Source organism: Variovorax sp. JS1663 (genome assembly GCF_002157355.1).
Taxonomy (GTDB): domain Bacteria; phylum Pseudomonadota; class Gammaproteobacteria; order Burkholderiales; family Burkholderiaceae_C; genus Variovorax.
In genome coordinates, this window is record NZ_LYMK01000007.1 from 113,158 (window position 1) to 170,828 (window position 57,671).

The following is a 57,671-nucleotide window of genomic DNA, read 5'->3' on the forward strand; positions in this document are numbered from 1 at the left end:
GGCGCGGCATGCGGCTGGTGAGTTCGGCCAGCGAGTTTCCCGGGCTGTTGCGCAGTGCGCGCTCCGAGGCGCAGAGCGCCTTCGGGGATCCGGAGGTGATCCTGGAGCGGGCCCTCATCGAGCCGCGGCACATCGAGATCCAGGTCTTCGCCGATCGGTACGGCCATGCCATCCACCTGGGGGAGCGGGACTGTTCCGTGCAGCGACGCCACCAGAAGGTGATCGAGGAGGCACCCAGCCCGGCCGTCTCGCCCGAGCTGCGTGCACGCATGGGCGCCACCGCGGTGGCCGCGGTCCGGGCGATCGGCTACGAAGGTGCCGGCACGCTGGAATTCCTGCTCGATCGGGAGGGCAACTTCTATTTCATGGAGATGAACACGCGACTTCAGGTCGAGCATCCGGTCACCGAGGCGATCACGGGATTGGACCTGGTGGAACTGCAACTGCGCGTGGCCGCAGGCGAGCGGCTTGCGATCAACCAGGAGGACGTCCGGTTCTCGGGCCATGCGATCGAGGTGCGCCTGTGCGCCGAGGATCCGGACCAGGGCTTCATGCCTCAAAGCGGGACCATGGCGCTCTGGCAGATGCCCGCAAGGCTGCGCGTAGAGGACGCGTTGCGCTCCGGCGCCGAAGTGCTGCCTTTCTATGATTCCATGGTGGCCAAGATCATTGCCCATGGCGCCAGCCGCGATGAGGCCCGTCGCAAACTGATGTCGGGGCTGGACGATGCCGTGGCATTGGGGGTGACGACCAACCAGAGCTTCCTGCGCCGCTGCCTGGGCCATCCGGTCTTTGCGGCCGGTGGCGCCACGACGGCCTTCATCAGTCAGCACCTGGACCCGCTTCTTGCCAAGGATCCCGAGGCGCAGGCACGCGCAGCCGCCGTGGCGGCGGTGCTGTTGTACGAGACGGCCGACCCGCATCGGCAGCGATCGCGAGGGCGCGATCCGGGAAACAGGCTGCCGGTTTCCCTGCGCTTCGAGCTGGCGGGCCAGGCCTGGCGGGTGGACCTCACGGTCCACAGACACCGCTTCGTAGCGCGGGCCGGCGATCGGACGGTCGTCGTGGAGATGGCCCAACTCGGAGACAGCCACGCCCGTTTCGTCTGCGACGGCGTGTTCGAGCACGCTGACCTGCATCGCGACGGCGCGGTCCTGTTGCTGCAGTACCGTGGCCAATCCCTGCGCATCGACGACAGGACACTCGCCGCCTCGACCCGGGCGGGCGAGGCCGGTGGCGACGGCAAGCTGCGCGCGTCGATGAACGGCCGCGTGGTCGCCGTGCTGGCCGAGCCGGGACAACAGGTCCAGGCCGGCCAGCCCATCCTCACGCTGGAAGCCATGAAGATGGAGCACGTCCATGCGGCGCCGGTCAGCGGCACCTTGACGGCCTTGCACGTGCGGATCGGCGAGCAGGTCGGCGCCAGCCGCGTCGTTGCGGAGATCGACGTATCGGCGCCGGCACCGCTTGCCGGCTGACGCCATGACGTCAGGGGAGACCTTCGATCAGGGATCGGAGATCAGCAGGCCCAGCCCAGGCCTCCTGTAAGAACAACTTAGCCTCACTGACGTGCCACCTTACAAATCAAGGGCTTACGAACGTTGCGGAGCCTCGGTCAGGGCAGATGGGTTGAGGTGGACTGCAAAAAACAACCTCCGCAACCTGACGGGTTCAACAGAGCGCTAAAACGCGCAGAAGCACTTTAGACGAGAGCATGCGTCCAGCTTGCACACCTGCACCACCGCTAGGCCAAGGCGATGCTATGAGCGGTCGATGAGCGACGTTTGGGCGCTGCCTTGTCCTTGTGGACCGGGGATGCTCCGCTCGGATGAACGGCTTCAAACAGCCAGTCCTTGAACTTCTAGACCTTCTCCACGTGGCGTTTGTTGGTTCGCTGGGGTCTGCTGCCGGGCAAACGCCGACGGTTATTGCATCGCTCCAGTTTCTCCTCCCGATTGATGAGCCTCAACTGGAGCGTGCGCGGCACACCCCCTAGAGTGGCGCCAACAAACTGCTAAAAGTAGTTGCCACATTGTGAGGTCAAGTGCGATTCATAGTCCTTCCAGCGCTCGTCTTGGTTTGCCAGGTCGCCACAGCGGAAACTGTTCAGGTCAAGTACCACGGCACCGTTTCACTCGATGCCTTCGCATGCGTGGACGTCAAGGAAAACAGCGACGTGTCGCGCATTTGCTATGACAAAGCAGAGCGTTACATGGTCATCCGCCTCAAGGCGACCTACTACCACTACTGCGAAATCGATACCGGGATAGTGCAAGGACTCCAAAGCGCAAGCTCGAAGCGGCAATTCTTCGAGACCCGCATTCGTGGCAACGGTGTGGATGGACCATTCGACTGCAGGAGGCAGCCCATTCCAAAGAAGTATCGGCTGTAGCTTCCGCCATTGGGCCAAACCCCTCTCTACCCGATGACGCCGTGCGCCGCCGCCCACTCGAGTTGCTCCGTTACCCGCTCCTCGTTCACCGCGTCGTCCATCTCCCGGTGTGGTTTAGTTTTCAGGCGACCACAAGGGAAACCTGCATAGCTTGGCCGCGTATCACAACGTAACATCGCCGGACAGGGTTATCGCGCCTGGGGCAACGCAGTACGGAGGGGTTGGTGTCAGAGGAAAGTATTTATTCGGAGGAGGACTCCAGTCAATTGGTTGGCGAAGTCTTCAGCGGCAGGCTCGGCATTGGTGAGGCGCTGACCAAACTTCGCACGCGCCTGCTGGACCTCACCATGAGGAACCGGCTCCTCAACTTCCGGCCGTCCAAGGCTCGCAACTTCCAGTTCACGAACGACCCCGACCTCGACCTTCTCTACGAGCGGCTCGATGAAGGGAAGGTCATTCCTATCTCGCACATTCCGGACCCGCCGCATGCGCGCTATGAGGACGGCAGGAAGCCTGATGTGAGGGTATATGCACGGGAGTGCAGTATTGGCACGTCTATCGACCTGGGCAAGCCGGCGCAGGCGCGGCGACATTCGGACCTGCAGGTCATCGCATACCCGTCGGACCTGGAGCGTAGCGCTCGAAAAATAAGCACCGAGGCACGCACGGTGGTCGAAGAGACCGGCACGAACATGCTGTACCTCGTGTTCGGCTTCCTCGAGTACTACGACAGTGATGACTCCGAGCAGGCGGTGCATGCGCCGGTGCTCTCGATGCCAGTGACGCTCACAAAGGGCGACCTCGACCCTGACACCCGAACCTATCGGTACAACCTGGCCTACTCAGGCGACGACATTGCCGAGAACATCACCCTGCGCGAGAAGCTACGACAGCAGTTTCGGCTCGAGATGCCGGAGCTCGAGGAAGACGACACTCCTGAGACCTACCTTCAGAAAATTAAGACTGCGGTATCCAAGCGCCGGCGCTGGACTGTCCGACGCCAGCTCACTCTGGCTTTCCTGTCCTTTGGCAAGCTGGTCATCTGGGCGGACTTGGACCCGGAGCGTGTGCCAGCGCTGCTGAAAAGCCCGCTGCTGGCCGACATTTTCAAGGGGGGGGCTACACCGGGGGACGGTGGCTTTCATGCCGAGGACTACTCGATTGACACGCACCAGCGTGCGGACCTACCCCTTATCTACGACGCTGACTCTTCGCAGCACAGCGCCCTCATCGATGTCCTTGACGGCAAGAGCCTTGTCATCAACGGCCCGCCTGGCACCGGCAAGTCGCAGACCATCACCAACATCGTGGCCACGGCGATGGCCGAGGGCAAGAAGATTCTCTTCGTGTCCGAGAAGATGGCGGCGCTGAACGTCGTCAAGCAACGCCTGGAGAACGTGGGCTTGGGCGACTTCTGCCTGGAACTTCACAGCAACAAGACACAGAAGAAGCAGCTGCTAGAGAGCATCGAGCGGCGCATCAACAAGCGCTTCTCGAGCCCCTCTGCCTATGAACGGCAGCTGGAGGTGCTGCGCGAGCGCAAGGCGACGCTGAACGCCTATGCGCAGCTTTTGGGCAGCAAGGTTGCCAACAAGCTGGACATGACCGTTCACGAGGTCCTCTGGGCCGTCGAGCGGCGACGCCACGACCTGGGGTCTGGAGTTCAGGAGTTCGCCGGACTGGTGTTCGACAGTGCCGCCGCCTGGACTCCTGAGGTCCTGGACCGCTGGCGTCAGGTCTTCAGCGCCATCCAGAGCTCTATCCAAGACATGGGTGCGGCGCCTGACAAATGTGCGTGGCGAGGCTTCTCCCCTAAGCTGCTCCTGCCAGGAGACGAGGAGCCGGTGCTGCGGACAGCGCAAGCGGCGCTTGAGCACGCTACTGACTTGGCGGCACACGCGCATGACTTCGAGGAAGCGCTGGGCCTCGCTGAAATAACCATCGAGCAGCTACGGCAGGCCGCAGGCGAGCAAGCGACGCTGCAAGCAGTTCCTCCCGGGCTGGACGGGGAGATGCTTGAGCAACTTTTTGGGGGCGATGTATCACGTCTGGACGCGGTCCTAAGATGCGTCAGCGCGGTTCGCCAGGCGCTTCACGAGGCGGCGCACGCCCGCGCGAACGCCGAGCGAACCTTGGTCGACATGTCCCGTCCGGACGCCCTGGCCCTTGTGCGCAGTGACGTCCAGCGCTGTACCGTCTTCTCGGATGCGGGTCGGAAACTTGCACTCCGCGAGCTCTCGCACAGGTCACAAAGCCTCTCGCAACACTTGGCCGTCTTGCGCGCGCAGCTTCCGGGCGATGCACGTGTCCCGGAGCAGCCGGACGCAGTCGCGGAGCGTCTGCGGGAACACAATGCCACCCCTGCACTCGCATTCGCGCTCGAACTCGCGGGTGCACAGTTGGCTGCTCGAGCCCGAGAAGCTCTGGCTGGCGTACGAGAGAAGGACCAGGCGCTCACGCAGCTCGACGCTACGCTTCGCAAGAGTGCTGTCAGTTTTGGTGGCTCCGTCGGGGAATTGCGCAAGATTCTGGACGGCACCAGCATCCCTGAGCTTCAACCTCAGGTAACTGTAGACGGCGTCGTCATTGACACGCTGAGCCTGTATGCATCTCAGGGGTTTGGTGAATGGACTGCGGAGCGCTTTGATGCAGTGGTGCGCGAAGGACAGGCCACAGTCATTGAAGCCAAGGCAGCGGCCGCAGAGCTCACGTCCTTCTTCGGTCGCCTGAGCCTACCGGTTGAGCAGAGCGCGACCTGGTTCCAATCATTGGAAGCTCTCATCGCGGTCTGCGAGCAAGCGCCCGCTGAGCTTCTAGGAATGCGAGGTGCCGGGCTGGAGCGGGCTGATTTCGTTGAGATTGCCAAGCGCGCCGAGGAGCGTCATCACGCCCTCGCTGCGCAGGAACAGCGGGTCAGCTCCAGCTTCTACCTGGACACCTTGCCAGCGGAGACACAGCTGCGTGAGCACCTCGCCGTGGCGCGCCGCGGTGACAGCTTCTTCAACTTCCTTCGCCCCGATTGGCGCCGCGCGAAAGCTGCCTTTCGTGGCTGCTACCGCGGCCAAGAGAAGTTCTCGGCCTCCACGATGGCAGAGAACCTTGCAGCCGTGGCCTCGTGGCGGGAAGCCAGCGTAGCCTACGAATCGGATTCGCAGCTAGCCGGGACACTGGGCGTGCTGTTCGAAGGTCGAAAGACAGACTACTCACGCGTGCGGCGCTTGAGCAGCTGGCTCGCTATCGCGGGCCAGGCGCTTGCCGGAAGTGATTTCGCGTTCACCGTCAAGGCGCTCACGTTGCCGCAGGAGCAGATTGCCGCTATCAAGGCGGCTGCAGGCAAGCTGCGCCAAGCTGCCGTGCACGCGCAGGCGCTCGGCAAGCTCATCTCGCAGTTGCCTGGCTTGGACCAGGCAGTTGCCATCGGGCGCAAGTGGGACCTGGCATACGCCCCCGTCGAAAAGCACTTGGAGCACCTGCACGAAGGAAGCCAGAAGCTTCGCCAGGTTGTTCGCTCGACGGTCACCGTCAACCGCGCAATCGCATTGGCGCAATTGCGGATGAATCTGCAGACGCATCGGTCGCTGGTGGAGGACCTCATTTCCGCGCCGCAGTTCCTGGCCAACCTTGCAGGGACGCTGGGCTTGCCGGCTCAGACACTCGCGTACGAGCACTTGCCTGGAGGCATCGAGGCCATCGCTAAGCGCGCCGAGATTGTCGAAGCGTTAGCCGGCTGCGTGCAGCAGGTTGGTCCGCACCTGACACCCAATCAGTCACTGGCCGTGCTGGAAGATGTACAGCGCCTGGCGAAGGAGGCCGCGTGGCTGCGCAGCCAAAGCGGTGGGCGCCAGCTGCAGGAGTACCTGGACGCGTTCGAAGATGACGGCGGAGCTGCGGATGACGTTCTGTCTTTCGTGCATGGGAGAGTGAACGTCGCCGAATCTTTGGACAACGGGATGGCGGCACTCGTGAAGCTGAACGAGTGCGAGTCAATTCTGGACGCAATCGGTGCACGAGAGGACGTCAGAGCTCTTGTCGGAAGCTACTTCCGTCGCCTTGAGACGCCAGCTGATGGTCTCCAGGTCTGTGTGGAGTGGGCACAGGCTGTGCAGAAGGCTTCCCAAGCACTTCCGGCGGGCGCGAACACAGCGCTGCTCCAGGCGGATGCAAAGGGCTGTGCTACGCATGCTGCACGTGCGCTTGCGAGTGCGACAGAGTCCTACCGAGCCTACGAAGAGCAAATCAGCTTCCTCGTGAGCTTCGGCACCTTGGATTGGGCTGCATGGGGCGGGATGCCTCGGCCGCAGGATGCCGTCGACCGGCTTCAAGTGGCGCTCGCCGGCGCTGGGCAGCTTGTTCCCTGGTCGAAGTACCTCTCCGGCAAGGAGGATTGCGTCGGGGCCGGCCTGGACAAGGCTCTGGTGCCCTTCGAAGCCGCAGCGCTGTCGGACGAGCTTGTCGTCACCGCATTCGAGTACGTGTTCTTCCGCTCCCTCGCGCGTGCCATCCTGTCTCGACACCGTGAGCTGGGTCGATTCACTGGCACCAGCCACGAGAACCTTCGAAGCGAGTTTGCAGAGCTCGACAAGGAACTGATTCGATTGAACGGCCTCCTGCACGCAGCCAAGATTGACCGCTCCAAGCGCGTACCTTCGGGCGTTGCGTCTGGGCGCGCCGGAGATTTGACGGAGATGTCGCTTCTCACACGGGAAATTAGCAAGCAGAAGCGCCATATCCCGATTCGCCAGTTGCTCAAAAGAGCGGGCAAATCGTTGCAGCAGCTCAAGCCCTGCTTCATGATGGGCCCACTCTCGGTCGCCCAGTACCTGGAGCAAGGTCATCTGCAGTTCGACCTGGTGGTGATGGACGAAGCGTCCCAGCTGCGGCCCGAAGACGCCCTAGGTGCCATCGCTCGCGGGAAACAATTGGTGGTCGTGGGTGACCCGAAGCAGCTGCCCCCGACGAACTTCTTCGACCGCCTGATGGAGGACGACGACGATGAGAGCGAACAAGCGTCTGCAGTGGTCGAGGGCGTCGAGAGCATCCTGGGCGTCTGTGAGCACCTGTACCGGCCAGTGCGCACGCTGCGCTGGCACTACCGGTCTCAGCATGAGTCGCTGATTGCGTTCTCCAACTCTCAGTTCTATGAGGGCCGGCTGGTGGTCTTCCCCGCGCCGGTCAAACGAAACAGCAGCCTCGGCGTGAACTATCGCTTCGTTAAGAATGGCGTGTACGTCGACAGGCGCAACCATCCCGAGGCCGAACGAGTCGTGGATGCGGTACTCGAGCACATGAAGCAGCGTCCGACCGAGTCGCTGGGTGTCGTCACGCTGAACCAGACGCAACGAGAGCTCATTGATGACATCTTTGAGAGGCGCTCCAAAGGCAATCAGGCGGTCGCCGAGTTCCTCGATTTCCATAAGAAGGCTGGCTGGGAGTTCTTCGTCAAGAATCTAGAAAACGTGCAAGGCGACGAGCGCGACGTCATCTATATCTCAACGACGTTCGGTCGGCCGCCAGGTACGAACGTGGTGCGAAGGAACTTCGGTCCCATCAACCGGCCGGATGGATGGAGGCGCTTGAATGTGTTGTTTACGCGAGCGCGCCGACGCTTGGAGCTCTTCACATCGCTGCGTTCTTCGGACGTCATGTCCCCAGACGAGCGAGTCTCACTCGGGCGCAAGGCATTGCACGACTACCTTGTCTATGCCAAGACTGGACTCCTGCCTGCGGTCGCGGGCCAGCGAACGGGCAGGGACCCGGACAGCGACTTCGAAATCGCCGTTGCGCGGGCGTTGGAGCAGGCGGGATTCGAGGTGGAGCCCCAGGTCGGCGTCGCCGGCTACTTCATTGACATTGGGGTGAAGCACGCCTCGCGCCCAGGTGAGTACCTGGCCGCAGTTGAGTGCGATGGTGCGACGTATCACAGCAGCTTGTCTGCGCGGGATAGAGACCGCATTCGCCAGCAGATTCTGGAGTCACTAGGCTGGAAGGGGCGCGTCATCCGCGTCTGGTCAACGGACTGGTTCGCTGACCCTCATGGGCAGATTCGGCGTTTGACTGAGTTCCTTCACGACCGACTCGCGCAAACATCTCCTTTCCCCTATGTCGAGCAGGTGAGCGTTGAAGAAGAAGACGACGCATCTCCTGTGTATCGAGCTGACCAGCCAAGTGACGTCGCGCCAATCAAAGTCCGTCAGCCAGAACAAGCCACGAGCGCGGAACTCGAGCTGTTGGTTGAAGTCGGCGACCTCGTGACTTATGCGGTCCACACCCCCTCTGGGGAAGAACAACTCACGGTCCAAATTGTGGACACGGTAAGCAATCCGCGAATGAATCTAGTAAACGAATCAAGTCCGCTTGCTCAAGCCTTGATTGGACTTTTCTCCGGTGACGAGAGCCAGTTGGTCGTGCAAGGACATGCGCCTAAGAAGATTAAGGTCGTCTCAATTAGGCGGCCGGGCTTCGGAGGCGCGTTTGTTCAGTAAGTCGCCGAAACAAAAAGAGCCAAGCGCCTTTGCTCTCTACAGATTTCCCCGCCTTGCGGCTAATTGTTCCACATTGATAGGGGAAGCAGACAATGGCCACGCCGCGTGAAATGGCGGAGTTCTTCCGCGACGAGGCTCTCGCAGAGCTTCAGGAGCGGCTGAAGATTGGGGACGGATTGCTGGACGTCATCGACTTGGTCGAAAACCAGCACTCGGCCGTTATGGCCTGGATGCTCGACCCTCGTGAGGGGCATGGTCAAGGCGACTCCATCCTGAGGGACTTCCTGACCCACATCACCGACCAGGCAGCCAGTCGCTGGACGAAAGGCCTGTCGACCAGAAGGGAGGTATCACAGGGGTTCGCTCGGAACTGGAGCGTGCAGCGCCTTCAGACCGTGAGCCTCGGAGCAGCCTTCGCAGTAACCGAATTTTCTTCGGAGATAGGCAACCGGCTGGACCTCCTCATCATCGACCCGGAGAACCGTTACCTCATTGCGGTCGAGAACAAGATTGCCCGGTTCAAGGCCGACCAGCTCGAGCGCTATCGCAAGTACGTCGTGCAGCTTCAGAAGAAGACGCCGGCCCTTCGCAATCTCAAGCTCGCACTCGTGGCCCTCGCCAAGGACTTCGACCCGGACGACGAGAATGACTTCACTGCCGCCTTGCGAAAGGAGATGGCTCACTGGGTGCCATGCAGCTATGACTGGCTCAAAGCGGGCGCTAGGCGCGCTGAGCTGCACATCGAGCGAGGCAACGCCGCCGCCCGCCTGGTACAGGACTATTGCCAGCGCCAAACGGGCTGGCAAAGTCATAACGACGTCGAATGCGCCAAGCTCGTTGGGGCCCTCTGGAACAAGCATCCGGCAGCAGCAGGTGACATCGCTTCGATGGGTCGCAAGCCCCAGAAGAGCTGGGTCGTGGGCGGGAAAGGGGCCGAGACCGCTGGCAAGGCGGCCCAGCTTTTTGCGGCCCAGAACCGTGCCGTCGTAGAAGCGCTCATCGAAGGGCGCGGCCTGAATTCAGTGCGCCGGCAGCTCGAGCAAAAAAGCGACCAGTTCCGGTTCGAGCTGGTGAACTATGGCCGAACGTGGATTGACGTCATGCCCCGCGGCGCCTTGCCGTTCTATGACCCCAAGACGTCTGACTACTACCCGGTTTTTCTCAACGCCTATCGAGTCGACGAGACGAACTCTCGCGTGCGGCTTCTGTTCCGCCCGTACTCTGTGGTCGGAAAGCACACCAAGGAAAATGTTCGCGAGGTCCTTACCGGATACCGAAAGGATTTTGGCAAGATGAAGGACTACAACCGCCGAATCGTCTTGGAGGAGAGGGTCAGCAATGATGACCTCGCTGCCGTGATGTCAAGATACGAGGAGGAGCTCACCAAGAGATTTGGGGACGAGCTCAAACTCAATGGCAACTAGCGAAGAACAGAACGTAGAAGTAGTGAGTCCTGATGCAGTGGATTCAAGAGACCAGGCCAATGCGTTTGCCCGGTCCGTACTCGGGGTCATCGCGGGTGGGGAGTGGAAGAGCGCGCTTTTCACGACGTACACACTCTCCCTGACGTACGTTGAATCCCACGTGATGCCGGCACTGCGCCGCAGCGGCTGCGAGACGCTGACCATCTTCGCGGACACCTCGGGGTATCGCGATTCCCTCATGGAGCAGCGGTCGCTCGGTGTCGGTCGAGACTACTCGGTGGTCCCAGTACGCTCCAAAAGCGGCATCTTCCATCCGAAGCTGGTCTACCTGGAAGCTCGCGAATCCAAAGATAGGGATGCTGACGCGCCGGCGGAGGACCTTTTCCTCGTGGGTAGTGGCAACGTAACTTACCCTGGGCATGGTGGGAACATCGAGGTATTGGAGGTCCTGAGGCCCTCCGCATGCCCCAGCGCCTTCATGCAGGGCGCTGAGTTCTTCGAGGCTCTCGCGCGTAGCGAGAAGGTCCAGATACCTGACGTGAGCGCCATGGTTGCAACGGCTACTCGTATGCGGGCAGTCGCCAGCGGCAAGACAGATGACGGCAGGGTGGAGTTCATCCACAGCCTGGTCGCATCAGGCAAGCAGCAGATGCTTGATGCCGCGACCCGTATTGGTGGCAAGTGGCACGAGCTGCTGGTCCTCTCGCCGTACCACCACTCAAGCGCAAGGCCAATTCTGGAGCTCGCCGAAGCGCTAAGCGTCAGCAAGCTGGTTGCTGGGGTGCCAGCCCGACCGGGCGAATCCAGTGCATTTCCCTTTGCTGTCGCGCGCTCGCACTTTCCCGACCTGCGGCTGGTCGCTCCCGCGGCCGGCTCCAAGCCGCGTGGTCTGCATGCGAAGTGGTTTGAGGCCCGTGGCGATACAGGAGCGCTGTTGCTGACGGGCAGCTTCAATGCAACCGTGACTTCCTTTGCTTCGCCGGACAACGTCGAGTGCGGCGTGCTGCGGCAACTGCCGGCGCCGACGACGTCTTGGGAAGAGGCTGCGGAGCCTCAGTATGAACCTGGTGACTTCCCGAAGCGGGAGGACGCACGTAGACCCTGCCTCTTCGCGGTTCTTGGTGAAAACAACGTAATGGAAGGGCAACTCCTGGTTACTGCGCCGGCCGGGGTGTGGATTGTCTGCTTGGAGTCCTCGGACGAGGTGCTCTTGCGAGAGGAGGTGGAAGTTTCAGGTAAGGGCCAGTTTTCGATTCCGCTGACGTCCATCGACACTAGCCGTCTGGGGACGCTCCAGGTCATCGCAAGCAAGGACGACATAGTCGCTAGAGGGTGGGTTCAGGTAGCTCGGGTTCTAAGGCTCGAGGCGCGGAATCGACGGCTGATAGATGCGGTCTTCCGCAAGACCACCGGCAATGAAACTCCCCAGGACGTTCAGTTGTTATTGGACATCCTCGCTCAGGAAGCCAGCCGCACCATTCAGGCAACGGTCACCCCCCGGTCGAAACAGGCAAAGCACGCTGACACGGCAAGGTTCTACGAGGTGACCGGCGCCCAGTTTGCGGCCATGAAGGTCAGCGAGGAGTCGGCCGGGGCAGGCAGAAGGTCGCTCCTCGATGCGATGAACGCCGGTGCTCGAGGGCTGGACCTGCTGGACGCGTTGATGGCGGCGCTTCTGCCGCGCTTGGGTCGCGAGCGCGACAAAGAGAATGAAGGGAACAAGCCGGTAGCGCCTGCAGACCCGTTCAGCCGCCGGTCCTCTGGCAGTGAGGCTACTGAGCAAGAGACCGAGCAGGAGCGCAAGAGGGTGCAAAGGCGCGGGCGCCAAGTGGCGCAGGTCTACGAGGTGTTGCACCTGCGCTTGTCCGAGTTGAACGCTCTTCTCGTCCGGGAGCCGGGCTCCTTGGTAGCGCTGGAGAAGGCGAAGCTTCGGCTATTGATGGTCTGGCTTGGCACAGTGCTGGTACACCAGGTAGGAGAGCTCAAGGACCCAGATGGTGCGCTTGCCTTCCTCTCGAGCACCTGGCTGCGCGAGGTGTGCAACATACGGTTGGATTGGGAAGACCGTGAGTGGCTTGCGCGGCATGTTTGTGGAGTCTCGGCAGCGTGGGCGCTCAGCCTTCAATCGAAGTACGGGGTCAGCCTTGCGCAAGTACCGACACAGCGCGCCCCCGACGAGGTTGCGCAAGCGGTCGACCCTGTGCGTGAACTGCGAAGGCGGATGCGGACCTTCTTCGGTCGCAAGTTCTCCCAGGATGACGTGGCGTCAATGGCCCAAGCCTGGCTAGACGACCCGAGGGCGACGGCGCTTGTCGGTGAGCAGGTTCAAATGGCTGTGGCCGCCTTGCGGGACGCTCTCGCGCGTCCCACCGAGCGCCAGGTGGTCACGAATGCGGTCATCTCCGGGGCTGCAAGCCAGGAAGCTGAGCTCACGACCTATGCCAGCTCATTGGCATCTCTCGTGCGGCAGATTTCCGATGCGACGCAGGCTAAGAGCGCGAAGGTTTCGAATGTGGATGTGCGTACGCTCAATCAGTGCCCCTCTGGGCGATGCGAAAATCCCTACCAGGTGGCGGTGAAGGGCGGCGGCTGGGAGCTCGAATCGGGCATCCGCTGGCGGTTGAACAAGTTCGGTGTTTACCGCTGCCGATGTGGCCAGTTCCTCGTTGCGAAGGACGGTTCATGACATCAGAAGGGCCGTTCCTTGTGGACCCGCACCCGCCTGAATCCGAGGGCGTTGACTACCTTGGCCTGCGCGCCATCAACCTGTCGATGATGGACGTGATGCTCCCCGGCATCAACAATGTCGTGGACATGATTCGGCCATTCACCCTCATGGCCTGGATTGCGTGGCGGTTCGAAGAAGGCGTAGTCGGCTGGGCAAATGTGTCTACCGATGATTTCAAGCGTTTCCAGCAGAAGGTCGAGACGGTCTATGCTTTCAGTCATGTGAAAGAGAACGACGCTGAAGGCCTACCTGGCCGTCAGCAGACAGTACCTACGGGCGACGTACTTCGATTCCAGTTCGCTGACTTCAAGCGCGCGGGCAGCATTCTCGACGCAGCTCTCTATGGACCGGCTATCAAGAGTCTTTCAGGGCTGGGATTCCTCGATTCTCCAGACGAAAAGTTCTTGAAGGTAACTACCTTCGGAAGGAGGCTTGCATTGGCGCTTGATGCGTTACTCAGGGCGCGTCTGTCTGCCGACCAGTACGCGTTTATCAGCTCTTTGACAGAAGTTGAAGCGTCCCGAGCTCTCATCGACGGACATTTCTACGAAGCCTGGAGCATCTCCTATGTGACGCAGGAGGAGCAACAGGCGTTCGCCGAGCGCCTCTTTCAGGAGGGGGCTATCCTCGCCGGAAAGCCGCCTGGCCGTCGCTCCGCGGTGCTTCTGTACGCCATCGAGACCCTCAAGCAGCTTGACAGGCCTTTGACGCCCGTGGAACTGCGAGCCGCGATGACTCGAGTGCTGCCTGCTGCGCTGCTTGAGCGCTCTGAAGCCGTCATATTCCAGCAGCTTCAACGACATTGGCAACTCCTGCAGGTGCGTCAAGCGCAGCGCCTCGCCCTCGAAACATTGTTTGGGTGGGTGGAGCGATGCCTGCTTCAGGTTCACGCGACCAACGTGGACGCCCTCGTGGAGCGCGCAATGCAGGCTCTGGATGTGGAAGTCGGGGCTCCGGCAGATGCGAGCTACCTGCGCGAGAAGATGGCGATGCTTAGGCCGGGCACGGGAGGATTGGATGAGCTCTTCGCGCTTGGCGTGACGCAACCCCAATATGACGTGTTTGGCCTGTGTGACGCGCTGGAGGGCTCTGTGAAGAGCGCCCAGCCCACCAAGGAGATGCTTGCCGCTTCGGTTCACCTTCTGCTGCTGTGCGTACGATTCGCTGAGGCGTTCCGGGAAGACGACGTGACGAGGGCGGAGGTCGGTGCTGGTGCCACCTTTAGGCTTCCGCTGGGCGCTTGGGCTGATTTCGTCAAGAGTCACGAGGGGCAGCCGATGAGCGCTGTCCTTTACAAGGTGTTCGCCCGCTTCATCATCTCCCAGCACCTCGGGGTTGCGGCCTCCCGCTCAAGTGACGAGAAGAGCCGGATGCGAATGTCTATCGAAGACAGAGGTCTTACCTCGCTCCTGCCAAATGCAAAGAAGGCTCTGAAGCCGCGGCGAACACCCGACCGCCTACCCTCGGCCCTCGCCCTGATGGCTGAATGCGGGATGCTCAAGAAGGCGGCTCCAAAAGCCAGGAATCAAGAGCCGAGTTACTCTGCTGTCTAAGGATGGAACGTCAGCTCACTTGGTCGAATGTCCTCTCATTTGTATCGCTGCACTTGCCGGACCCAGGCAAGCCCCTCCTTCAAGTCAAGGTACAGGCTCACGTACGCCTTTCGCGAGAGCGCGTCCGGTAAGGCCCAGTCCCACTTCTCGCGAGCGAGGTTGTTGAGCTTGGCGAGCAGCATGTCCAAAGTGGGCGCTTCATCGATTGCGGCATCCCGAGTGCGTCGAGACCGCCACCAAGCAGCCCGCTGCAAAGAAGTCCACGGTGAAGCGGGCAGCAGCGGCATGAGCGCGCGCAGTCTTCACGCATGGCCCGTTGAGCGGGTTCACGGGGAAAGCATTGCATGAGTCAACCCGTGTTCTTTGAAGCTGAGCGAAAACGCTTCTTTCGCCCTCTGAACAGCTCCCGCCGGGAGCTCGTCGTCGCTTGTCTACGCGCCTTGTACGAACGTCTGCACGGACCGGCAGCCGACTACGCGCACACGATGACGCGGGACGCGTTGCGCGAGCTGCTAATGGCCGTCGTGCGTGACAACCCCGACCGGCTCACCACCGAGACAGAGCAAGACGAGTTCAGCATCGCCGACGGGGAGCCGCTGCAGCTGACGAACCTATTGATGCGAGCGCTGCTCGCCGATGGCTGGCTGGAACAGTTCGCCGACCGGCACGGTCTGGTCACGGCGTTCCGATTCTCGCGGCCCGGTAAGCTGTTCGCGGAGGCTCTTTGGACGCTGGACCGCCCGAGTCGCAGCCGACAGCGGAACATGCGCGGTTGCCGAAACGCCTTGGATGCTGCCCTGCAGCCTCGCGGCGACGCTCATGACTTGGTCGACGCCTACGAATACGCCGAGAAGGTCATCGAGGACCTGACTGAAGGCATCGACTACTTCCAGGAGCTGGTGCGGCACCTGATGCAGACGGCCTCGGTGCAGCGTCAATGGAGCGAGTTCGTCGAGTTTCTCGACCGCTTCCAGCGTGATTACTCCAAGCAGCTGACGGCGGACAACGCCATGCTCAACAGACAGGCCATCCGCCAGAACCTGGAGCGGCTGCGCCAGGTGAACGATGCGAAGTTCCGCCGGATGGACGAACAGCTCCACGACATCGCCCACTGGGCGGTGAAGGAGCACTCCGGCCTCACCGTCTACGAGTGGCTTCTCGGCCGAATCGAGGCCATCGTCGACGCTGCCTGCGAGACGAAGCAGCCGGGCTTTCTCAAGGCGATGGAGACCTACCTCAAGCGCGTCAACGGGCTGGCGATGCAGTCGCTGATGCTGCGCGCGGGCCAGTTGCGCCACGCATACCTGCAGGGCATCCAGCGGGTGGCACAGGCCGAAGACCGGGAAACGCAGGACCGGCTTCTTCTCCACTACGGCGCTCACCTGGCCAACGCTGAGGTTCGGCTGCTCGACCCAGCAAGCTTCAAACTGCGAACGGCGACGCAACGGCGCAAGGCCGTCACCGTCACCATCCGGCCGCGAACCACCCGTGAGGAGCGCCTGGCTGCCGCATTGGCGCGCGCCGAGGCCGAGGCTTTCTCGCTGCCCAATGAGCTTGTGGCCGAGGGTCTGCGAGCGGACCTCCGCATCTTCCGGCACTCGGTGAGACTGTCCGCTTTGCCGACAGAGAGCGCAGAAGAGGTGCTCAAAGCAATGCAGGCGGTGGAAGCCGCACGGGCCAGTGATGGTGACTTCTCGGTGCGCAGGTTGCCTACGCGCATGGACAACTCGGCCTATTCCGGCAGCGACTACGAAATCGACCTGAAGAAATGAACCTGTCCACCGTCGTTCGCGACCAGCTGGCGCTGGTCAACATGAAGCAGGAGCGCTTCCGCGAGTTGGTCACCCGGCTGTTCTCCTATGGCGTCATCGTCCGCGACGAGGACCGCACTGAGCAGGCGCTGTACGACGATGCTCGGCGCATCCAGCAGCTGCTCGAAGATTACTTCGAACTTGCCGGCTTCCTACTGCACCACGACACGACCAATCAGTTCTACCGGCTCTACGCGCCAGGCGCTGTGGTTGATGGGTTGCCTGAGGACTCCCTCGAAGCCGTGCCTGCGCTGCGGGCCCGTGTCTCGGCTGACTTTGTTGCGGCAGCCCTGGCGCTGCGGTTCCTGTACCAGAACAAGCTGAACTCCGGCGACATCCAACCGCAAGGGGAAGCGCTTATCAGTTTCGAAGAGCTGGCCGTGGCACTACAGACGCAGCTCAAGCGCCCGCTGCCGAACGGCTCGACAGAAAAGATGCAGCTGCTTGCAGAGCTACGCAAACACCGTTTGCTGAGCTACTCGCCAACCTTCAGCATCGCCGACGAAGACGCGTTGCTAGCCATCCGACCCACCATTCTGGGCATCGTTTCCAACGACGCGATGAGCGCAGCTCTCGATACGGATGGTGTCGTCGAGCAGGTGACGACTGTAGGAGATGAGGCTGAATGAAGCTCGACCGCTTAGTACTCGTCAATTGGGGGCAACTGCCTCCAGGTGACTATGAGCTCGGCAACATGACCTTGCTGACAGGTCCAACCGGAGCCGGCAAGTCGACCATGCTCGACGCTCTGCAGACGGTGATGACGGCGTCGTATCAAGGCATCGTCGCGTACAACCCTGGCCAGGAGGAAACGCATGGCACAGGTCGGCGCGGCAAGACCAAGCGCACGCTCGAGTCGTTCATCTGTGGTGCTGAATACAGCCTCTTCTCTCGGCCCGATGGCGCGCAAGGCTGTGCGGCGGCCGTCTTTCGCCCCGAAGATGGCGAAATCGCAGCCAAGCCCTTCACCGCGGTTGTCGCCGCGGCGGCGCGGGTCGACGGGCAGGGGGAGCGGCGGGTTGCCCGACTCGAACGGCTGGAGCTCGTCATCGTTGACGAAGAAGCGCTGGGTGTCGCTGACTTCCTCAAGGACGCTCAGCAGAGCGAGTGGGTTGCCGTCGAGGACCTGGTCAAACGCCTGAAGTCGCGCTATCGCAAGGTCACCTCGTTCGACAGCCACAAGAAGGACTATCTTTGCGCGCTCTACGGGCGGTTCCGCGGCCGCACGTCCGTGACGTGGGACGAGACTTCGAACGCGGCCAAGGCGTGGAGCCAGTCCATCGCCTACAAGCCCATCGGGTCAGTGCACGACTTGGTGCGTGATGACATCCTGGAGTTCGACGCCAAACTGCTTCAAGAGAGCATCTCTCGCATCAGCGAACTTATGCGGCAGGTGACCAGCCTTCGGGAAGAAGGCGAGCGGCTGAGCGCCACCGTTGAGCGGTTGAAGTCGCTGAAGGGCGTCATCGACGAGACGGCGATTGCGTTCGAGCAGCAGGTTCAATATGACCTGCTGCTCTCAAAGGTTCACCTGCGCGACGACGAAGCCCGCGTTGCCGAGGAACGCCGCAAGATTGCAACCGACGGCGAAATCGAGGAGCGCAATCGTGCGCTTCTCCGCACGCTCACCGAGCAGTGGGACAACCTAGACCGCGGTCGTGTGCAGCTGACCGCAACCCTGCAGGGCATCGAAGCTCACGGCGTCAAGGAGCGGTTGGAGCTCCAGTTGCGAAATGCCACCACCAACGCCCGCAAGGTGCTCGAGGAGTTGGCCAAGGGCTTGCGCTCTGCCGCGAACATCGACCAGGTCGCGCGGCAGCTGGCTGGCAAGGCGGTGCCCAAGGAGTTCGCCCGCCTGCTTGCAGCTGTGGAGGCGGTTGCACGGGCGTTCGGCAAGACGGAGCTCGGCCACTTGGCAGACCTTGTGCAGGCGGTGCATCGAGTCCTGCAGTCGCCGTCGCTCGTGCCCGATGAGCTCCTGGAGCTGTCTGGCCAGTTCGAGGGACTGAACCAAGGTCTTGCCGACGTGTTCAAGACCTTGGTAGGCCCGGAGGACAGCGTCTCCATGGCCATCGCGGCCGACGAGGCATCGCTGAGCACGCGTATTGAGACAGAACAGAGAACGGTTCATGACCTAGCCAGCACCAAAGCCAATCTGGCATCCGGTAGAGGCAACTACGACCAGCCTACGGCAATTGCGGTCGCGAAAATCCGCGAAGCGCTGCCCGAAACGTCCGTGCTGGTGCTCTGCGACCTGGTCGAGCCCGCCTCCGAGAAGTGGCAGCCGGCCATTGAAGGCTACATGGGTAACGCCCGCTTCAACCTCATCGTCAAGCCCGAGTGGGAGGCGAAGACCATTGACTACCTCCACTCGTGGGGTTCGAAAGCGAAGGTGGTGCAGGGAAAGCGCTGCCTAGACAAGGCCGACATGAGCCGTGTGCCGCGCGAGTCCATCATCCACGAGTTGCACACCAACCATCCCATCGCGCGGGCGTACCTCATCGAGCAGTACGGGTCGGTCATCAAGGTGGACAGCTCGCACCAGCTGCGCGAAGTCGCTCGCGGCCTGACGATGGACGGCAAGGGCAGCGGCTCCCGGACCATGTTCGTCACGGAGCGCCAAGAACTGGTGTTCGGCCGTGCAGCCCGTGAGAGTGCCCTCCGGCGCACCACGGCTCAGCTTGAGGAAGCCGAGGGTCGACTGGCTGACCTGCAGACCCTGAAGAAGACGCTCAACGATGTTCGGTCGCTCCTGTCGACCGTGCGCGAGCCCAACTTCGACCCTGACCCGCTGCTCAACCTTGCCGGTGAGATTGAGCAGGCTGAGCGCGCGTTGAACCAGTTGGACCTGCGCGAAGTGAACGACCTGGAGACGCGCCTGGCCGAGCTGCAGCGCCAACTTGGTGATGTCGACCGAGACCGCAACGTCGCGCGTCGGGCCATCAATCTCGCCCAAGAGCGCACGGATAAATCGGAAGAGGCCATCAAGGGCATCAATGCCAGGCGCGATGACCGTTTGCGCGAGCTGCAGCGACAGATTGGCCGCCTGAAGCAACTGTGCGAGGTGAACCCAGAACGCACCTACACGGTCTTGTCGGAGCAGGTAGAGGACCAACTCGCGGTGGCATCGGTGGCAGAGGTGGTGGCACGGCGTGACCATTTGCGCAGTCTTCCTGCCTTGCGCATGGGCGAGGTTCGTGAGCAACTCAGCGAACACAACGCCAAAGCCAAGACGGAGGAACGCTTTCAGGTCCACTTGCCGTACCTCCACGAAGGCGACGGCTTCGACCCTTGCTACGGACCTCTTGTCCAGCTGGGCCGGGCGGTGGGCGCCCTGCATGCTGACCTCGAAGGCGTAGGGCTGTACAACAACCGCAATGAGGTGGGAAAGGCCGAACGCTCGTTCCACGATGTGTTCACCAAGCAGTTCTGTGTCGAAATCAAGGCCAAGGTCGATGACGGCGTTCGAACCTTGCGGCAGATGAACGCGGAGCTGCAGAACCTCAAGTTCGGCACCGACCGCTTCACCATCGACTGGTCCAAGTGGGAGCCGGAGTTCGAGGACTACTACGGCTTCTTCAGGGCGGTGGCCGAGCTGGCCGACTCCCCTGACACGGTGGACCTATTTGCAGAGACGACCCTGACCGACAAGCACCAAGCGGTACGTGACCGGCTGGTCAAGCTGCTGCTGGACAAGGACCAGGAACGGGCTGAACGCGACCTCCTGCGCATTGCCGACTACCGGAACTACCGACGCTACGAAATTTGGAACGAATCCGACAGTGGGGGTCGAATCGCGCTGTCCACCTGGGGCACCGGTTCCGGCGGCCAGTTGGAGACTCCGGCATACATCGTCCGCGCTGCCGTTGTAACGAACCGACTGAAGCTGTTCGACAAGGGGCCGAGCCTACGCCTGCTTGTGAGCGACGAGTCGTTCTCGCGTATGGACGAGCTGCGGGCCCGAGCCGTGCTGCGGTACCTGCGCGAAAGCTTGGGGCTTCAGCTGATTAGCGCGATGCCGACCCGCGGCGCTGGTGGCCTGCGCCCCGAGTTCGACCGAGAGTTCAGCTACAGCCGCGCCGGCGTCGACGACATGAACGGCGAGCTCGATTTCATCATTGAGTGCGACGAACGGCACTTCAAGAAGGACCGCATGCGCGAGATGTGGGATGCACATCGCGAGAAAGCACGCGAGCAAGCACGCTTGGCGTTCGAGGCGAAGGAGCCTGCGCCGGCAGTGCTGCAGCCCCCGCCTGGCGACTTGTTCGTGTCACGGGTACTTGCTGATGCAGCACCCGCTAGCTCCGCAGAGGCTGCGCCTTGAGCGACCGCGCTCCACTGTGGCTGCAAGGTGCTGGCGTACAGCAGCTGCTCAGCCTGTTGGTTGACAGGCTCGACAGTGCGGACCAGCGGGGAACGCGTGCGCAGTCGGTGGCGCTTGGCCCGAAGACCTGGCCAGCCCTCTACGACGCGCCGTTCGAGTCACAGAAGGAGACGCTCTGGGAACACCTCGGCGAGCTCGTGCGCTGGGGGTGGGTGGCAGTCAGGCCTGATGGCTTAGCCAGGCTGCGTTCCGGGTACGACCGGTCGCCACGAGTCACGGTCCTCAATGAACTAGCCCTGCGCGCAGCCGTTGGCCGGCCAGAGCGAGCTCGCAGCGCCTCCGAACGCTGGCGAGAAGCTGTCCTCGCTGGCCTGGCCGCCTCGGAGGAGGTCAAGCGCCAGGTCGGTGAGTTCTGCATCGACATGCCCGACCGGACCATGTCGGAAGTCGTCGCCAGGCTGAACGAACTTCCGGCCTTGAAGAACGAGCCCTTGCTGCTTCGTGAGGTCTCGTCGCAGCTCTTCTGGGGTATGTCCAAGGTCCTCGACAAGCGCCAGGCGTTGGTTGCAGCGCTGCTCGAGCTCGACGACTGCCCATTCCCGGAGTCGCCGGTGCAGCTTCAGGTCTTCCTGCCACCGGTGGGCTTCCGTGGCGTCCTGTTCATCGAGAACCTGATGTCTTACGACCGAGCCATGCGCTCAGGCAGCACCGCCTTGGAGGGGCTGGCCTTGGCGTACGCATCTGGCTTCAAAGGCAGCGCCCAGCGGATGCGAACTTCCGACGGGTGCTCGCTGTTCTTCTCAGACCAAGGCGGCGACACGCGTGACCTGCGTGACGGGTTCAAGGCCTGGCTCTTCGGGAAAGGGACCCAGCCGGCGTACTTCTGGGGAGACCTCGATTGGGCGGGTATGCGCATCCTCGCGGCCATGAGGGCGAGCTTTCCCGGGCTCACGGCCTGGCAGCCCGGCTATGCGCCGATGCTCGCGGCGCTGCGGGAGGGGCAGGGGCACTCACCTGAAGCCGCCGAAAAGCAGGGACAAAAGGCTCTCGCTCACTCTAGCTGCCCTTACGCGGACGAACAACTCGCACCCGCGCTTCGGGACACAGGCCGCTTTGTCGACCAAGAGCTCTTCAGGCCTTAAGGCCTGCTGCTCCCGCAATGGCCAAACCAATGGGCCGCTTCTTCGGCGACCCAGGCCTGCCGCTCAGGAACTTCCGATGGTCGTGGGGCGCCGTCCCGGCGCAGCGCTCCGCAAGGAGCTCGGCAGCCGAACGCTTCGTGGCACGACCTGTTATCGCAGCCTGGCACCAGGTGCCTCCGCCACTTCGTACGCCGGCGACGTGAATGGGGCTGAGCGTGGCGCCAATGTGAGACCTAGCTAGTCCCTGGTCAGTGGGAGGAACTTCATCACCGCCGCTCTGTTGCGAAGTACTATCTGCTGGGTCTTCGGCCTGTCGTCAGCGGGCTCGAGCAACCCAAGTCGCTTCAGCGCATAGAACAGCACTGCTTGTCGGCATTCAAGAATTACTTCTCCGTCGACCATGCCGTAGTCAAGCTCGATGACGCGCCGCGTTGCCTTCGGAAGGCGTGAGTTCGGAGCAAGCGCCAGGCTGACCACCTGGTGCCAAGATGAGTCATCAGTCCCGTCGGTGCCGGCCTCCTCAGCAACCTCCGCCATGAGCATCCTTGCGAGCACAAAGTCACGGAACTCGCGACGCAGGTGGCAGTAAGCGCGAACGTGCCATCGAAATCCATCGAAAGCGACACCATGCGGTGCGAGTATGCGGTCCGTGGGTTCTGGCTTGGACATTGACTGATAGCTGACCTTCAGGCACATGCCGCGGCGAATCGCAGTGAGGACCGAAACGACGATAGTCGGCTCAAGCGTCCGAATCGGGGCGGGTACGGTGACCGTAGGAGGAGTCCAGCCTAGAAAACTGAGCTCGGCCGGAAGCATCCCTGCCGTGCGGGCTAGGAGTTCGTTGAGGTACCGGCCTGGCTCGTTGGTTGGATAGAGCGGCTTGAAAGCAGAACCGACCAGATAGCCGCGGGTCTTCGCGTCGTAGGCGGCGTTTCCGGGCGCGCGCTCGAGGTACTCCCTGATGTCCAGTGTTGCTTGTGGCACGGAAATGCCAAAGAACGAGGTGAGGTCGCTGCGGTTGATTCGGCCTTCCCAGCGCAGCCTGAAGTCCAAGAACTCCAAGCGGCGGTCTTGACTCCAGCGCAGCGATTTCTCTGCGCCTGGCTCACCGGCGCCATCCGCGGCCGTGTTTGGTTCCTGGGTCATGGCAGCGATGGTACCCAACAATCGGGTTTGTACGAACAGTAACTATGCGCGTAGAATTTATGCGCATAATTTTTATTCTTGCGATGGAGGGCAACCCGCATGCGTGTCACTTTCGGACTTCGGTTGGATGAGCGGCAAGGACCCGCGGGGGCGGACTCGTTCATGGCGCCCGTGGTCGGCCGCCAGGGCTTCCTCGGTCTTCTGGAAACCTACCTGGGCCTTTCAGGCCCCGAAGTCGCACGCGCCCAGCGTGTTGCTGCGTACCAAGGCTTCCTCGAGCAGGCCCAGGCGACCGTCCAACGCTTCTACAGCCAGTCCTTCGCTGCAGACAGCGTTGGGACGGCGGCGAGGCTTCTGGAATGGCGCGATGAGTGGTACCTCGCCGGATGGGATGGCTCGGCGCTCGAGAGGTCCCCCGTCAAGCTGCGCGACTTGGCCGCTGTAGAAGCACTGGCCGCAGGTGGCGTTGCCGCGGGGGAAGGTGAGCGTCTCGCCGTAGTGGCAACTGCGATGCGCGCCGGCGCCAAGGTCCCAGTCGACCAGGTGATGCTTGCCGACGACCTGGAACTGTATCCAGCGGCGTGGGCCACCGTGCTCGAGCTCCTGCCCTGCTCAGCACCCCTGGCTCCGGCCTCGTCGGCTGTCGGCGACCTGGGCCAGATGCAGACAGCGATGCTGGCGGCAGTCGCTGCTGGCAAGGCGGCAGGCACTGTCCCCCTGGCTGGTGACGGAACGCTGGAGGTACTTCAGGCGAACTCGCAGGAAGTGGCGCAGCATTGGCTGAGTGCCACAGTGCGCTCGGAGCAGGTCGACTGCCTCATCGTTTGCGAGGACGGCGGCGCCGCTCTAGACGCATCGCTTGAGGCCACGGGCGTAGCGACCTGTGGCTTCGGAGCAGCCAGCGACCTGCGGCCGGCGCTGCAGCTCCTGGGCCTGGCTTGCGAGACCTGCTGGACACCCATCGACGTGCCTCGCCTGGTTGAGTTCCTCGTACATCCCATCGGCACGTTCACTGCGAAGGCGCGCAGACCGCTGGCGGAAGCGCTCGCGGCGCAGCCGGGCATCGGTGGCGAAAGCTGGCGTGCAGCCAAGGATTCGCTCATGGCGCTCGACAACGCCGAAGCGGTACTGGACGAGGTCGTCTTCTGGTTCGAGGGCCAGCGCTGGGACCGACACGCCGGCGCCCCGGTCAGCGTCCTGGCGCAACGGGCAGACCGAGTCAATGAAGCGTTAAAGCGCCTCGCGAGTGCTGCTGACGCTGAGTTCCTGGGCGTAGGCCCCGCGCTGCATCAATGCGAAGCGGTGCTCGCTGGACTTGCCGAGTTCCAGCGCCAAGGCGTGGCTCTTCTGGTCTCGCGGCAAGTGGAGCAGCTCGTGAGCCAAGCAACCCCCGGCGGTGCGACCAACCCTTACGGTGCCTCGCAGGTGGGCTGCCTGCAGTCGGCCTCCGTCGCGGCCGTCTGCAGCGCCGAGCAGGCCTCCGAGGTCATCTGGTGGATGCCCTCGACGCCCGTGCTGCCACGAGCTCACCCGTGGTCGGCCACGGAGCTTGCCGGGCTCAAGGAAGTGGGTGTGCAGCTGCGCGACCCCGCGGCCGAAATGGCAGCACTTTCCCGGCAGTGGCTGCGACCCATCCTGGCCGCGAAGAGGCGCTTTGTGTTGGTCTTGCCGCCGCCTGGCTGCGAAGAGCACCCCATCTGGCAGCTCGTGCATCGGCTCGCGCCTTCGTTAACCGTCAAGCGCCTCGAAGGCGAAGTCCTCGCAGGCGCCAACGGCTTGGCCTCTGTGGTCACGCGCGTCCCACTTGTCACGGCCGAGCGCTACATCGAGCTGGGCAAGCCGATTTCGTCTCGCCGGAAGGAGCAGTCCTTCACGAGTCTGAACGACCTCTTCAACAACCCGGCACTGGCCGTTCTGAAAGACGTTGCCGGCCTGCGCACTGCAACCGTGCTGGAAGCTTCGGAGGGCAGTCAGTTGTTGGGCACCCTTGGCCATCGGGTGGTCGAGAAGCTCTTCCAGCAGGAAGGCGCGCTGGCTTGGACGCCGGCGCAGGCAGGCGCTTGGTTCGACGAGATGGTCGGGCCGCTGCTGCAGGAGGAGGGTGCGCCGCTGCTGATGCCAGGCGCTTCAGTCGAGGCCCATCGCTTCAAGCAGATTTGCCGTCGAGCCATCACTTCGCTGCTTCTGAACCTTCAGCAAGCTGGTGCCGTAAAGGTTGAGACCGAGGCTGAAATCAAGGGCACGTTCGAGGGCGAGCCTTTCATCGCGAAGGTCGACTTGCTCGTGACCTTGGCCAACAAGCGGACGGTCATTCTTGACCTCAAGTGGAGCTGGGCGAAGGGCTTCCGGGAAAAGCTGGTCGAGGGCCGTCACCTGCAGCTTGCCCTCTACGCAGAACTCGTTCGGCAGACCCTGGGCAGCCTTCCAGTGACTGTGGGCTATTTCGTCTTCCAGGGCGCCGAACTGCTGGTCGCGCACCCTGGTGTCTTCGAAGCGGCTGAAGTCTGCGCGCCCGAGAGCAACGTCACGCTGCCGGAACTGGTCGTCGGTGCCGTGGCGACCTGGAAGTGGCGCCGGGAGCAATGGGCCGCGGGGCAGGTCGAGTGGGTGGACAAGCGCTTTGGCAAGCTGGTCCAACTGGGCGGCCCGGTAGGCACGCTTCCCCTTGAAGAGGTAGGCCGCTATGACGGCGAATATTTGGCGCTGATGGGCGCCGGCTGGAGGGCAGCATGAATCCCATTGAGTTCGTCAGTGCCGGTGCTGGCAGCGGGAAGACCTACCGTCTCACCGAAATCATCTCCGACGCGCTGCTCGCGGGGGCCGCGCGGCCGCAGGGCATCCTCGCGACGACCTTCACCATCAAGGCAGCCGCAGAACTGCGCGAGCGGGCTCGGTCGAAGCTTCTTGGGAGCGGACTTGTGGACTTGGCTTCTGCCGTTGGCCAGGCGCGCATCGGCACTGTCAACAGCGTGTGCGGCCAGCTGCTGACACGCTTTTGCTTCGAGCTGGGCTTGTCGCCAGACCAGGTGGTGCTCGATGAAGCCCAGACCAAGCAGTTGCTTAAGGCGACCCTGGATGGGACGCTCGATGAGGACAGCCGCATCCGGCTGATGGAACTTTCTCAGCGCCTCGCCTTTGACGACAAGGATTGGGACAAGCCCATCGCTGCCGTGGTGAACGCTGCTCGAGAAAACATGATTTCTCCAGAGCAGCTGCGGCCTATGGGTACCGCAAATGCACAGCTGATGCTCGAGAACTGGCCGGCGCCGCAGGAAGGCGTGGACCATACGGCCGCGCTTATCGCCGTGCTCGACAAGGTGGCTGGCGACATCGAGAAGTTCATCCAGGACCTTCAGGCCAGTGGCAAGAAGGTGTTTGCAAACATGACCGGTGGCCTGGACGATTTGCGCAGCCGCAAGCGCCTGTTCGAGAGCGGACGCTGGTCGTGGCAGAGCTGGGTGAGCACCCCCAACATCGACGTCGGCGCGAAGCTCGTGCACCTGATGGCGCCGCTGGAGGAGGCTGCGAAGGCCCATGAGGTGCACCCGGAGTTTCACGCGGACGTGCGCAACTACCTGGAGCTGGTCTTCAGTGTGGCTGCCGATGCGCTCGAGGCCTACGCCCAGGTGAAGCGAGCGCGCGGAGTGGTCGACTTCGGAGACCAGTGCGTGCTGCTGCTCAAGGCCCTGACTGACACCCCTGAAGTGCGCAGCGCCCTGGCCGAGGAGCTCGACCTGGTGGTCGTGGACGAGTTTCAGGATACGAACCCGCTGCAGCTGGCCATCTTCGTAGAGCTTGCGAAGCTGGCCAAGCGCTCGGTCTGGGTAGGCGACCCCAAGCAAGCCATCTACGCGTTCCGAGGAACGGACCCCGCGCTGATTGACCGCATCCTGGAATCCATCGAAGGCTGGGGCGGCACGCTCGGCGAGCCGTTGACGACTTCGCGCCGCTCGACTCCCGCTCTGGTGTCGCTGACCAACGCGGTGTTCAAGCCTGCGTTCTCTCCGCCGATGGACGCCGCGGCGGTTTGCTTGCAGCCCGTGCGTGCGCCCATTCCAGACAACGTGGACTTGTTCAACTGGACCTTCAAGAGCTCGTACCCCAACACTGACCACAAGGGCCTGGGTGCAGCGGTGTCCGAGCTGCTTGCCGGCAAGCAGCAGGTTGAGGAAAAGAAAACTGGTTCTCTGCGGCCACTCGCCGCTGGCGACATCGCGGTGCTGTGCCGCTCCAACGCCGAAATCGGCCAGGTCGTCGAGTCGCTCACTCGTTTCGGGGTGCCGTCGGCCAGCGGGCGCCCCGGGTTGCTGTCGACACCGGAGGCGAGCTTCGTGCTCGCTTGCCTGCGCCGGCTGCAGGACGCACGGGATACCGTCGCAAGTGCGCTGATTGTTTCGCTGTCGGAAGGTGCTGAACCTGCGCAGTGGTTGAACGACCGCATCGACTACCTGGCGGTCGAGGAGAACAAGCCCTATGCCTGGCAGACCAGCGGCGGCCAGACACACGCGCTGCTCGCGCGCCTGGAGGAGTTGCGGCCGCGCCTTCGTGCCCTGACGCCATCCGAGGCACTGCGCCTGGCCAAGTCGGAATCTCACGTGGCGTTGCTGGCAAGCCGGTGGTCGAGCAGTCCGCAGGAAGCCGGCATGCGCATTGCCAACGTCGAGGCCTTGGTTTCGTTGGCAAGCACCTACGAAGACGAGTGCGTGTCGGCACGCCGGCCGGCGACGGTTGGTGGCCTGCTGCAGTGGCTTGCCAACTTGGCCGCAGAGAAGAAGGACGAGCGCGCCGTTGCCGCCGAGGGGGCCGTGACGGTGCTCACTCACCATGGTGCCAAGGGTCTCGAGTGGCCGGTGGTTGTTCTGACGGGGCTGGGCGCCGGCGCCAGGACGGCGCTCTGGCAGGTGCGTGCCCGCACCGCAGGGAAATTCGACGCTCAGGACCCGCTGCGGGGTCGATTCGTGCACTACTGGCCGTTCCCTTATGGCAACTGCAATCCGCCGGAAGCTGCGATTGCCGCGCAAGCGTCGGAGCTCGGGGATGCCATGGCCAAGGAGGGACGGCTGGAGAACCTGCGCCTCTTCTACGTGAGCATGACACGTGCAAGGGACGCCATCGTCCTTGCGACCTCGACCAGGTCTGGCGCCACGGACTGGCTGGATGAAGTGGGAGCTACTGCGCTGCTCATCGGCGACGACGGACCGGTAGTGGTGCCGGACAAGAGAAAGATTGCCCGGGTCTCCAAGGCCTGGGGCAAGGACGAATGCAATGAGACTCCGGAGCCCGCGCCGGCGCAGGTGCTGCGCTGGTTCCAGCCGGGGCCGCTGCTTGCAGCGCAGCCGCTGTGGCTCCGCCCGAGTGCCACGGAGGGCGGCCGCTACCGCAAGGTTGACTTCGACCAAGTAGGCGAGCGCATTGCCATCCGCGCCGCGGTCGACATGGAGGACCTCGGCCAGGCCGTGCACCTGTGCATCGCGAAGGCGGGGGCGCATGGGCACATTTCGCTTGGCGAGGTCGAAGCCATCCTTGCGCGGTGGGGCGTCGCGGGTTCAGTTGAAAGCCAGGCCGTGCTGGACCAACTGCAAGCGTTTTGGGCCTGGCTCGAGAAGCGCTGGCGCGGTGGCGAGGTGCACGTTGAGGTGCCGCTCGAGGTGGCGCTGGCGAACGGCCAGCGGGCGCGCGGAAGAGTTGATTTTCTGGTGGACACGCCGGCGGGGTGGATTCTCCTTGACCACAAGGCGAACCCACGCGGTGCCGCGCATGAGGACAGTCTGCTCAACAGGCACGGCCCGCAACTAGATGCGTACGCTGAGGCTATCGAGCGCGCCACGGGCCGGCGGGTTCTGGAGAAGTGGCTCTTCCTCCCGGTTGCTGGCCAGGCAGCGCGCCTGGAGGCCGTCGATGACGAGGGCGTCGACGACCGGATGGCCGCGTAGTAGCGAAGGGGCTGGCGCCTCGAGTTTCCGTTACCGGCCCCGAGGCCAGAACTCAAGGCCCGCGGTCGCCATGCCCGTCAGCAATTCGCGCAGCGTGTCTGGCGACATTTGTGCTTTGGCCTGAACTTCGGGCGCACTCAGTGCAATCAGGTCACCGATGGTTCGGATGGAGGCGGCCTCGAGGGACTTGAGGGTTGAGACCGGCACAACTCCTTCGAGCTCTCTCACGGAGTAAGGGATTGCCGGTGCGGGGCGCAGCGGCAGCTTTTTTGCACGGCAAACTCGACCTTGCGAGATAACGAGCGCTGTTTCGTACTCGTAGATGGGGTCAATGTCGCTTCGGTGCAGAAGTCTGCCGCTCTGGAGCATCAACTCACCGCTGAACCACTCCGCAAGAACGGGCGCCTCTGCTGTCGGATAGACGGAGCGGATGCCGGGCTCAGCCGCCCCCTTAGCATGCCCATCGAGCGAGACGAGGAACAGCTTGTCGGCAACCACTGCCCAAACGGCGGTATAGCCCCTGTGGTTGTTTGTTCCGATGCCCATGAACGTGGGCATTGCGGCATAGGTTCCCAAAGGCTCGGCTGACAGCACGTGTTCTGAGCCATTGAAGAAGATGATGTCGCGGGATTGATAGGTCATAGGAGTCTGTTTGGCCGAGAGGGCATCAGCATACGCGGGAGCTCGGCCTCCTATGATGGCCGCAACCTGCAAGACCCTGCAGGTTGAGCATTGCACCCGCAGACGATATACGACGCGTTGCGGCCATGAGCGGAACTTCGTTGTCGGGCCACTTCTAAGCAGACTTTGACGCCTGCAGGCTAACTGCTTGCTGGGCCAAAATCGGCCCCCGTTCACTGGATATGCACTTGAAGTCGCTCATCACGGGCATCGAAGTCATCCCGACCAGTCCTCGCATGAAGAAGAACAGGGACATGCGCTTCCCACAGTAGTCGTGGCGCCCTGGAGGGCTTTGTCACGCCATCTGGACAGTTCCAAAAAAAATGGCTTGACGGTAGTAGATAAAACTGCCAAGTTGCGCTCTTCAAGCATCTATCGGAAGGAGACGGAGCATGACTAAGTTTGCAGGAACAATAACCGCATCTCCTTATTCGCACAGCATTTTAAGCTTTGTTATTCCTGATGGTTGCAAAGATGTGCGGCTAAACGCGCTGTTATACGCGGAGCCTGAAAACACAATGTGCAATGCTCAGCTGCACTTGTACATGTCGCTAGAAACTCCAACCACCATAAATTCTCCTTATGAGTATATTTCCGCGCGTGAAGACAGCGACTTTACTGCAACAAACGTACAAATTAACGAGGTCTTCCACAATTTTCGGCCAGGGCAAACTGTCTACTTTCGGGCCGACTTTCAAGGTCAGTATATAAGGAACACTAAATATATACTTGAGGCTGAGCCTTTCTAAGGAGAGAACTGATGCCTACATCTCTTCAAGGCACTATCCTTTCCTATTACAAGGACCACACAACCAAGGGGGTCCTTGTATATCAAATTCTCGAAGGTCAGACTACCGTCAAAATTTATGCTGCTCTTTACACCGAAGCTGACAACGAAGGTTGCGGTGCTGAATTGCGGATAATGAAGTCAATCAACTCACCAATACCAATCAACGGTCCGACATCCCATACCGTCATTTTCAAGTCGGATAGCAAATTCAAGACTACGAATCTTGACGCCGAAGTTTCCTTCGATGGACTTGCATCCGGGCAAGTTCTCTATATAAGCGTGGACTACATGACAAATATGTGTAGAAACAGCAGGCTCACGTTGAACGGAGAAGCAACATAGCTGTCCACAAACTAGGCTGCAATGCGGACCTCGGCTAAGCCCATGACCTCCGCGAACGGCGACATGGGAGCAAAGCGGCTGTGGACTATGAACGTCTGCTTTACCAAGGTCGCTACTTCCGCAACGGGCCCAAGGCGGAGGGTGACTTCTCTCCGAAGCTGCCGTTCAATTTCGCAACGTCAGGCCCGCGCGTGGCCCGGCCGAACCGGGACCATCCCCACCCTACGTAAGTGTTGCTCAAGCATTCCAATATATATCAGCTACGGTTTATGGACTCAGGCGTGACAGTCGTGCCATCGCAGTCGTCAAATCGTTCCAGAAGTTTCTCCAATCGCGCCACCAACTCGGCGCGCTGGAGCGAGTCAGGCGGCGTGCATTTGGCTAGGCGCTGCAAGATTGCGAACAGCATGTTGGCCTGTTCGAGAATCGCTACGTTCAGCGAGTACTGTGACATATGCTTTGTGGCTTTAGCCCTCGACTCAAAGCTAGTCGGTCTTCAGGGTGCCTTTGGCACTACGTTCCGTCAGGACCATGCGTATGAGGGGCAGGTGACCGTGATGTAAGCCTGTGCCGGTCGCGCACAGAACGACGCATCCTGCAGCATCCAATCTAGAACCACGTAGGGAGCTTCCACTGCGAGGGTCATCAAGCACGAGAATGCGCTCTCCTCGGTACGCCAAGCCGAGCCATGACTCGATGGCTTGCAGACGGTTTCCCCCAGTGTCCGCATCGGCACGCCAGTTTGGATGGAGTGATGCGTCCACGTTCCTGAGACCTGTAGCTTGGAGCAGGTCGGCAACCCGGCCACGGTCAAGCCGCTTCAGCCAACTGGACGTCAGAATGACGAGAGGTCGATGCTCTACAAGAACATCCAATAGGGCCGCGACAGCGGGCGGATGCCAAAGTCGCTCGTAGAGGTCCGCCGGTGGATTCGACGACGTGACTTCCCGCGCCCCGTACGGCCCTAGGCACAACACATCGTCGAAGTCCAGGAAGAGAAGTGGTCGACCATCCCGGTGCGGCCCTTCGAACAACGGAACGAGATGCTTCTTCACTGCGATTGACCCAGCGCTTGGTCTATGCGGTTGACCAGCCATTCGATTTCCAGCGGTGTGAAGCCCTCGTTCTTCCTGGCGACTCCCGACCGGATATGCGACAAGACTGCCTCCTGCGTGAAGCCCGGCTCGGCCAGCTTGCGGTTCGCGTATGAGACGAGGAGAGGCAGATAGTCCGAGCACACCTTGAAGCGGTGAGCCAGCTCTTCGTCCGTCAGGCCCACCACAAATCGGCCGTCAATCTTCCTCGCCAAGTACTTCTGCTGAGCACCTGGCACCCCGCCTGGGAATGGGTCGCGTGGAAAGTCGTCCGGAACTGTTGTCATCGGTTCTTCTGTTCCTTCGGCGGAGAGCTTGCGCGCCGCGACGCACGTTCATCCTCAAGCTTGCGAATGTGCTCCCGCATGGCCTGCGCGCTCTGAAGCAGCCTTGCGACGGCAGACCAGTACTCACGCCCTATGTCGCCGTCCTCGAGGCTCCATCCGTGAATTTGGCGCAGGGCCATTGAGAGGTCGACTGGCGGCTCATCCAGAAGCCAAAGAAAGGGTTCAGCTTTGGCGCGCATCAGCTTTTTCTCCGTGACTTGCCGGTCGCAGGAGGAGGGGGCAAGGCACCACCTTGCTTCGGCGGCTCGCCGCGGACTACCCGCTCGAGAGCTGACCGCTCGACGACAAGGTCGTCCACTCTCCAAGGCGCTGACCAGTTGCTGGTTTCGATGGAACCATCCGCGACACCCAACACCAGGCGAAGTGCTGCGCGAGCGTCGGCGCCGACTTGCAGCACGCCGGCCGCACTGAATGTCGGCAGCTCCCTTTCCGACTCATTCGATGCCGTGGCTCGCAATGAGTCGAGAAACTGGATGACGGATTCCATCGCAGCGCTGAGTGGCGCACTGCTTGGATAGTCCCAAAGTGCCAGGCGACCTTCCTTGCCCAGGAGCGACGTAAGACCATCGACGCCGAGCAGCTCGTCCAGCCACTTCGCTGGCACGAGCTGGCTCAAGAACTTCTTGCAGTCCATGATTTCGTAGAAGGCGTAGCCTCTATTGCTGGCAGGAACGCGCAACAGCCTAAGGCGTACCAGGCCGGCCACACACTCAGGCTCGACACCAAGAAGCGCCGCGACGTCCTCGGCTGTCTTGTACTGCACTTGTCGGCCCTCGAGGAGAGCTGCGGGCGGCTCTTCCTCAAATGTTCCGCGGACGATGAAGTGCCGGAGCCGAACGTCGAGCCTCGCTGCTCGAAGAAAGCTTTCAACGCGCTCAGGCCGCACATGCCAGCGGTCCAATGCCACCAGATGCTCGAAGCCGTCCTCCAGCATCGCCCGAATGGCCAGGGCGTCATACGAGGCTTGCGTTCGAAAGTGCGCAAGCATCTCGTGTGCACGCGCTCGAACTACGAGTCGCTCTCGACTGAAGGGAGGCCTTCGCGCGGTGTTGGTCCACATTGCTCTTGCGTCGTGACTCAGCACCCGCATGAGGTCGAAGAAGCTTGCTGCCCGGGCGCGGTGCTCGTTGTCGCCAGCTGTGAAGCGGATATCTCCCAGTCCAGCGGCATCCTCGTTCACCGCGACCAGGCCATCGGACACCTTTTCCGTTCTCTCTCGCGCCCACTCCGAGCCGCATGCAGGGCAGTAGCCGGTGAACGGCTCATTCGGCGAAATGTCGGCCTGACAGGTGGGGCATCGCTCCAGCAAAAAGCATTGATGACGAGCGCAGGCAACCACATGTGCCAGGTCCCAATCGGCGCGCAGATGGTTCGCTTCGCCCAGGCAGGATGGACAGACCTGCAGGCGGTCGAGCATCAACGCCTCTCTCGGCATCAGGACGCCCTCGATGCGGAAGAACGATTCCTCGGGGCTCGCGTGTTCCGTCCACGCCCGGCCTTGAAGCTGAGTGCTCCCTACACCGGCCCAGTCGCACAACATCCGCAGCGCGTCCGGGGAACCGGCTATTTCTGCGGCTGTCGCTAGCTGGGGACCGCCTTGGCTGACCAACAGGTCGGTGAGCGAGCGCAGCGTCACGAAGCCATTGAGCACCGCGTAGCGCAGGACGAAGCCTCTCACAGACTCCCAGGAGCGAGCTGCCGGCCAGGTCAGCTTGGTATTCATGCTTGCCCCCTCCGGCGAGCCTGTCTAGGGCGCAGGGCCTTCAGTCGCTGGGCCTGGTCGGTGATGGCCTTGACGACCTTATCGTCCGACGCATCCATGTCGAATGGATTGAACTGCGCGGCTCGCTCTGGAAACTCCGAATCGAAGGCATCCGCCAGGTCCTCTTGGTGAATGACAGCGACACCTTTCGCCTGCGCACGCTGAACTGCGCGCTCCGTCAGGTCCATCAGGTCGCCAATGAGGCCATTGCACGCGCAGAAGCACCGCAGCATCATCCGCGGTTCCTGCAGGCTGGGAACGACTGTCACCGGGAGCTTGTCCTCCAGGTCGGCCAGCAGACGCACAAAGGCGTGCTCTTCGGCATCGTTGTCCAAGGTATAGCGGCCCAGTTCGGCCGTCGCCCTGAACCGGTTGGCCAGCTCCGAACTCAACCGGATGTAGTCGTGAAGCACCTCCGTTCCAAGGAAGATGATGGGCTTCTTCATCTCGTTCATCCTCAGTCGGAAAAAGGCGGCGGATTGCATGCGGAAGTGCTTGGTCTTCTCCAAAAAGAACTGATGTGCTTCTTCCCAGACGAAGCCAGTGCAACTGACCCAGATATGGTCTGACTGGGCCTTGAGAACAGGGCCCTTGGGGTGCAGCGGGGCGTTCTTATGTCGTGCGCCCTCAAGTTCGCGCTGGCGAATGGCGCCTTCGATATCCCGGGACTCCAATGGCGGCTGACTCACGTAGAGTCCGCTGGCGAGCTCGGGGTGCTCCTTGTGCAACCTGGTTGTTGCATTGGCGAGGAAGCTGGACTTGCCAGCCCTCGACTCACCGACAATGCGCAAACCACGTGGGTTGCCATCCCGGTCGCGCATGGTCAGGCACTCCAGCAATAAGGTGTAGGCCTGCTCGGCACCCGCGTGCCAGTGATAGAAATGCCACGAGGGAGTAGGGGACGAACCCAACGCCTCGCTACCACCTGTCAATTCAAGAGGCGGCGCCATCATCAGGACTCCCCCTGCAGCTTGCGGCGCAAGCGCTCCATGAGCGGGTCAACGGCTGCTGGCGGCGCGGGCGGCGGCGCGGCGGCCTCACGGGCAATGTCCTGGAAGCTCGGCGCACGGCCAAAGGTTTCTTTGACATCCGAGGCCGTCAGTTCGTCGGAGACCTTTCGCAACTTGGCGGAGGTAATGATGTCTTGCTTGCGCTTTTGCGCCTGCTCGATGACGGCCAGGTCCTCCTCAGTCTGCACGCCTTCCAGCTCTTCATCCTCCAGAGGAAGCAGGCTTGCATAGGGAAGGGGGGAGGCGACACGGCCGTCGACAGCGTCGACCTTGATGGGATTGCCGTTCAGCGGGTTGACCACATAGAGGAGGTTCGGGTCCGAGGGTTTGAGCAGCTTGACCTTCTGCTCACGCCCCATCCGGCCATAGAGTTCGGCTAGGTCGTCGGACTGGAACCGCATGTCGCGGATGTGGATTCCGGTCTGGCGCAACGTTCGACTGTCGGGTCGGCAGAACGTGAGGTCGAACTCCTTCTCGTCGACCGGCAACTCGATGTCGTGGATTTGCAGCCCGGACAGCCACTTTCGGTTGTGCGTCATATGGCCGCGGCCCATCGTCATGTGCATGTACTCGTCGATGATGGTGACGTGCAACAACTCAGCAAGCTCCACCAAAGTTAGCTTCGCGTCGCGCTGCGGGTCCAGTTCCCGCTTGGGCAGCTTCTTGCCGAGCGTGGTGCCCGGAAGTTTGTGTGCCAGCAGCTGATTGAGCGTCCTGAAGAACCGCTCGACGCCCGGCTTGTAGCGAGGCACATAGGGTGGCAAGTACGCGATGCCCAGCCGCATCGCGGCCAACGCCGCCTGCGTATGAATGGACCAGTTCTCGTTGCCGTTGTCCGCGAAGACCTCGACGGGGAAGCCGCACAACATCCAGTCGGTCTGCACCTGCGGGAAGCACTGCCTGACATAGTTCTTGGGAAGGATGGCATTGCGCAGAGCAGCCAAGAATCCGTTGGTGCATGGCGGATGGATATCTAGATGGAGGCCAATGGGCGCATCGCAGAACCGCTCGAACACGATGTACAAGGTCGGGCGCGCCCGGATGAGCTTGCGCGTGATTGGGTCCAGGACATACAGGTCGATGCGGGTGCTGTCGATTTCCCACCGGAAGTTCGGCATGGGCGAACGTCTCGCCGGCATGCGTTTGCCCCACTGACTGTCTGCAGCAAGGGACCCATGCAGGAGGTGGACAAGACCGTATCGGTCGAGTTCGTTGCGTCTTCGTCGGACGGATTCGACGGATATTGCATCGGTTGTGACACGAGCAGGCATTCAAGAAATACAGGAGTGGGAAAGACGAGCCGAGGCCTTTCGGCGCAATGTGCGTGCGCAGCGGCTGGGCGGAGAAGTCCAGCAGGCGTGAGTTAGTCATGCTTGGGGCGTTTGGCGCTGACATCGGGCTTGTTTCTGGAAACGACGCGGGCCTCTGACTTCTGCAGCTGTGCGTACCGCTTGTTGACGAGTTTTTGGATTTCTGCATTTGTTGGTGGTGTCTTGCTCTGCTGGTACAGCTCAAGGACGACGGCGTCGATGAGGTCCTGCAGTACCTGGTTTCGTGTTCCACGGGGTCGCTTCAGTCCGAGCTGGCGCGCGAACACCTTGGGGTCGCATCCGCATGCGCGGAAGTCGCGAAGGAGGTCATAGGCAGTTGTCGCTGCCGGAGGGTTCGGGTCGCCCAGCGCAACCGCGGTGGCGTCGATGACCTTCTGGAAGATGCCGTTCGACCGCCGAAACGAGACATTGCCCAGCCGATGAAGCGCCATGACGTAGCGGGTCTTGCGCTGGATGCGTTCGCGCTGCTCTTCGTCCAACTCGTCATAGTCAAAGAAGGGGAGTCGCTTACGCGCGAAGTACGGCCGACCCCAAGGACGAATCTCGCCCTTGTGCATCCCCTCAAAGAGTTGGGACGGCCAAAGGTGCAAGGTGTGCCCTGCGACCGCCGAACTGAGTGAGATGCGTCCCTCCTTGTCCACGTCCGTAACGACGAAGGGGAGGTTGCCGACTTCGAATCGCACACCGGCGCCAATGGTGGATTGAGTCCGAACCGGAAGGTTGGCGCTCTCTTCATCCTGCGGCGCCTCAGGCGACTGAAATCTCGGTCGTTTTGGAAAGGACCTTTTGACCATCGAAAGCAATCCGGCGGTAGAACATTTCGCGATAAACGGCACCTGCGGGGAGGCTGTGCGCGCGTACGTGTGCGATGGCATCAAGCAGTGACCACTCGGGCCGCTCGGACAGGATGGCCAGTACACGCTCTTGGTGGCGTCCATCAATGTGGCGCTTGACGTAGCCGTAGAGCATGAGGAGGTTTTCCCAGAAGGGCTCCGGCCAATCTTCAGGAGAAAAGACGTCGTGGCGATAACCTTGCGCGAGCAGCTGTGGACCAACGATGTCAAGCCACGCTTGAAAATCTTTCGACTGAACCTTTTCCCTGGGTTTGGCTTGAATAAGGAATATCTCCCCGGAGGCATCCGTCACCGCGGCGTCGGGCGTGTACTCGGTACGTCGGCCCTCGACTTCGAGCTGGAACTTCCGCGGCTGCTCCTTGTAGCCGACTATTCGCAACCACTCGAGCCAAAGGAAAAGCCGCCTCTCTACGAGGCTTTCGAAGACGACCATCCGGCGCATCAGCACGCTCCAGAAGAGGCCCACCACATTGAGCGAGCCAGCCGTATTCCGGATGACCCGAGTATCTGTCTTGAGTCGCGCCATATTTCTCAGCCTGCCAGCTGGTCCTTTCACATGAGAATTTCACCTGGGTGAAAGGCTACAGAAGTTTCAAGGCGGAGCTATTCTGAATATCTATCTTAATTGTTCGCTTGAAATAGGAAATTGATGCGATTTAGATTCCGACCAATTAAGGTACTTTCTCATTAATTCACGGGAAAGCGAAACCATTAAAGGTACTTATTTCCTAGGCTAGGGAAATTAACCTAAATTGATGACCTAGCGCGCGAGAAAGTCACGCGCAGCAGCGTAGCGAAATCTGCAGATGTCACGCAGAGCGGCAGCGCGTTCGCAGTCGCCAGCACGCCGGGTGCGCATGCGTGGCAGCAATCGAACGGCTGGCCAACTTGGACTGGTGGATTGAACGTCGGCACGGGCTCGCGCACAGGGCACGGCGGCGCCTATGCGGCCTGGAGCCTCAGCGGGTTCGAGCACCGGGGCGACCGACCAGAGGAATTCGCGCAAGCGGTCTAGCAAGCGGCCCGGCCGGGTGTACCAGTTCGCCGCAGGTCAAGCTGTGAGCCCGCCTGCGCATGGCTCGCGGCCGAACAGCTAAATCGCTGAGAGCGGACATCTAAAACGCTTCTAGGCGCGCTCCGAAGAGCATGGGCCGACGCCAATCAGTCCGTCAGGTGCTTCGTCAGTATGGCTAGCGGAGGGCGTCAGTGGGGCCGGGTGGTTCTTACACCTCCAAGGCCTGCCTTGCGAGCTTCCATCATTGATTTAACATAATGCACATTGTGTTCTTCAAAGAGGATCCGGCTGCCACCCGAGGATCCCCATCGGCTCACCACTTGCCGTCGCTGGGTTTCGTGGCCTTGGCCGCGCCGGCGCTGCTCAGCAGCCGTACGGCATCCGGCCGATTCGCGCGCTGCGCAAAGTCCAGCGCCGTCATTCCCAACTGGTTCTTCATGGCGGTGTCGGCGCCTTCGTCCAGCAGCAGTTGCACCGCCTCGGTCGAGCCATACATCGCGGCCATCATCAGCGGCGTCGTGCCGTTGGGCGACTGCGCATCGATGAAGGCGTAGTTGTCCAGCAGCTGCTTCATGATCGCCACGTGGCCTCCGGTGGCCGCGTAATGCAGCGGCGCCCAGCCCGGCTTGTTGACGTCGGCGTCCCGGGCGATGAGGCGCGTCACCAGGTCCTGCTGGCCTTTGAGCGCGGCGAGCATCAGCGGGCTTTCATCCTTGGCGTTGCGCACCTCCACATTGGTCTTGGGCGAATCCAGGAGCACCTGGATCACGCGTGGGGACGGCTCGCGCATGGCAATCAACAGGCCTGCCTGACCCTGCTCGTCGACGGTGTTGGGGTCGAAGCCACGGTTCAGCAGCGCCTGGATGCCACCGGCGTTGTCGCTGCGCACAGCCCGGAAGAAATCCTCGTAGGAGCCGGCATGAACGGAAAAAGATCCTGTAAAAACAGCAAGATACAAAAGCTTTTTAAAGTAATTTTTCACGTCTTCACACCCTTGAAAAGGGCTTCGAAGTTCCGGCTGGTGGCTTCGCCGATGGTCTCGATCGGCAGTGCCCTGAGCTCGGCGATCTGTTGTGCCACGAAGGGCACATAGGACGGATTGTTGGTCTTTCCGCGGTAAGGCACGGGTGCGAGATACGGGCTGTCGGTCTCGATCAGCATGCGATCCAGCGGCACGAAGGCGGCCACTTCGCGCAGCTCGGCGGCCTTCTTGAAGGTCAGGATGCCGGAGAACGAGATGTAGAAACCCAGGTCCAGCGCGGCGCGGGCGACTTCGGCCGTCTCGGTGAAGCAGTGGAACACGCCACCCGCCGCCCTCACCCCGCCGTCTTCACCCTCCTCCTTCAGGATGGCCAAGGTGTCGGCCGAGGCTTCGCGGGTGTGGATGATCAGCGGCTTGCCCACCTGCTGCGCCGCCCGGATGTGCGTGCGGAAGCGGTTGCGCTGCCATTCAAGGTCGCCAATGCTGCGTCCGCCCTTGCGTTCTTCCATCTGGTAGTAGTCCAGCCCGGTCTCGCCGATGGCGATGACCTTCGGCAGCGCGGAACGGGACACCAGGTCGTCCACGGAGGGCTCAGTCACGCCCTCGTTGTCCGGATGGACGCCTACGCTGGCCCAGAAGTTGTCAAAATCGGACGCCAGGGCCTGTACTTCGGAAAATTCCTCCAACGTGGTGCAGATGCAGAGCGCCCGATCCACCTGCGCGGCGGCCATGGCCTGGCGGATTTCAGGCATTCGGCCGGCGAATTCGGGAAAAGTCAGATGGCAGTGGGAGTCGGTGAACATCGCGGCAATGGAAGAAAAGGCGCTGCAGCCGCAGCGCCCGCGGTCCGCGCCACGGGGGCGGGAACGCTCAGATGGTCTGGGTCGGGCGGTCGGAGGCCATGGTGCCTCCGAGCGCCTCTTCGATGCGCGCCTTGAGCTGGCGCGACTTCTCATCGGAGGGAAAGCGGATGCCGACGCCGGGCGCCCGGTTGCCGGCGGCACGGGCCGGCGTGATCCAGGCCACCTTGCCGGCCACGGGATAGCGCTGCGGATCTTCCGGGAGCGTCAACAGCACGTACACGTCGTCGCCCAGCCGGTACTCGCGGGAGGTCGGGATGAAGATGCCGCCCTCGGCAAACAGCGGGATGTAGGCCGCGTAGAGCGCGCCTTTCTCCTTGATCGCCAGTTGGATGACGCTGGGGCGAGTCGCGGTAGCGGCAGTGGCGGGTGCGGCGGGCGTGGGGGTGACAGGTGTGTTCATGGGCGACGGCCGGCCGAGTTTAGGGTGCTTCGCGCTTCGCTCACAAGCGCCTCGAGCATCAGGCCCGCATTGAAGGGGTGTTCTGCGGTTTTTGCCGCATTCGCGAGGGATCGGGCCCAGCGCGCCAGCGCGGCACGGGGCGGCACGCCCGGGAGGTCGGCCGCCTCGAAGAAGCGCGGCGCGGCGCCGCTGTCCACGGCCATCAGGTCGTGGCACAGCTTCTGCAGCACGACGATGGCCTGGGCGGGCGCCTGGTCCGCCAGGGCGGCGACCTCGCCGCGCTGCAGGGCCTTGGGCAGCAGGCTCCAGGCCTTGGGCGACTGGCCTGCGGCGGCCAGGCGGAGCGCATCGCTGGGGCGGCCGCCGGCGGCACGCAGCAGGGCGGGCGCATCCGCGGCCGGTACGCCCTGCGCCACCAGCCAGTCGCGCGCCTCGTCCTCACCGGGCCAGGGCAAGGTGAAGCCGAGGCAGCGGCTGCGGATGGTGGGCAGCAACTGCCAGGCGGCTTCGCTGGCCAGCACGAATCGCACATCGCCGACCGGCTCTTCCAGCGTCTTCAGCAGCGCATTGGCGGTGATGGTGTTCATCCGCTCGGCCGGATAGACCATCACCACCTTGCCGCGGCCGCGCGCGCTCGTGCGCTGGGCGAAGCCGACCGCGTCTCGCATGGCCTCCACGCGGATCTCGCGGCTGGGCTTGCGCTTCTTGTCGTCGATGTCGGCCTGGCTCTTCTCGTCCAGCGGCCAGCCCAGTTCCTGCATGGCGACCTCGGGCATCAGCACGCAGAGGTCGGCATGGGTGCGCACCGCGATCGCGTGGCAGCTGGGGCAATGGCCACAAGCGCCCTGCCCTTCGGCCGGTTGCTCGCACAGCCAGGCTGCTGCGAGTGCCAAGCCCAGTTCGTACTGGCCCAGGCCGGAGGGGCCGTGCAACAGCCAGGCATGGCCACGCTGGCGCAGGAGCTCGGCCAGCGGTTGGCGCAGCCAGGGCAGCAGAGGTGCGGCATCGCTCATCGCACATCGCTCCCGGGCAGGCCACGCTCTGCCAACGCCGCTTCGATCTGTGCCCAGACCTGCCCGCGCGAGCGGTTTGCGTCGATGCGCGCGAAACGCGGCGCCGCAGCCGCGCGCGCCGCATAGCCGGCGGCAACGCGTCGGAAGAATTCGACCGGCTGCGACTCGAACTTGTCGGGCAAGCGCGCGCCGGCCAGGCGCTCGGCGGCGATCCCGGGCGGCAGGTCGAACCACAGCGTGAGCGCCGGCTGCAGCAGCGGCGCGTCTTCGCGGGCCTGCACCCATCGCTCCAGCGAGGACAGCACGGTCTCGTCGAAGCCTCGCCCTGCCCCCTGGTACGCAAAGGTGGCATCGGTGAAGCGATCGCACAGCACCACCTCGCCCCGCGCGAGCGCGGGCTCGATCACCCGCACGATATGGTCGCGCCGCGCCGCGAACACCAGCAGCGATTCGGTCAGCGGGTCCATGGCCTCGTTGAGGACCAGGGTGCGAAGCGCCTCCGCCAGCAGCGTGCCGCCCGGCTCGCGCGTGCGCGTGACCTGCCGGCCCGCGGCCTTGAACAGCGCTTCCAGCGCGTCGATGTGGCTGGACTTGCCGGCACCGTCGATGCCTTCCAGTGTGAGAAACAATCCTGTGCTCATCGTTGCTCGCCCTTGGCCGGCGTGTCGATGCCGCGCTGGTAGCGGTTGACCGCGCGGTTGTGCTCGTCGAGCGAACTGCTGAATTGGCTGGAGCCGTCGCCCCGCGACACGAAGTACAGCGACTTGCTCTGGGCCGGCTGCACCGCGGCCAGCAACGCCGCCTTGCCGGGCATCGAGATCGGCGTGGGCGGCAGGCCGGGGCGCAGGTAGGTGTTCCAGGGCGTGTCGGCCTGCAGGTCCTTCTTGCGCAGGTTGCCGTCGAAGCGGGCGCCCATGCCGTAGATCACGGTCGGGTCGGTCTGCAGCGGCATGCCGACGCGCAGCCGGTTGACGAACACCGCCGAGATCTCGGCGCGATCCTTGGCGACCCCGGTCTCCTTCTCGACAATGCTGGCGAGGATCAGCGCCTCGTTGGCCGACTTCAGCGGCAGGTCGGAGGCCCGCGCGGCCCAGGCTGCGTCCAGCTTCTTGTCCATGGCGCGCATCGCGCGCTGCAGCAGCGCGACGTCACTCGACCCTTTGGAATAGGTGTAGGTGTCGGGGAAGAACCGGCCTTCGGGATGCACGCCGGGCTTGCCCAGATTGTTCATCAGCTCGTCGTCGCTCAGGCCCAAGCTGTCCGGCTTCAACTGCTCGGCCTTGGCCAGGGCCGCACGCACCTGGCGGAAGTTCCAGCCCTCCACCAGCACGATGCTGCGGGTGGCCTCTTCGCCGCGCACCAGCATGTTGAGCAGCATCCGCGGCGTGACGCCGCGCTCGAGTTCGTAGCTGCCGGCGCGGATCTGCCGGTCCTGGCCCGAGAAGCGGAACCAGCCGTAGAGCAGTTGCCAGGGGACGGCCACGCCTGCGGCCTCCACTGCCTGCGCGACGCCTTTCGGCGTCGTGCCGGGCTCGACCGACAGGTCTACGGAGGGCGCAGGCAGTTTGAGCGGCTGCTGCACCCACCACAGTCCGGCCGCGCCGGCGCCGAGCACGACGAAGGCGGCGAGCAGAAAAAGCGTGAGGAGGAAGCGGCGCACGGATCCGGTGGGACGAGGAAGAAAACGCGGTAGCCCTGCGGGCCGAACGGAACGGACCGGCCCATGATAATTCAGCGATGACCCCTGTCGTTCTGAACGGCGTAACAGCCCTTTCCCACCTCGGCGTGATCCGTGCCGAGGGCCCCGAAGCTGCCAATTTCCTCAATGGCCAACTGACCCAGGATTTCGCCCTTCTGGGGCCCGCAGAGGCACGCCTGGCCGCGCTGTGCACGGCCAAGGGCCGCGTGATCGCGAGCTTCATCGGCATCAAGCCGCAGCCCGATCGGGTGCTGCTGGTGCTCGGCCGCGACATCCTGCCCGCCACGCTCAAGCGGCTGTCGATGTACGTGCTGCGCGCCAAGCTCAAGCTCAGCGATGCCAGCGAAGACTTCGCGCTGCACGGCCTGGCCGGCACGGCGCTGCCCGCCAATGGCGTCGATGCCGGCGCGACGCCGGGCCGCTGCACCGCCATCGGCGAGGCCCACGTGGTGTCGCTCAATCCCTCCGACGGCATTCCGCGCGCGCTGCGCATCGCGCCCGCCGGCAGCCCGCCGCCCGAGGGCCCGGCGCTCGATGCGGCGCTCTGGTCCTGGAGCGAGGTGCGAAGCGGCATCGTGACCGTCAGCACGCCCATCGTCGAGGCCTTCGTGCCGCAGATGCTCAACTACGAATCGGTGGGCGGCGTGAACTTCAAGAAGGGCTGCTATCCGGGCCAGGAGGTGGTGGCGCGCAGCCAGTTCCGCGGCACGCTCAAGCGACGGACTTACCTGGTGCAGTCGCCGGCGCCGGTGGAGGCAGGCCAGGAGGTCTTTGCCGCAGGCGATGCGCAGCAGCCCGTCGGCCTGGTCGCGCAGGCCGCGCCCGCGCCGGGCGGCGGCTGGGCCGCGCTGGTGTCGATCCAGATCGCGGCGCTCGAATCGGGAGGGCTGCGCGCCGGCAGCGCGGACGGCACAGCCCTCACGGTCGAGCCCCTCCCCTACCCCCTGCTTGAAGACATCTGAGCCCGGCTCAGCAGCAGCGGCCCTTGCCGCTGCCGTAGCGGGCCTCCAGGCGCTCGCGGAAGAAGGCCTCGTAGCTCATCGGCGCCTGCTCCGGATGCGTGCGCGCCATGTGGCTGAGGTACGCGTCGTAGTCCGGCAGCCCGACCATCAACCGCAGCGATTGCGCCAGCGATCGGGTCAGGTAGCGCCCGGCCTCGGGCAAGGCGGCCAGCGAACGCATCAGGCCGCCTGGGTGGGCATCGCCTCGAACGGCGTCTCGTGCGCCGTCGGCTTGTTCGATGCACGGGCCGCCAGCACGCTCTTCACGCTGTAGAACAGCACGCTCAGCACCACGAAGATGAAGAGCCCGCAGAGCGCGGCATCGAGCCGGTCGTTGAAGACGATGCGCGACATCGCCTCGGGCGTCTTGGCCGGCGCGAGCAGCACGCCCTTCTCGAGCGCCTCGGCGTACTTCGACGCGTGCGAGAGGAAGCCGACCTTCGGATCGGCCGAGAAGATCTTCTGCCAGCCTGCCGTCAGCGTGCACACCAGCAGCCAGGCGGCCGGCGCGATCGCGACCCAGGCATAGCGCTCGCGCTTCATGCGGTAGAGCACCACCACGCCCAGCATCAGCGCCACCGCGGCCAGCATCTGGTTGGAGATGCCGAACAGCGGCCACAGCGTGTTGATACCGCCCAGCGGATCGACCACGCCCTGGTAGAGGAAGTAGCCCCAGGCCGCGACGCAAAGGAAGGTGGCGAGCATGTTGGCCGCGAAGGAGTCGGTGCGCTTGAGCGCCGGCATGAAACTGCCCAGCAGGTCCTGCAGCATGAAGCGCCCGGCACGGGTGCCGGCGTCCACCGCGGTCAGGATGAACAGCGCCTCGAACAGGATCGCGAAGTGGTACCAGAAGGCCATCATGGCCTGGCCGCCGATGGCCTGGTGCAGGATGTGCGCCATGCCGACGGCCAGCGTGGGCGCGCCGCCGGCGCGACCGAGGATGGTGCTTTCGCCAACGTCCTTGGCGGTCTGCACCAGCATCTCGGGCGTGACCACGAAGCCCCAGCTCGAGATGGTCTGCGCCACGGTGGCAGGCGTGTTGCCCACCAGCGCGGCCGGGCTGTTCATCGCGAAGTACACGCCCGGCTCGATGCAGGCGGCCGCCACCAGCGCCATCACGGCGACGAAGGACTCGGCCAGCATGCCGCCGTAGCCGATGAAGCGCGCATGGCGCTCGTTCTCCAGCATCTTGGGCGTGGTGCCGGACGAGATCAGCGCATGGAAGCCCGAGACCGCGCCGCAGGCGATGGTGATGAAGAGGAAGGGGAACAGACTGCCCGACCACACCGGCCCGTTGCCCTGCGCGAACTGCGTGACAGCCGGCATCTGCAGCGTCGGCGCGACGAAGACGATGCCGATCGCCAGCGCGATGATGGTGCCGATCTTCAGGAAGGTCGAGAGGTAGTCGCGCGGCGCCAGCAGCAGCCACACCGGCAGGCTGGCGGCGATGAAGCCGTAGCCGATCAGCATCCAGGTCAGCGCCTTGCCGTCGAAGGTGAAGAGCGGTGCCCAGTCCGGATTGTTCGCCACTGCCTGGCCGCCGAAGATCGCCAGCATCAGCAGCACGAAGCCGATCACCGAGATCTCGCCGATGCGCCCGGGGCGGATGTAGCGCAGGTACACGCCCATGAAGACCGCCACCGGGATGGTCGCGGCCACCGTGAAGGTGCCCCAGGGCGATTCGGCCAGCGCCTTCACCACGATCAGCGCCAGCACCGCCAGGATGATGATCATGATCATGAAGGTGCCGAAGAGCGCGATCAGCCCCGGCACCGTGCCCATCTCCTGCTTGATGAGGTCGCCCAGCGAGCGGCCGTCGCGCCGCGTGGAGATGAAGAGCACGATGAAGTCCTGCACAGCCCCTGCGAACACCACGCCGGCCAGGATCCACAGCAGCCCGGGCAGGTAGCCCATCTGCGCCGCCAGCACCGGCCCGACCAGCGGCCCCGCGCCCGCGATGGCCGCGAAGTGGTGGCCGAAGAGCACGTTCTTGTCGGTCGGCACGTAGTCCAGCCCGTCGTTGTGGCGGTACGCGGGCGTCATGCGCTTGCCGTCGAGGCCCAGCACGCGCTCGGCGATGAAGAGGCTGTAGTAGCGGTAGGCGATGAGGTAGGTGCAGATGGCGGCGGCCACCACCCAGAGGGCGCTGATGGCCTCGCCACGCGCCAGGGCGACGGTGCCGAGCGCGAACGCGCCGACGATCGCCACGACGAGCCACACCAGGTGGCGGCGGATGCTTTGCATGCGGATGTCTCCTTGTGTATCGGACCCCAAGGAGTGTCGCGAGGCGGGTCGGCGCAGGCATCCGTCACACCGCGCAGCCGGGTTGCGTGGTGTTGCCTAAGGGAAAACCCTTGATTTTGCGATGTCAGAGAGGCATCAGCTTCAAGTCCGCCACCCTCTCGACCAGCCAGAGCGATGCCAGCACCAGGGCGACGGCAGAGCCACCGCGCAGCACGACGGCGACATAACGTTGCCAACCCCTGAGGGCCAGCAGGACGGCCAGTGCAATGACCACGACGACAAGCTGCCCGGCTTCGACGCCGAGGTTGAATGCCAGCAGTGCCTTCACGAGCCCGCCGGTCGGCAGGCCGAGTTCGGAGAGCACGGCCGCAAACCCGAAGCCATGGATCAGACCGAACAGGAAGGCGAACTGCTTGTGACGGCCGCGCAGGATGGGGTGGATGTTGTCGAACGCCGCGATCGCGATGGTCAGGGCGATGCCGGGCTCGACGATGCGCGGCGAAAGGACCACGAGCTGCAGGCCCGCGGCCGCCAGCGTGATCGAGTGCGCCATCGTGAACATGGTGACGATGCCGAGCATTCGCCACAGCGCCTCGCCCGGCCGGTCGATGGCCTGCCATCCCTGCGGCGTCCGCCGCAGTACCGAGGGCAACAGGAGGCACACCAGGAACAGCAGGTGGTCATGGCCGACCAGGATGTGGTGCACGCCGTTGCGGAAGAAGCTTGCGATCGACGAGGCGTCTTCGGCACCGGCCGCTTCATCCGGGCGCCATGCGATCCTCACGATGCCCTCGGCAGGATCGAGCGCGCGCGTGACCGGCACATCGCCCGGTTCGCCGTCGATGCGCAGGAGGCCGCGATGGGTGGGGTCGACGTCGGCCAGCAGCCGGTACTCGACAAGCAGCGGCGATGCAGCGGTGCAGGCCGCAGCCATCCGAAGGACCAGGTAGGCGCCGTCGATGCGGCGCTCGATGGCGGGCGCCTGGGCCTGCGCGAGGCTGCACTCGCCTCGCTGCAGGCGCAGCCCGGCCGCCGCGTAGGCCTCGATCTCGGTCAGCCGCGACCTCACTTCGCCCCACTGCAGCCGGCGGTCGCCGTCGGCATCGAGATCCAGCGCCGCCTCGAGATCGCGCAGCGCGATGTCCCAGCGCAGGCGCCAGCCGTCCGGCTCGGGCGAAAGGAAGAGGTAGGCATCGCTCGCCTTGTGCGCCGAAGCGGCGCCGGCCGCCGCGAGCCCGAGCAGCAGCAGCGCAAGCAGTGCGCGCAGCCACCGGCCTGCCCGGCTACGGCAGGCGATCGACGCGCGCATCGCGCACTCCCAGGGTCTGCATGAGGACGGCGAGCTCGCGCCTCGCATCGTCGTCGCGCGCCGCGGCAGCCGCACGCGCATACAGCAGCAGGTCGACGGGCTCGCGCTGCCGCGCCGCGTTGTCTCGCGCGAGCCGCAACGCCCGCCGCGCATCGCCCAGCACGTCCAGCGCGAACATCGCCTCCTCGCGCGCGTGGGCGCCCGAGCCTCCCGGGCGCTCGGCGGAAGCGTCGAAGCGAGCCCGAAGCTCATCGGCCGCCGGGTTCGGTGCCGGGGCGGCCTGAAGGGCCACGGCGAGCCGCAGCAGGACGGCGTCGCTGCGGGGCTGGTCCGCCAGCAGTGCCGGCACTTCGCGATGCCGGGACTGCGAAAGCAGCAGGTCGGCATAGGCGATCAGGGCGTAGCCGTCGCGCCTTTCCGCGATGGCGCGACGGTAGGCACGCTCCGCCTGCGCAGGACGGCCGGCGAGTTCCTCGACTTCGGCCATGGTGGTCCAGAGCCACAGGCGCGTTCCAGCCTGCGCGGGCGATCGCAGCGCGGGCCGGCCGAGCAGCTCGTCGAGCGCGCGTCGCGCGCCATCCGTGTCTCCGCGCAGCGCCGCGTTCTCGGCCAGGCAGGCGATTGCATGGACGTCCTGCCCGGCCCGTGACACGCCGCGGCAGGAGGCATCGGCCTCGCCCAGTTTCCCGCGCACGCGCTGCACGGTGGCGAGCATGAGCCACCCCTGCGCATCCCGGGGCGCCTGCGCGAGCGCGAGCCGCAGGGAGGCCTCGGCGCCGGCGAAGTCATGCAGGAACTGGGAGATGTCGGCATGCATGACCAGCACCGGTGCCGGGGTCCGGCCCGACACCGGCTCCCACGGGCGCAGCGCGCCGAGCGCCTGTCCCGCGTACCGCGCATCGCCCTGCTCGCGCGCCTTGGCGAGCAGCTCGCGCGCGGCGCGCAGGGCCAGGTCCTGGTCGCCCGGCTGCCGCGCCAGCGCCCGGCGCCAGGCACGCTCGTCGCGTGCCGACGCGGCGATGGATGGCAGTGTCTCGATCAGCTCGCTGTCGTCGACCGGCACACGAGGCGCCGCGAAGGCGCCGCCGTGGAGTGCAAGCGCGCATGCGAGGGCAAGCGCGCAGACGACGCCTGCGTGCACGGCTTCATTCCGTGGACAAGGGCTCGCGCGTCTCCGATGTCGGCGGCGGGTCGAAGGCCCCGACATCGAAGGGCTCCGCCGTGTCGAGCAACTGCGCCAACAAGCCCTTCACGTAGGCGATGAAGGCGTCGCCGTCATCGCCGGCCGGCGGCGTCGTCGCTGGCGGCGTCTGCGGGGGCGCACTGCCGACCGGCGGGATGAACACGCCGCCTCCGCCCCCTCCCCCGCCGCAGCCGGCGAGGGTGCCGGCCATCGCGCCCAGCACGGCGATGGCGATCCACTGTCTTGTCGATGGCTTCATGGCATGCCTCTCATTGCGCGCCCGGCAGTGGCGAGTTGAGATAAGGGAAGGCATCGGGGAACTGCGCCGGGCTCTGCAGTGCGCCGTCGGTGATCGGCGCCCCGCCGGCCGGCGCATCCGCCGGCTTGCACCCGACCTTGAGCGCATCGCTGGCGCCCGTGGCCACGCACAGCGCGCCCATCGCCACCCGGAGCTCGGCATCCACCACGTCGTCCCCGGGACGACGGCCATTCGGGAAGCCGGCGTTGTCGCCGCCGAGGACGCCCAGATTGCTCTGGCCGGCCCTGGGCGTGGGCATCACGCTGGTGTTCAGGCGCAACATCTCCGCGGCCTTGCCGTTGGCCGGCTTGTTCACGCCGTCGATCCCCGTCAGGAAGGCGGCGACGAGGTCGGTGCGCGGGAAGTTCGTCGGCGCCGGCGCCGACGGGAACAGCGTCTGGATCAGCGCCGGGAGCGTCGGATTCGTCACGTAGTCGGCGAACTGCGCGTCGTCCTTCGGCTTGGAACTGTTGAAGCGGTCCTTGTCCTTCAGGCCGATGACCACCTCGTTGACGAGCGGCATGCCGAGCCTCGACACCTGCGCCCACGGGCCACCGTTCAGGGCCGTGGTGCCGTGGCCGCTCTTGGGCGGACTCGCGATCAGCCGGCCCTGCCGCACGCTCGCGCTGGTCCAGCCACCGACGATCGGGCTGCCGCCCGTCGCGACGCACGCGATCGGCAGCTCGAGCGCCAGGGTCGTGATGTTCTTGGCTGCCAGCGCATCCGGATTGCCGTTGGTGGTGCCGAGAGGATTCAGGTTGATCAGGTCGAAGATCTGGCCCAGCGCGACGGTGAACGGGTCCTTGCGCTGCCCGACGAACAGCCGGCCCGCCGTCGCGCAGCCCGGCACGTTGATCGCGTAGATGTGCTGGTTGGCGTAGGCGTCGTAGCCGGTCGGGCCGCCGAAGGTCTTGTTGCCGATGTTGTCCGTGGGCTTGTCGAATTCCCTGATGCCGCCGGGGCCGGTCACGGCCGCTGCCGTGCCGCCGCGCCGATCGCCGCGGACCACGGTCAGCGTGAAGCTCTCGCGCAGATTGCTCGTCGCGCCATTGGGCGACGAGATCGCCCCGGACTGCACGAGGGGGATCGACACGTTCCTGCCGCCGATGGGCAGCTGGATGTTGCGCAGCGTGTTCTTGAAGCGGAACTGGAAGCTGATGTCCTCCTGCGCATCGCCGTTGGTATCGAGATGGATCTCGTACAGCGCCGCGGGGTCCATGAAGAAGTAGTTGGGGCCGCCGTAGGCGCTCTGGTCCGGCTGGTAGTTGGCGATCAGCGTCACGAAGTCCTGGCGCCCGGGCTCGTAGCTGCGGAACATGTAGAAGTCGGTCCCGTCCACCTTGGGCATGCCGGTGATGGCGGGCGCTTCGCGGTGGCTGGATGCCAGGGCGGGCAGACTGGCCACTGCGCCCGCTGACAGCGTCACGGCGCAGGCGATAGCAAGAGCTGGGGGGTGTCTCATCGGTGTCACCTCGTGCGGTTGGGTGCGGTTCGAGGCCGTCGTCAGCCTGGACTGCGACGGAACCGATGCAGGTACGCGCCAGGCCCCTGCGACGGATTCGCGAAGGACCTGGAAGATGAAACAGGATGTTCGCGCGCTACTGCCCGAAGCGCCTGGCGTGCTCCACCGCGTACTTGATCAGCTCCGCCTGCCCCTCGATGCCCAGCCGCCGCTTGATGCTCTGCCGGTGCGCCTCGATGGTCCGCACGCTGAGGCCCAGCGTGCGCGCGATCTGCTTGCTCGATTCGCCGCGGCCCAGCGCGGAAAGGATCTCGCTCTCGCGCGGCGTCAGCAGCGGCCGCGGCGCCTGGTTGCGGAAGAGGCGTTGCGACACCGCCGGGCTCAGGAAGGTTCCGCCCGCCGCGGCGGCCTCGATGGCGGCGACGATCTCCGCCGCCGGCGCGTCCTTGAGCACGTAGCCGCGCGCGCCGGCGGCCAGCGCCTGCTGCACGTACTCGGGGTTGTCGTACATGCTGAGCATCACCACCCGCACCGCCGGGTGCCGCTCCTGCAGCACCGCGGCCAGCTCGATGCCGTTCATGTCCTTCATGCCCACGTCCGCCAGCACCAGTTGCGGCTGCAGGCGGGCGATGGCGTCCAGCGCCTCGGCGGCGCTGCCGGCCTCGCCCACGATCTCGATGCCGGGAAGCGCGTCGAGCCGGGCATGCAGGCCGTCGCGCACCAGCGGATGGTCGTCGACCAGGAACAGGCGGACCGGCATCGTCACTGGAGACCTTCGCCTTCGGCTACGGTATTCGCCTTCGGAGCGGCCGTGCGGCTCATCCCACCTCCAGGCTCTTCGCAGGGACGAACGCGATGATCGCGGTTCCGCTGGTGCCCGAGCGCACGTCCAGGCGCCCGCCGATGGACGCGATGCGTTCGCGCATGTTGCGCAGGCCGATGCCGCGGCGCGGATCGAGCTGCGTCGAATCCACGTCGAAACCGACCCCGTCGTCGCCCACCTCCAGGCGCAGGCCGCGATCCTCGAAGTCGAGCGCGATGCGCACCTGCCGCGCCCGCGCATGCTTGCGCACATTGGTCAATGCCTCCTGGGCGACGCGGAACAGCGCGGTCTTGACCTCCTCCGGCAACTCGCGCGGCGCCCCCTGCACCGCGACCGAAGCGGCCACGGTGCCCTCCTCGCCGAACTCCGCGCCCAGCCGCTCCAGCGCGGCCGGCAGGCCCAGCTGGTCCAGCAGCGCCGGCCGCAGCCGGTGGGAGATGCGCCGCACCTCCGACAGCGTCTCGTTGAGCCGCGCCACCGCCTTGGCCAGCACCACCGGCGCGGGATGCTTCGCGCGCTCCAGCGTGTCCACCGCCGACTCCACCAGCAGCTTGGTCGACACCAGCGTCTGGCTGGTGCCGTCGTGCAACTCGCGCGCGAGGCGGCCGCGCTCCTCTTCCTGCGACTGCACCACCTGGCGCGCCAGCAGGCGCAGCTTGGCCTCGGCCACGCGGTGCTCGCTGAGGTTGAGCAGCAGCCCGCCGGCGCTCACCGCCGCCAGGCACAGCGCGGCGATGCCGGCGATCCACAGCATGGTAGTGGCGACGTTGAGGTTCATCTGCCGGTCCAGCGTCTGCATGGCCACCTGGATGTCGTCCAGGTACAGGCCGGTGCCGACCATCCAGTTCCAGCGTGGCAGCGCGGTCACGTAGCCCAGCTTGGGCGCCAGCTGGGCGCTGGAGGGCTTGCGCCACTCGTACTCGACGTAGCCGCCGCCGTCTCGCGCCTTGGCGATCAGCTCCTGGATGGTGAAGCGCCCGCGCGAGTCGCGCAGCTCCCACAGGTTCTGCCCGACCAGGTCGGGCTGGCGCGAGTGCATCAGCGAGCGCCCCTGCAGGTCGTAGACGAAGAAGTAGCCGTCGTTGCCGTAGTCCAGCGCCGCCAGCCGGTGCAGCGCCTCGGTGCGCGTCGCCTCGTCGTCCAGGCCGGCGTCGTACAGCGGCTGCACCACGCTGACCGCCAGCGCCACGTAGCTCTTGAGCTCGCTGCGGCGCTGGTTCATGTAGGTCTGCTCGATCAGCGCGCGCTCGCGGGTCGCCAGGTCGCGCTCCTGGTGGCGCACCGCGAGCGCCACCAGCACCAGCGCGACGAGCAGCGGCGCGACGGCCAGTGCGACGATCTTGAGACGGAGGTTCATGGGGCTTGCCGGCCCGCGCGGCCGGGGGGTCAGAGCGCGCGCCGCATCTCGATGTGGCCGATGCCGGCTTCCTCGAAAGGCTCGCCGTGCGGCTGGTAGCCCAGCCGCTGGTAGAAGGCCTCGGCACTGCGCTGCGCATGCAGGGCCACCTCGCGGTCGCCGCGGGCCTTCGCGGCTTCCTCGAGCGCGCGCAGCACCGCCGCACCGTGCCCGCCGCCGCGCAGCACGCGGTGCACCGCCATGCGGCCGATGCGGCCCTGGCCCGGCGCGCCGGGCACCAGCCGGCCGGTGGCGATCACCTGGCCCAGGCGGTTGCGCGCCACCGCGTGCACGGCGCGCTCGTCATGCTCGTCCCATTCGAGTTCCTTGGGAATGCGCTGCTCCTCGATGAAGACGCTGCGCCGCACGGCGCCGGCGCCCTCGCCGAGCTCGGCCCAGCTGCCGGTCCGCACCTCGCGCATGGGCTCGCCGGCCTCGTAGCCGGCGAGGATCTCGCGCAGCAGCGGCGGCACCGGCTTCGAGGTCTGCGTGGCCGGGTCGGCGAACACGTAGACCAGCTCGCAGCCGACCAGGAACTCCTCGCCCCGGAACAGCCCGCCATGGAAGAGGATGGACGAGTTGCCCACGCGCACGCACTTCATGCCGACGTCGAGCAGGTCGTCCACCCGTGCCGAGGCATGGAAGTCGACGGTGGCCTTGCGCACGTACAGGTCGCCTTCCAGCGCGTGCATCGCCTCCTCGTAGGGCAGCGCCATCGCGCGCCAGTAGTCGGCGATCGCGGTGTCGAAGTACATCAGGTAGTGGGCGTTGAAGACGATCTTCTGCATGTCCACCTCGGCCCAGCGCACGCGCAGGCGGTGGAAGAAGCGGTAGTCGGACTTGCGGGTGGTCTCGGTCATGGTTGCAGGGCTTCCTTGAGGGCGCGCGCCGCGTCGGCCTGGGCCTGCAGCGCTTCCGGGATGGCGCGGCCCATTTTGACGAATTCGTGGATCACGCCGCGGTAGATCTCCAGCGCCACCGGCACGCCCGCGGCACGCAGCTTGTCGGCATAGGCAATGCCCTCGTCGACCACGGGGTCGCATTCGGCCAGGCCGATCCAGGCCGGGGCGACGCCTTCGACATCCTCGGCGTTGAGCGGCGCGAAGCGCCAGTCGTCGCGGTCGGCCGGGGTGTTGAGGTATTGCGAGAAGAACCAGGTGATGAGCAGTTCGTCCAGCAGCGGTCCCTGGGCCAGGCGCCGGTGCGAGGGCGTGTCCTGGTGCGCCGTGGTGCCCGGATAGAAGAGCATCTGCAGCGCCACCGGCAACCCGGCATCGCGCGCGAAGATGGCGCATGCCGCGGCCAGCGTGCCGCCCGCGCTGTCGCCGCCCAGCGCGAGGCGGGAGCCGTCGAGGCCGAGCCCGGCCGCCTCCTTCGCCACGAACTGCAGGGCATCCCAGGCATCGTTGGACGCCGTCGGAAACTTGTGCTCGGGCGCGAGGCGGTAGTCCAGCGAGACCACCGCGCAGCCGCTCTTGCGGCTCAGCACGCGGCACAGCGTGTCGTGGGTCGCGATGCTGCCGACCGTGAAGCCGCCGCCGTGGAAGAACAGCAGCACCGGCAATGTCTCGTTCGACGGCGCATACAGCCGGGCCGGCAACGGATGCCCGTCGCGCGCGGGCATCGTGAAGTCCTCGATCCGCGCGAGTTCGGGCTTGGGCACCTCCAGCACGCCCGCGCCCTTCTCGTAGGCGGCCTTGGCCTCGGCCGGGCTCAGCGTGTAGTAAGGCGGCTGACGGGCGCGCGCCATCCGGTCGACCACGCCGGCCATCTTCGGGGTCAGCTGTGGCATGAGGGTTGGGCTCATGGGCAAGAGGGTCGGTGCTTGTTAAATTGGAAGGCCCGCATCGTAGCGTTCCCACTCCACGAACCCCATGGCCCTCATCCAATACCTGACCCAGATCCAGTTCGACTTCGGCGCCGTCCGGCTGCTGCGCAGCGAATGCGAACGCATCGGCATCCGGCGCCCGCTGATCGTCACCGACACCGGCGTGCGCGCCGCAGGCATCCTGCAGAAGGCCGTCGACGCGCTGGAGGGCCTGCCGCACGCGGTGTTCGACGCAACGCCCTCCAACCCCACCGAGGCCGCGGTGCGCGCCGCCGCCGCGCTCTACCGCGACCAGGGCTGCGACGGCCTGGTCGCCGTCGGCGGCGGATCGGCGATCGACTGCGCCAAGGGCGTGGCCATCGCCGCCACGCACGACGGGCCGCTCAAGACCTACGCCACCATCGAGGGCGGCTCGCCGAAGATCACCGAAAGCGTCGCGCCGCTGATCGCCATCCCCACCACCAGCGGCACCGGCAGCGAGGTGGCGCGCGGCGCCATCGTGATCGTCGACGACCACCGCAAGCTCGGCTTCCACAGCTGGTTCCTGATGCCCAAGGCGGCGATCTGCGATCCCGAGCTCACGCTGGGCCTGCCGCCGCGCCTCACGGCCGCCACCGGCATGGACGCCATCGCGCACTGCATGGAAACCTTCATGTCGGCCGCATTCAATCCGCCGGCCGATGGCATCGGCCTCGACGGCCTGCAGCGTGCCTGGCGCTACATCGAGCGCGCCACCAAGGATGGCAGCGACCGCGAGGCCCGGCTCAACCTGATGAGCGCCTCGATGCAGGGCGCCATGGCCTTCCAGAAGGGCCTGGGCTGCGTGCATTCGCTCAGCCACAGCCTGGGCGGCATCGATCCGCGCCTGCACCACGGCACGCTCAATGCCCTCTTCCTGCCGGCCGTGATCACCTTCAACGCAGGCGCGGAATCGGTGCAGAAGGAACAGCGCCTGCAGCGCATGGCACAGGCCATGAACCTCGATTCGGCCGGCGACCTGGGCGCGGCGATCCGCGACATGAATGCGCGCCTGGGCCTGCCCAAGGGCCTGGCCGAGGTCGGCGTGAGCACGGAGATGTTCGAGCCGATCATCGACGGCGCGATGGCGGACCACTGCCACAAGACCAACCCGCGGCTGGCCACCCGCGACGACTACCGCGCGATGCTCGAAGCCTCGATGTAAGGCCGGCTCGGCTTCTGCGCTACCAGCGCAGCCGGATGCCGAGGGAAGCCTGCACGGACGACTTGACGGTCGCGTCGCCGCCGATGTTCCACAGGCGGCCGATCTCGCCGTACAGGCTGGCGGCGGGCGCCAGCGTCAGCGTCGCTCCCGCGGCGGCTTCGGCCGAGCTGTAGCCGGCCGCGCTTGCAATGGCGGTCGTGCCCGCCGGGCCGGTGAAGCTGACCACGTCATCGCCGAAGCTCGCACGGTAGAGATTCAGTCGTGCATAGGGCTGCAGCCGCCCGGCGCCGGTCGCGATGTCGCCCTTGAGGCGCACACCCAGGCGGAAAACCCAGCCGTCCGCGGGATCGTGGCCCACGTGGGCGCCGGCGAACGCCGTGTCGTCCGCGTGCAGGCGTTGGTGGATCAGTTGCGCTTGCGGCTCGATGCTCCAGCCCGCGGCGAGCGCAAAGGGCCTCCCCGCTTCGATCGAGGCGACGGAACTGCTGGCCTTGCCCGGCACGCGCAGGCTGGTGTCCGGGCGCACCGTGTAGCGATGACTGCCGGCCTGCACCACGCTGTCCACGTACAGGCCGCTCGCATCCGTCCAGGTCGCGTAGGCGCCCAGGAAGCGCGACTGCAAGCTGTTGCTGCCCACTCTTGCCGTCACACCGTGCGCGCTGCCTGTGACATCGGCGCTGCCATCGAGATAGCCCACGTAGAGGCCAGCGCGCCAGCCGCCGCCTGCGAACAGATCGCTGCCGGCCTGCAGGCCGCTCGCATGGCCATCGGTCCGGACCCGTGCCGCACCGGGTTGCCGAATGCCCAGGTCGGCGTACACCGCGCGGGCCCAGGCGCGCCGGGTGGACGTCTCGGGTTCGTCGCCGATGCGCCGATGCAGGTTGCCCAGCATCGCGATGTCGGTCTGCCTGAGTTGCGCCGGCAGGGCCGCCAGCAAGGGGACTTCGGCTCGGTAGGTCGGCACCTGCGCCGCCGGCGGGGCAGGCGGGGCAGGCGGGGCAGGGCCGGCGCGGTCGAGCGCAGGTACCAGTTCTCGCCTGCCCCCAGCGCATCGGCCGCATAGAGCCGGTACTCGTAGGCGCCGGCATCCACATGGCCATTGGCCAGGCTGAAGGCGCTTCGGGTGGTCTGCGCGGTGGTGGTGGCGCCGTTGCGCGCGCTCACCACTTCGATGCCGTTGCCCGTGGTGACCATGCCGAGACCTGCCGCGTTCGCGATCTGGATCGTGGTGCTGCCGCTGGCGCTCGCGCCGGGACCGTCGAGGACCAGCCGGTCGCTCACACCGACGCCGCCGGCCAGCCCTGTGCCCAGCCTCAGCAGGCTGTGTGCAGCGTAGGGGCCGTTCACCGTGAGCGTGCTGCCCGCCACGGCACCGACAAGGCTCACCGTGCCGCCGTTGTCCAGCGCGGCGACGACCTGATTGAACCCGGCAGTGTCGAGCGTGGCGCCTGCCGACACGGCGTGCGCCGATGCGGCGCTGAAGCTGTGGACCGCACCCGCGCGCAATGTGCCTGCCGTCACGGCGGTGGGGCCGGCATAGGTGTTTGCGCCGGAAAGCACCGTGGTGCCGGCGCCGGCTTGGGAGACGGAACCGCTGCCCGAGATCGCGCCGGGGAAGCCGACGACGTCCGAGCGCTTGAAGACCAGTGCGCCATGGTTGACCACGCCGCCGACGATGCTGCCGGTGTTGCCGCCGTTGCCCAGCTGCAGTGTGCCCGTGGAAATGGCAGTGCCGCCCGCATAACTGTTGCTGCCAGTCAGCACAAGCGCGCCGGAGCCGGTCTTGACGAGGGCACCGGCGCCTCCGATGGCGCCCGTGTGCGTCA

At 64.5% G+C, this 57,671-nt stretch carries 43 protein-coding genes and 1 pseudogene (2 of these 44 only partly in view); 16 read left to right on the forward strand and 28 right to left on the reverse strand.

All coding sequences use genetic code 11. The annotated features are described in order from the left end of the window. The 10 genes from A8M77_RS08590 to A8M77_RS36415 form a co-directional block, all read left to right on the forward strand. Positions 1-1,478, forward strand: the 3' portion of a protein-coding gene (locus tag A8M77_RS08590) for an acetyl/propionyl/methylcrotonyl-CoA carboxylase subunit alpha (RefSeq protein WP_086921135.1). The gene continues 517 nt to the left of window position 1, outside the view; only the last 1,478 of its 1,995 coding nucleotides appear in the window; its start codon lies beyond the left edge, outside the window; its stop codon occupies positions 1,476-1,478. 566 nt (positions 1,479-2,044) lie between these two features. Beyond that, the gene (locus A8M77_RS08595) at positions 2,045-2,392 is read left to right on the forward strand and encodes a KTSC domain-containing protein (RefSeq protein WP_086921136.1); all 348 of its coding nucleotides are present in this window, start codon (positions 2,045-2,047) and stop codon (positions 2,390-2,392) included. 224 nt (positions 2,393-2,616) lie between these two features. After that, positions 2,617-8,874: a DUF4011 domain-containing protein gene (locus tag A8M77_RS08600; protein ID WP_143694565.1), complete on the forward strand. Its 6,258-nt coding sequence runs from the start codon at positions 2,617-2,619 to the stop codon at positions 8,872-8,874. 92 nt (positions 8,875-8,966) lie between these two features. Further along, positions 8,967-10,298: a PDDEXK-like family protein gene (locus A8M77_RS08605; protein WP_086921138.1), complete on the forward strand. Its 1,332-nt coding sequence runs from the start codon at positions 8,967-8,969 to the stop codon at positions 10,296-10,298. Between the two features lie 163 nt (positions 10,299-10,461). After that, positions 10,462-12,984, forward strand: coding sequence for a hypothetical protein (locus A8M77_RS08610; RefSeq protein ID WP_143694566.1), 2,523 nt, complete (start codon positions 10,462-10,464; stop codon positions 12,982-12,984). Further along, on the forward strand, positions 12,981-14,579 hold the full coding sequence (locus tag A8M77_RS08615) for a hypothetical protein (protein ID WP_086921140.1): 1,599 nt from the start codon (positions 12,981-12,983) through the stop codon (positions 14,577-14,579). The genes A8M77_RS08610 and A8M77_RS08615 overlap by 4 nt, the downstream gene beginning before the upstream one ends. A gap of 344 nt (positions 14,580-14,923) precedes the next feature. Then, positions 14,924-16,351 carry a Wadjet anti-phage system protein JetA family protein gene (locus A8M77_RS08625; protein ID WP_086921142.1) on the forward strand — a complete coding sequence of 476 codons (1,428 nt, stop codon included), beginning with the start codon at positions 14,924-14,926 and terminating at the stop codon, positions 16,349-16,351. Beyond that, complete coding sequence (locus A8M77_RS08630; RefSeq protein WP_086921143.1) at positions 16,348-17,019, forward strand: DUF4194 domain-containing protein; 672 nt, start codon at positions 16,348-16,350, stop codon at positions 17,017-17,019. Before A8M77_RS08625 ends, A8M77_RS08630 begins: the two co-directional genes overlap by 4 nt. Further along, on the forward strand, positions 17,016-20,714 hold the full coding sequence (locus A8M77_RS08635; protein ID WP_086921144.1) for an SbcC/MukB-like Walker B domain-containing protein: 3,699 nt from the start codon (positions 17,016-17,018) through the stop codon (positions 20,712-20,714). Before A8M77_RS08630 ends, A8M77_RS08635 begins: the two co-directional genes overlap by 4 nt. Continuing rightward, positions 20,711-21,856: a Wadjet anti-phage system protein JetD domain-containing protein gene (locus A8M77_RS36415; protein WP_192871568.1), complete on the forward strand. Its 1,146-nt coding sequence runs from the start codon at positions 20,711-20,713 to the stop codon at positions 21,854-21,856. The genes A8M77_RS08635 and A8M77_RS36415 overlap by 4 nt, the downstream gene beginning before the upstream one ends. A 237-nt stretch (positions 21,857-22,093) precedes the next feature. Here the strand turns inward: A8M77_RS36415 and A8M77_RS08645 are convergent, their stop codons facing one another. Continuing rightward, positions 22,094-23,002 carry a helix-turn-helix transcriptional regulator gene (locus tag A8M77_RS08645; RefSeq protein WP_143694567.1) on the reverse strand — a complete coding sequence of 303 codons (909 nt, stop codon included), beginning with the start codon at positions 23,000-23,002 and terminating at the stop codon, positions 22,094-22,096. A 162-nt stretch (positions 23,003-23,164) separates the two neighbouring features. Here A8M77_RS08645 and A8M77_RS08650 point away from each other — a divergent pair, with 162 nt between their 5' ends. Further along, a complete protein-coding gene (locus tag A8M77_RS08650; protein ID WP_158100894.1) occupies positions 23,165-25,735 on the forward strand; it encodes a PD-(D/E)XK nuclease family protein in 2,571 nt (856 codons plus the stop codon). Beyond that, the gene (locus A8M77_RS08655; protein WP_086921147.1) at positions 25,732-28,935 is read left to right on the forward strand and encodes a UvrD-helicase domain-containing protein; all 3,204 of its coding nucleotides are present in this window, start codon (positions 25,732-25,734) and stop codon (positions 28,933-28,935) included. Before A8M77_RS08650 ends, A8M77_RS08655 begins: the two co-directional genes overlap by 4 nt. 30 nt (positions 28,936-28,965) lie before the next feature. Here A8M77_RS08655 and A8M77_RS08660 read toward each other — a convergent pair whose 3' ends face one another. Beyond that, on the reverse strand, positions 28,966-29,577 hold the full coding sequence (locus tag A8M77_RS08660; RefSeq protein ID WP_086921148.1) for a hypothetical protein: 612 nt from the start codon (positions 29,575-29,577) through the stop codon (positions 28,966-28,968). A 431-nt stretch (positions 29,578-30,008) separates the two neighbouring features. On the opposite strand from A8M77_RS08660, the gene A8M77_RS35125 reads away from it, so the two are divergent. After that, on the forward strand, positions 30,009-30,365 hold the full coding sequence (locus A8M77_RS35125; RefSeq protein WP_143694568.1) for a hypothetical protein: 357 nt from the start codon (positions 30,009-30,011) through the stop codon (positions 30,363-30,365). Positions 30,366-30,376: 11 nt separating this feature from the next. Further along, a complete protein-coding gene (locus tag A8M77_RS35130) occupies positions 30,377-30,748 on the forward strand; it encodes a hypothetical protein (protein ID WP_143694569.1) in 372 nt (123 codons plus the stop codon). Positions 30,749-31,233: 485 nt separating this feature from the next. Here A8M77_RS35130 and A8M77_RS37410 read toward each other — a convergent pair whose 3' ends face one another. The 14 genes from A8M77_RS37410 to mltG form a co-directional block, all read right to left on the reverse strand. Next, positions 31,234-31,845, reverse strand: coding sequence for an HAD domain-containing protein (locus A8M77_RS37410; RefSeq protein ID WP_443270665.1), 612 nt, complete (start codon positions 31,843-31,845; stop codon positions 31,234-31,236). Beyond that, positions 31,800-32,129, reverse strand: coding sequence for a hypothetical protein (locus A8M77_RS08665; RefSeq protein WP_086921149.1), 330 nt, complete (start codon positions 32,127-32,129; stop codon positions 31,800-31,802). Before A8M77_RS08665 ends, A8M77_RS37410 begins: the two co-directional genes overlap by 46 nt. After that, the gene (locus A8M77_RS08670; RefSeq protein ID WP_086921150.1) at positions 32,126-32,368 is read right to left on the reverse strand and encodes a hypothetical protein; all 243 of its coding nucleotides are present in this window, start codon (positions 32,366-32,368) and stop codon (positions 32,126-32,128) included. Before A8M77_RS08670 ends, A8M77_RS08665 begins: the two co-directional genes overlap by 4 nt. Next, on the reverse strand, positions 32,368-33,912 hold the full coding sequence (locus tag A8M77_RS08675; protein ID WP_086921151.1) for a TniQ family protein: 1,545 nt from the start codon (positions 33,910-33,912) through the stop codon (positions 32,368-32,370). The genes A8M77_RS08670 and A8M77_RS08675 overlap by 1 nt, the downstream gene beginning before the upstream one ends. Further along, positions 33,909-34,904: a hypothetical protein gene (locus A8M77_RS08680; RefSeq protein ID WP_086921152.1), complete on the reverse strand. Its 996-nt coding sequence runs from the start codon at positions 34,902-34,904 to the stop codon at positions 33,909-33,911. Before A8M77_RS08680 ends, A8M77_RS08675 begins: the two co-directional genes overlap by 4 nt. Next, positions 34,904-36,079 (reverse strand): hypothetical protein, encoded by a 1,176-nt coding sequence (locus tag A8M77_RS08685; protein WP_086921153.1) that lies wholly within the window; start codon positions 36,077-36,079, stop codon positions 34,904-34,906. The genes A8M77_RS08680 and A8M77_RS08685 overlap by 1 nt, the downstream gene beginning before the upstream one ends. Before the next feature lie 245 nt (positions 36,080-36,324). Further along, complete coding sequence (locus tag A8M77_RS08690) at positions 36,325-36,975, reverse strand: hypothetical protein (protein WP_086921154.1); 651 nt, start codon at positions 36,973-36,975, stop codon at positions 36,325-36,327. A gap of 64 nt (positions 36,976-37,039) precedes the next feature. Next, entirely contained in the window at positions 37,040-37,672 is a 633-nt protein-coding gene (locus A8M77_RS08695; protein WP_086921155.1) for a hypothetical protein, read from the reverse strand. 802 nt (positions 37,673-38,474) lie between these two features. Further along, positions 38,475-39,143 carry an ankyrin repeat domain-containing protein gene (locus A8M77_RS08700; protein ID WP_086921156.1) on the reverse strand — a complete coding sequence of 223 codons (669 nt, stop codon included), beginning with the start codon at positions 39,141-39,143 and terminating at the stop codon, positions 38,475-38,477. Beyond that, a complete protein-coding gene (locus tag A8M77_RS08705) occupies positions 39,140-39,946 on the reverse strand; it encodes a TatD family hydrolase (RefSeq protein ID WP_086921157.1) in 807 nt (268 codons plus the stop codon). The genes A8M77_RS08700 and A8M77_RS08705 overlap by 4 nt, the downstream gene beginning before the upstream one ends. Positions 39,947-40,013: 67 nt before the next feature. Then, entirely contained in the window at positions 40,014-40,406 is a 393-nt protein-coding gene (locus A8M77_RS08710) for a PilZ domain-containing protein (protein WP_086921158.1), read from the reverse strand. After that, a complete protein-coding gene (locus tag A8M77_RS08715) occupies positions 40,403-41,419 on the reverse strand; it encodes a DNA polymerase III subunit delta' (protein ID WP_086921159.1) in 1,017 nt (338 codons plus the stop codon). Before A8M77_RS08715 ends, A8M77_RS08710 begins: the two co-directional genes overlap by 4 nt. Next, positions 41,416-42,060 carry a dTMP kinase gene (gene tmk, locus A8M77_RS08720; RefSeq protein WP_086921160.1) on the reverse strand — a complete coding sequence of 215 codons (645 nt, stop codon included), beginning with the start codon at positions 42,058-42,060 and terminating at the stop codon, positions 41,416-41,418. Before tmk ends, A8M77_RS08715 begins: the two co-directional genes overlap by 4 nt. Further along, positions 42,057-43,079, reverse strand: a complete 1,023-nt coding sequence (gene mltG / locus A8M77_RS08725) for an endolytic transglycosylase MltG (protein WP_086921161.1) — start codon at positions 43,077-43,079, stop codon at positions 42,057-42,059. The genes tmk and mltG overlap by 4 nt, the downstream gene beginning before the upstream one ends. 77 nt (positions 43,080-43,156) lie before the next feature. Here mltG and ygfZ point away from each other — a divergent pair, with 77 nt between their 5' ends. Further along, a complete protein-coding gene (gene ygfZ / locus A8M77_RS08730; RefSeq protein ID WP_086921162.1) occupies positions 43,157-44,080 on the forward strand; it encodes a CAF17-like 4Fe-4S cluster assembly/insertion protein YgfZ in 924 nt (307 codons plus the stop codon). Between the two features lie 7 nt (positions 44,081-44,087). On the opposite strand, the gene A8M77_RS08735 is transcribed toward ygfZ, so the two are convergent. The 10 genes from A8M77_RS08735 to A8M77_RS08780 all read right to left on the reverse strand — a co-directional run bounded on the left by A8M77_RS08735 (position 44,088) and on the right by A8M77_RS08780 (position 54,626). Then, the gene (locus A8M77_RS08735) at positions 44,088-44,300 is read right to left on the reverse strand and encodes a YbdD/YjiX family protein (protein ID WP_086921163.1); all 213 of its coding nucleotides are present in this window, start codon (positions 44,298-44,300) and stop codon (positions 44,088-44,090) included. Beyond that, positions 44,300-46,363: a carbon starvation CstA family protein gene (locus A8M77_RS08740; RefSeq protein WP_086921164.1), complete on the reverse strand. Its 2,064-nt coding sequence runs from the start codon at positions 46,361-46,363 to the stop codon at positions 44,300-44,302. The genes A8M77_RS08735 and A8M77_RS08740 overlap by 1 nt, the downstream gene beginning before the upstream one ends. A 124-nt stretch (positions 46,364-46,487) precedes the next feature. Continuing rightward, positions 46,488-47,753: a HupE/UreJ family protein gene (locus tag A8M77_RS08745; RefSeq protein WP_238136755.1), complete on the reverse strand. Its 1,266-nt coding sequence runs from the start codon at positions 47,751-47,753 to the stop codon at positions 46,488-46,490. Next, on the reverse strand, positions 47,647-48,813 hold the full coding sequence (locus A8M77_RS08750; protein ID WP_086921166.1) for a hypothetical protein: 1,167 nt from the start codon (positions 48,811-48,813) through the stop codon (positions 47,647-47,649). Before A8M77_RS08750 ends, A8M77_RS08745 begins: the two co-directional genes overlap by 107 nt. A gap of 4 nt (positions 48,814-48,817) precedes the next feature. Then, positions 48,818-49,114: a hypothetical protein gene (locus A8M77_RS08755; RefSeq protein WP_238136756.1), complete on the reverse strand. Its 297-nt coding sequence runs from the start codon at positions 49,112-49,114 to the stop codon at positions 48,818-48,820. A 10-nt stretch (positions 49,115-49,124) separates the two neighbouring features. Beyond that, positions 49,125-50,615: a DUF4331 domain-containing protein gene (locus tag A8M77_RS08760; protein WP_086921167.1), complete on the reverse strand. Its 1,491-nt coding sequence runs from the start codon at positions 50,613-50,615 to the stop codon at positions 49,125-49,127. A gap of 136 nt (positions 50,616-50,751) precedes the next feature. Beyond that, positions 50,752-51,375 (reverse strand): response regulator transcription factor, encoded by a 624-nt coding sequence (locus A8M77_RS08765; protein ID WP_086921168.1) that lies wholly within the window; start codon positions 51,373-51,375, stop codon positions 50,752-50,754. 58 nt (positions 51,376-51,433) lie between these two features. Next, complete coding sequence (locus tag A8M77_RS08770) at positions 51,434-52,795, reverse strand: cache domain-containing protein (RefSeq protein WP_086921169.1); 1,362 nt, start codon at positions 52,793-52,795, stop codon at positions 51,434-51,436. Positions 52,796-52,824: 29 nt separating this feature from the next. Continuing rightward, positions 52,825-53,694 (reverse strand): YbgC/FadM family acyl-CoA thioesterase, encoded by an 870-nt coding sequence (locus A8M77_RS08775; RefSeq protein ID WP_086921170.1) that lies wholly within the window; start codon positions 53,692-53,694, stop codon positions 52,825-52,827. Then, positions 53,691-54,626 carry an alpha/beta hydrolase gene (locus A8M77_RS08780; RefSeq protein ID WP_238136757.1) on the reverse strand — a complete coding sequence of 312 codons (936 nt, stop codon included), beginning with the start codon at positions 54,624-54,626 and terminating at the stop codon, positions 53,691-53,693. The genes A8M77_RS08775 and A8M77_RS08780 overlap by 4 nt, the downstream gene beginning before the upstream one ends. An 82-nt stretch (positions 54,627-54,708) precedes the next feature. Here A8M77_RS08780 and A8M77_RS08785 point away from each other — a divergent pair, with 82 nt between their 5' ends. Then, positions 54,709-55,845: an iron-containing alcohol dehydrogenase gene (locus A8M77_RS08785; RefSeq protein WP_086921171.1), complete on the forward strand. Its 1,137-nt coding sequence runs from the start codon at positions 54,709-54,711 to the stop codon at positions 55,843-55,845. Between the two features lie 19 nt (positions 55,846-55,864). Here the strand turns inward: A8M77_RS08785 and A8M77_RS36040 are convergent, their stop codons facing one another. Both A8M77_RS36040 and A8M77_RS36770 read right to left on the reverse strand, forming a co-directional pair. After that, positions 55,865-56,809: an autotransporter outer membrane beta-barrel domain-containing protein gene (locus tag A8M77_RS36040; protein WP_158100896.1), complete on the reverse strand. Its 945-nt coding sequence runs from the start codon at positions 56,807-56,809 to the stop codon at positions 55,865-55,867. A gap of 158 nt (positions 56,810-56,967) precedes the next feature. Further along, positions 56,968-57,671, reverse strand: a pseudogene (locus A8M77_RS36770) (beta strand repeat-containing protein); its annotated part runs 1,969 nt beyond the window's last position; the annotation flags it as partial.

Excerpts from the sequence above, each read along its gene's own strand:
- A8M77_RS08605 (WP_086921138.1), top strand. The coding sequence starts at position 8,967 with ATGGCCACGCCGCGTGAAATGGCGGAGTTCTTCCGCGACGAGGCTCTC.
- A8M77_RS08610 (WP_143694566.1), top strand. The coding sequence starts at position 10,462 with ATGCCGGCACTGCGCCGCAGCGGCTGCGAGACGCTGACCATCTTCGCG.
- A8M77_RS08615 (WP_086921140.1), top strand. The coding sequence starts at position 12,981 with ATGACATCAGAAGGGCCGTTCCTTGTGGACCCGCACCCGCCTGAATCC.
- A8M77_RS08625 (WP_086921142.1), top strand. The coding sequence starts at position 14,924 with ATGAGTCAACCCGTGTTCTTTGAAGCTGAGCGAAAACGCTTCTTTCGC.
- A8M77_RS08630 (WP_086921143.1), top strand. The coding sequence starts at position 16,348 with ATGAACCTGTCCACCGTCGTTCGCGACCAGCTGGCGCTGGTCAACATG.
- A8M77_RS08635 (WP_086921144.1), top strand. The coding sequence starts at position 17,016 with ATGAAGCTCGACCGCTTAGTACTCGTCAATTGGGGGCAACTGCCTCCA.
- A8M77_RS08645 (WP_143694567.1), bottom strand. The coding sequence starts at position 23,002 with ATGACCCAGGAACCAAACACGGCCGCGGATGGCGCCGGTGAGCCAGGC.
- A8M77_RS08650 (WP_158100894.1), top strand. The coding sequence starts at position 23,165 with ATGGCGCCCGTGGTCGGCCGCCAGGGCTTCCTCGGTCTTCTGGAAACC.
- A8M77_RS08655 (WP_086921147.1), top strand. The coding sequence starts at position 25,732 with ATGAATCCCATTGAGTTCGTCAGTGCCGGTGCTGGCAGCGGGAAGACC.
- A8M77_RS08660 (WP_086921148.1), bottom strand. The coding sequence starts at position 29,577 with ATGACCTATCAATCCCGCGACATCATCTTCTTCAATGGCTCAGAACAC.
- A8M77_RS35125 (WP_143694568.1), top strand. The coding sequence starts at position 30,009 with ATGACTAAGTTTGCAGGAACAATAACCGCATCTCCTTATTCGCACAGC.
- A8M77_RS35130 (WP_143694569.1), top strand. The coding sequence starts at position 30,377 with ATGCCTACATCTCTTCAAGGCACTATCCTTTCCTATTACAAGGACCAC.
- A8M77_RS37410 (WP_443270665.1), bottom strand. The coding sequence starts at position 31,845 with ATGGCTGGTCAACCGCATAGACCAAGCGCTGGGTCAATCGCAGTGAAG.
- A8M77_RS08665 (WP_086921149.1), bottom strand. The coding sequence starts at position 32,129 with ATGACAACAGTTCCGGACGACTTTCCACGCGACCCATTCCCAGGCGGG.
- A8M77_RS08670 (WP_086921150.1), bottom strand. The coding sequence starts at position 32,368 with ATGCGCGCCAAAGCTGAACCCTTTCTTTGGCTTCTGGATGAGCCGCCA.
- A8M77_RS08675 (WP_086921151.1), bottom strand. The coding sequence starts at position 33,912 with ATGAATACCAAGCTGACCTGGCCGGCAGCTCGCTCCTGGGAGTCTGTG.
- A8M77_RS08680 (WP_086921152.1), bottom strand. The coding sequence starts at position 34,904 with ATGATGGCGCCGCCTCTTGAATTGACAGGTGGTAGCGAGGCGTTGGGT.
- A8M77_RS08685 (WP_086921153.1), bottom strand. The coding sequence starts at position 36,079 with ATGCCGAACTTCCGGTGGGAAATCGACAGCACCCGCATCGACCTGTAT.
- A8M77_RS08695 (WP_086921155.1), bottom strand. The coding sequence starts at position 37,672 with ATGGCGCGACTCAAGACAGATACTCGGGTCATCCGGAATACGGCTGGC.
- A8M77_RS08705 (WP_086921157.1), bottom strand. The coding sequence starts at position 39,946 with ATGTTCACCGACTCCCACTGCCATCTGACTTTTCCCGAATTCGCCGGC.
- A8M77_RS08710 (WP_086921158.1), bottom strand. The coding sequence starts at position 40,406 with ATGAACACACCTGTCACCCCCACGCCCGCCGCACCCGCCACTGCCGCT.
- A8M77_RS08715 (WP_086921159.1), bottom strand. The coding sequence starts at position 41,419 with ATGAGCGATGCCGCACCTCTGCTGCCCTGGCTGCGCCAACCGCTGGCC.
- tmk (WP_086921160.1), bottom strand. The coding sequence starts at position 42,060 with ATGAGCACAGGATTGTTTCTCACACTGGAAGGCATCGACGGTGCCGGC.
- ygfZ (WP_086921162.1), top strand. The coding sequence starts at position 43,157 with ATGACCCCTGTCGTTCTGAACGGCGTAACAGCCCTTTCCCACCTCGGC.
- A8M77_RS08735 (WP_086921163.1), bottom strand. The coding sequence starts at position 44,300 with ATGCGTTCGCTGGCCGCCTTGCCCGAGGCCGGGCGCTACCTGACCCGA.
- A8M77_RS08740 (WP_086921164.1), bottom strand. The coding sequence starts at position 46,363 with ATGCAAAGCATCCGCCGCCACCTGGTGTGGCTCGTCGTGGCGATCGTC.
- A8M77_RS08745 (WP_238136755.1), bottom strand. The coding sequence starts at position 47,753 with ATGCGCGTGCGGCTGCCGCGGCGCGCGACGACGATGCGAGGCGCGAGC.
- A8M77_RS08755 (WP_238136756.1), bottom strand. The coding sequence starts at position 49,114 with ATGAAGCCATCGACAAGACAGTGGATCGCCATCGCCGTGCTGGGCGCG.
- A8M77_RS08760 (WP_086921167.1), bottom strand. The coding sequence starts at position 50,615 with ATGAGACACCCCCCAGCTCTTGCTATCGCCTGCGCCGTGACGCTGTCA.
- A8M77_RS08765 (WP_086921168.1), bottom strand. The coding sequence starts at position 51,375 with ATGCCGGTCCGCCTGTTCCTGGTCGACGACCATCCGCTGGTGCGCGAC.
- A8M77_RS08770 (WP_086921169.1), bottom strand. The coding sequence starts at position 52,795 with ATGAACCTCCGTCTCAAGATCGTCGCACTGGCCGTCGCGCCGCTGCTC.
- A8M77_RS08775 (WP_086921170.1), bottom strand. The coding sequence starts at position 53,694 with ATGACCGAGACCACCCGCAAGTCCGACTACCGCTTCTTCCACCGCCTG.
- A8M77_RS08780 (WP_238136757.1), bottom strand. The coding sequence starts at position 54,626 with ATGCCACAGCTGACCCCGAAGATGGCCGGCGTGGTCGACCGGATGGCG.
- A8M77_RS08785 (WP_086921171.1), top strand. The coding sequence starts at position 54,709 with ATGGCCCTCATCCAATACCTGACCCAGATCCAGTTCGACTTCGGCGCC.